The following is a 56,606-nucleotide window of genomic DNA, read 5'->3' on the forward strand; positions in this document are numbered from 1 at the left end:
GGTGCATCGGGCGTTTGAGACGAAATAGGTGTCAACCTATTTCAGGACTAGACACGGTCTGACGTCAAATGCGCGTCTAGGCTGAAAGAAACCTCAGCGGTTCAGCATGACTTGGTCGGCGGACTCGGGATGGGTGATAAAGGGGTTGCTGTTGCCCTGCAGCTCGCGAATCTGTACATCGCGTGCGATCTCCTCTGCAGTGGGAGGGTCGGCGCGGGACCAGCGTTTTAATTGGTCGAGGTTGCCGTACAAAGGAAGGCTATAAGTGGTGTGCATGTAAAGAAGGCTTCGAGCAATGTCGCCTTTTATATCGTCAGGAGGATCGATTATGCCGAATACCTGACGGATGCCGCACTCATTAGCTTTGACTTCATTACCTAACTCTTCAAATTTTGCCGCGCGGCGCTCCAGTTCAAAACGGGCGTCTTCTGGGTATATGTTGTGCAAATCGGACGCCATGCGGCGATATGCCTCGTTGTTCTCTCTGCATTGTCGAGGTGTGCCGCACTCCAGGTTGTCTCTGATCCAAAGCGATGAATAGATATAGCTTTCAGTAACCAGGATGCTTTTCTTGCTGAACTCTTTTTTGCAAAAGAACGTCTTGCCGCCATTGGCGTACAGTTTGCCCCAGAATTCTTCCTTGAGTGTCTGTTTGGGATCGTTGAATTTGGTTTGGGCATGGGTGACGTTAAGCAAGCACGCCATAAAAACACCCAGTAGGACGGTGACTGTATTCCTCATTTGCGGATCCGTAATCTGATTGTTTTTATTCGGTGATTCGCAGGGCCGCTGACATGGTCAGGGCTAAGCGGACCCATTTACACCTATATTACAAATTGTCAGCAAAGTACAGTGTAAACAGGGCCGCTTCCTATGATAGGAGGGCTGTGGCGGCTAAGCGTAGGAGGTTAACCCCAGGCCAGGGATTACTTGAGACGATCTTTGATGCGTTGGTAGCCGGAGCGTAACTCTTCGCCCATTTTCTTGGCGGTTTCGCTGACTTCTTTGCCGGTCTGGCCTGCTTCCTTGCCTGCCTGCTGCAGTTTGCCGACGAACTTATCCCAGTCTTTTTCAAGATCTTCCCACTCGTCCCGGACTTCCGCCTTGGCCAGATTCAGCTGTAGCCGCAACTCGTCCCTTTCCTGTTTCAGTGAGTCTTTGAGTCTTTTGATCTCGTCTTGCAGTGTGCTCATGCTTCATCTCTCCCGATGATTTAAGTTCCATTAATCATAGACAGCAACAGCGTTAACTGGTTGATCTGCATCAACCTGAAGGTGGCTTTTCGGTGACGGGGTATCAATCAGGAAGTAGATAATCCTGCGCCCGCCAGCTCCAATGCGGCGTAAGTCAGGGTAGACCAAACAGGAGTGCTATCCAAGCCCTTTATGGATCTGTCTGCGGCTTGGCAGGCCTGGTGAATATCTCGAAGCCGGGCGGCGTTAAAGCGCGGAATGAAGCGTTTGTATAAGGCCCAGCGATTCTTGAAAACTCTTTCCTTCTGCAACGCCTGCTCCAGGCCCTGGGAGGTTTGCGAATGTTTGTAGAGTTTGGCGATCAGGCGCACCTCGCGGGCCAGAGACCAAAGCACGATGGTGGGTTCGAAGGATTCCGCCTGCAGCGTTTGCAGCACTTTCAGCGCCTGTTTGGGGTTTCGCTCCAGACAGGCGTCCACCAGATTGAACACGGTGAACTTGTTGCTGTTGGATATGCCGCGCAGGACTTGCTCTTCGTCCAGATTGGCGTCGTCGGACAATAGACGCAGTTTCTCCATCTCCTGTCGGGCCGCCAGTAAATTGCCCTCAACATGATCGCATAATGCTTTCACTGCGCCGGATGTGGGCGTGAACCCTAATTTATGTAGGCGTTGGTTTATCCAGTTAGGCAACTGGTCATGGCTGATCGGCCATACCTGAACGTGAAGGCTGTGTGTCTCAATTGATTTGAACCACTTTGTATTAAGAGTGGAGGATTCAATGCGATCACTGATGATCAGCATCAGGCAGTCTTCGGGTGGGCTTTCACTAAAAGCGGCGAGGCGTTTTTTACCGCCATCATTTGGCAGGCTATCCAGATGAATTTCCAGTAGCTTCTTTTCGCCGAAGAGAGAGAAAGACTGGGTATGCTCATCAAGAGCGCTCCAGTCAAAGTTCTTGGGCGTGTGAAAGACGATACGCTCGCTAAACCCCTGCTTACGGCTGTAGGCGCGAATTTCGTCACAGGCTTCCTGGCGCAACAGCGGTTCATCCCCGCTCACCACAAAAACGGCGGGGGGATGTTTGTTCAGGTTGCTTTGCAGCTGCTCCGGTTTAATGCGCATGAGAAAGGCTCAGTTCGCCGCCGGCGCCGAAGCTCGTTCGCTATATACCGCCAGACGATTGAGAATTTCTGTAGCGAGCAGCTTGTCCAGGTCATCGCGAATGCTGTTCTCTTCCTTCTCTTTGCCAAGCACGCTGAGCTTGTCATATTGATAAGACTGGAACTGCTGTAGCGATGTTGGTTGAATCAATGGCTCGCCCTGCGCGTCGGTCAGGCTGAAAGTGACTTTGCGGGAAAGCTCATACTCGGCGGCGTTGGCGCTACTGTCCAGACTTACGGCGCGGCGGCTGTTTTCAACGCCCCCGATCGCCAAGGTGGGAGCATCAGCTCCTCCCTCGCTGACCTGAACAGAAGCTTGCTGCAGGCTTTCGCGCACTTTTCCGCAGAGCACTCTGGCGTCGCCCTCCGGGCAGCTCAAATTGAGCGCCTGGAGAGAAGAGGGGAGTTCCATCTGACCGCGCAGATGAAAACCGCAACCGCTGACGAGGAGGCCAGCCATCCCCGCCAAGAGTAGTCTTATGGCAATTCGCATCGCTTTACTTCACCACGATGTTGACCAGTTTACCTGGTACAACGATGACTTTAACGACGGTTTTGTCTTCCATGAAGCGCTGAACGTTCTCGTCATCGAACGCCATTTTCTCAAGCTCGTCTTTGCTGGCGCTTGCCGCCGCCTGGATGCGTGCACGCAATTTTCCGTTCACTTGAACAACCAGCTCTATACTGTCTTTCTCAAGCGCTTTTTCATCCAATTTTGGCCAGGTAGCGTTCATGACGATGTCTTTGTGCCCCAGCTCGCGCCACAGTCCGTGGCTAATGTGGGGAACAATCGGAGCCAGCACCAGCACGGCTGTTTCAAGCGCTTCCTGTACAACCGCCAAACCTTGGGGCGAATCGTCTTCAAAACGGCTTAACTCATTCAACAGCTCCATCACCATCGCGATGCCAGTGTTGATTGCCATGCGCTGATTAAACTCATCCGTCATCTTTTTGATGGTTTCATGAGTTTTGCGACGCAGTGTGCGCTGAGCTTCATTCAGTTCGGCCACATTCAGCGGCGCAGCCCCTTTCTTCTCAACGTGTGTGTGCACCAGTTTCCACAGGCGGCGCAAGAAACGGTGTTGTCCTTCAACGCCGGATTCTGACCACTCCAGTGATTGCTCAGGCGGCGCTGCAAACATTGTGAACAGGCGAACAGTGTCGGCGCCGTACTTGTCAATCAGCTCTTGCGGATCAACGCCGTTGTTCTTGGACTTGGACATTTTTTCCTTGGGTCCAATGATAACGGGCTGACCATCCTCATTGAGGAAGGCCTTTGGCGAGTTGCCGTGAGTATCAATATCAATGCGAACGTCTTTAGGATTGAAATAGGTTTTCTTGCCGGATGGATCTTCGCGGTAGAAGGTTTCTGCGATCACCATGCCCTGGCACAACAGCTTCTTGAATGGCTCGTCGCTATCCACTAAGCCTTCGTCACGCAGCAATTTGTGGAAGAAGCGCGAGTACAACAAGTGCAGAATGGCGTGCTCGATCCCGCCTACGTAGTAGTCTACGGGCAGCCAGTAGTTGGCGGCTGCGGGGTCCAGCATGGCGGATTCCAGGTTAGGGCAGCAGAAGCGCGCGTAATACCAGGAGGACTCCATGAAGGTGTCGAAAGTGTCAGTTTCTTGGGTGGCTGGCTGGCCGTTATAGCTGCGCTTGCTCCAGTTAGGATCTGCTTTTATAGGGGACTTGACGCCGTCCATTTCCACGTCTTCAGGTAATTTCACGGGGAGGTCGGCCAAAGGAACGGGAACTTCCGAGCCATCTTCCAGCGTCATCATGGGGATTGGGGCGCCCCAGTAACGTTGGCGGGATACGCCCCAGTCACGCAGACGATAGTTGACTTTTTTCTCACCGATTCCCATGGCGGTCAACTTTTCGGCGACCGCATCAAACGCTTCCAGAGACGTCATGCCGGTAAATTCGCCAGAGTTGACCAGGATACCTTTCTCGGTAATAGCTTTTTCCTGAATATCCGCCTCATCGGCGTCGATGACGGAAATAACCTGTTTGACGGGCAAGCCGTACTTCAGCGCAAACTCGTGGTCGCGCTCATCGTGACCGGGCACGGACATAACTGCGCCAGAACCGTAGTCCATCAAGACAAAGTTGGCGACCCAGATCGGCGCAGGCTCGTTTGTAAGCGGGTGGATGACGAAGAAGCCGGTGTCCATGCCGCGCTTTTCCATCGTGGCCATGTCCGCTTCTGCGACTTTGGTGTTTTTGCACTCGTCCAGGAACTTCGCCAGCTCAGGATTATTGGCGGAGGCTTCCAGCGCCAACGGATGTTGTGGCGCGATAGCGACGTAAGTGACGCCCATAATGGTGTCAGGGCGCGTGGTGTATACCAGCAGGTCGCCATCGTGGTCTTTCAGCTTGAAGTGGAACTCAACCCCTTCAGACTTGTTGATCCAGTTGCGCTGCATGGTTTTGACCTGTTCAGGCCAATTCTCCAGCTGGTCCAGATCATTGAGCAGTTGCTCCGCGTAGTCCGTAATCTTAATGAACCATTGCGGGATTTCGCGACGCTCCACAACCGCGCCGGAGCGCCAGCCCTTGCCGTCGATAACCTGCTCATTGGCTAATACTGTTTCGTCCACCGGGTCCCAGTTGACCGTGGACATTTTTTTGTAGACCAGCCCCTTCTCGTAAAGGCGGGTGAAGAACCATTGCTCCCATTTGTAGTATTCAGGGCGGCAAGTGGCCAATTCGCGATTCCAGTCATAACCGAAGCCCAACAGCTTCAACTGGTTTTTCATGTAAGCGATGTTTTCGTAAGTCCACTTGGCTGGCGCCACGTTGTTTTTCAATGCGGCGTTTTCCGCCGGTAGACCGAATGCGTCCCAGCCCATGGGTTGGAGAACGTTCTTACCCTGCATCCGCTGGTAGCGGGAGATGACGTCGCCGATGGTGTAGTTACGGACATGGCCCATGTGGAGCTTGCCGCTGGGGTAGGGGAACATGGACAGGCAGTAGAACTTCTCTTTACCTGGCTCCTCGTCCACTTTGAATGCATCGGTTTCTTCCCAGAACTTTTGCGCTTCCTGCTCAACTTTTTTTGGGTGGTACAGTTCTTCCATCGGTCGTCTTTTTTCGCCTGATCGCTTTAATTAAGGTTTATCGCCCCGGATCAAAAACGTCGGCTTGCAAGCGTGACATAATCCTTACTGATGGACTCTGCGTCGGCAAGGCGCTGGGGGCGTGTAAACACAATGGGTTAATGGCGGACTTTCCGCCATGAAAGCCGTTTATTCTAACCTAATAGTGTTGACTACAGATAGGGTTGGAGTAGGGTTGAAAACAAGATCTCGCATATCCGGGAGGTTAAGGTATGAAGCAGGAGGATAAAGCGCCTGAACATGTCGTGCAGGCGTACAACAATATTCTGCAGCGCGTTGAGAAATCTCTCGCTGACGTTGAAGTAAAGACATGGGAGACCGTTAAGCAGGAGATTGATCAGGCTGTCGAGTTTGAGCAGGGGCTGGCGAAGCTGACCAAGGAGGAGTGGAATCTTCTGGAGGCCTACGTCAAACGCGACATGAAAGAGCTTTACCACTTTGTTGCAGAGACGGGTAAAGGGCTGCGCGAGTGGCTGAGGCTGGACATTGACCTGATTGAGCAGCGCATCGGCGACGCGCTACTGTCCATCGCGGATAAAACCCTGGTGGATTTGGAGAAGCTGGATTACCAGCTGCACCATGATCCGGGAACCTATGTTGCAGGCGAGGTCGCTTGCCCGGGCGTACTTAAATGCGATCAATGCGGCAAAATGGTCTGCTTGGTGGAAACGTCGCATATCGACACTTGTCACCGGTGCCAGGGCATCTATTTTCAGCGGCTTACATCCCGTTGGCCCTACGAACCCGAGCTTGAAGGAGATGGCGCTCCAGAAGACGGAGACTAACCCGCCTGCTCTAATGCGGCGGCGGGGACTGCAGTCTGCTCGCGCCGTCCCAGTAATAGTGCGCCAGCCAGTAACAGCGTGGCGATGATCAGAATTGGCCAGGATCCCAGCCGTGAGAAGGGCGTAGCTCCTTGGCGTAATTCTACCGCGCCGCTTAATGTAGTTGCCTGAAACTGCGGAGCGCGAGAGGCGATGCGGCCATGTGGGTCAATGATGGCGGTAATGCCGTTATTGGTGGAGCGCAGCATAAACTTATCGTTCTCCAGCGCTCTCATTTGTGCGATTTGCAGATGCTGGTGTGGGCCGATAGAAGCCCCGAACCAGCTATCATTGCTGACCGTCACCAATAACTCAGGTTCTTGCGCCAGCTTTGCCACGAAGTCTGGATACACCACTTCATAGCAGATGAATGGCATCAGGGTGGCGTCCCGAAAGCGGATCGGGGCTTGTGTCGGCGAGCCCTTTTGCATGCTGGACATGGGTAAATTAAAGAAGTCGATAAGCCCCCGCAGCCAAGACTCCAAGGGCACGTATTCGCCAAAGGGCACCAGCTTTTGCTTGTTGTATGAGCCTTCGCCTTGGCCCAGCGCGATAAAGCTGTTGTAAATATTTATCCTGGCGTCTTCACCTCTATCCGCGCTAAGAATGCCCATCATCAAGGCGGCGTTGTTTTCTTTGGCTTGCTTGTCCAGCTGCTTGAGCAGTGGTCCCGCCTGGCTGCTGAAATAAGGGAGTGCGGTTTCCGGCCAGATAATCAGGTCGCTGTCCCAGAGTGGTTCGGTGAGAGTGAGATAAGACTCTGTAATAACTTCACGATTTTCGCGAAGCCATTTTACTTCCTGTGCAATGTTCGCCTGCACCATGCTGACCTGAATAGGTTCGCCTCGTGGAGTCGTCCATTCAATTTGCTGTAATAAGGCGCCTCCGCCCCAGGCTCCGACGATTAAGGTTGCTGAGCAGGCGAGGGCAGCCAAAGATTTGCGGTTACGATAGCTGAGGTTTAAGGCGTGGCAGGTCAACCATAACAAAAAGGCCACACCATAGACGCCCAGTATCGGCGCCCAGCCGGCTAATGGCGTTTCGATAAAGGCGACGCCCAGAAATAGCCAGGGGAAGCCTGTCAGTAACCAGGATCTGACCCATTCGAACAAAACCCACATGGCGATAAAAACAAGCCCTTCCAGGCCCGGCGATAAGCGTCTCCGGGTCAGGCGGGCGGTTATCGCAAATTGCAGCATGGGGAATAAGGCTATGCCGGCGACAAAGGCGGCGGTCAGGATAAAGGCCAGCACTGCGCTGGCGTTGCCATGTTCATGGATGCTGACGTAAACCCAGGAAGCGCCGGAGCCAAATAGTCCGAGGCCAAACGCCCAGCCCTGCGCCAGAGCTTGTTTGATCTTGCCGAATTGAAATACATTCAGCAGGATCAAGGCGGCGGGAAAAGCGCAGAACCACAGGTTGTAGGGGGCGAAACAAAGGGTGAACAGCCCGCCTGCGGCGGCCGGAGCCACCCAGTTTCTCAGCAAAGCGGACTTCATGCCGTGCGGCTGACCTGAATCAGGCGAATCTGGCGGCTGTCCGCGTTGAGTATCTTGATGTCGAAGCCGTTAAAGGAGACCGTTTCACCTCGTTTGGGCAGGCGCCCAAACTGCTTGATGACCAGCCCGCCAATTGTGTCGAACTCTTCTTCGTCCAGGTTGGTGGTGAAGTATTCGTTAAACTCTTCCACCGGGGTCAGCGCTTTGACGACATATTGGTTGTGGCCAGTGCATTTGATGAGGCTTTCTTCATCGAAGTCATGTTCATCTTCGATTTCGCCAACAATCTGTTCGAGCACGTCCTCGATGGTCACCAGGCCGGCCACGCCGCCATATTCGTCCACCACAATCGCCATGTGATTGCGGTTTTCCTTGAACTCTTTCAGCAGCTGATTCAAACGCTTACTCTCTGGAATAAACCATACGGGACGCAGAATGTCCTGAACTTTGCTTTTGTTTAATTCGTTTTTCAGCGCCAGTCCAAGCAGGTCTTTAGCCAGCAGAATGCCCACGACTTCGTCTTTGGATTCACCGATGACAGGATAGCGGGAATGGGCGGACTCAAGCAGCTCGTCCATGTACTCCTGAGGGCTTTGGGAAGCCTTGACGACGCTCATTTGAGCGCGAGGAATCATAATTTCCCTGACCTGCATGTCTGTGACCTGCATGGCGCCCTCAATCAGGCTTAGAGAGTCGGGATCTATGATGTTGCGGTTTTCCGCCTCCCGCATAATCTGCAGGAGTTCTTCCTTGTTTTGCGGTTCATCGGAAAAGGCCTGGGTTATACGGTCAAGCCATGAGCGAGAGATTTGCTGGCTACCCGAATGATCGTCACTCATTGATGTTGTGTTACCCTTCAGCTAACGAACTGTTGGTGGCGTAGGGAGGGGGAAAGCCCAGACTGGTCATCAGTTCTGTTTCGAGACTTTCCATAACCTCTGCTTCCTCGTCAATTATATGGTCGTATCCCTGTAAATGCAGCATCCCATGAATGACCATATGAGCCCAGTGCGCAGCGGCGGTTTTTTGTTGCTCAACGGCTTCGTTGAACACTACCGGCGCGCAAATAACCAAGTCGCCCAGCAGGGGCAAAGTTAATCCGGGCGGGTTTTCAAAAGGGAAGGACAGGACATTGGTTGGCTTGTCTTTGCCGCGATACTGCGCGTTCAGCTCCTGGCTTTCCTCCGCGTCAACGATGCGGATGGTCACCTCATGGTCGCCTGTTTCGCGCAGGGCTGCTTGCGCCCACAGAATCAGCTGTTCTTCACTTGGAAGGTCAGCCTCTTCCGAGGCTATCTGGATATCGACGTCGAGACTCATAAACTGCTTTATTTAGATGCGTTTGCTTCGTTTATATGGGCTTCGGCGACGATTTTCAAATGGAATTTTTGTTAAATGCTTCGTACGCATCAACAATTCTTTGTACAAGCGGGTGACGAACGACGTCTTTGCTCAGGAATTTGGTGACGCTGACGCCTTTGACGTCCTCCAGTACTTTCAATGCTTGAACCAGTCCGGATGGGACGCCTTTCGGCAGGTCGACCTGGGTGGGGTCTCCAGTAACTACCGCAGTTGAGCCGAAGCCGATCCGGGTCAGGAACATCTTCATCTGCTCTGGCGTGGTGTTCTGACTTTCATCCAGGATGATAAAAGCGTTGTTCAGCGTGCGGCCGCGCATAAAAGCCAGCGGCGCAATTTCGATCAGCCCTTTTTCCAGCAGTCGATTGACGTGCTCGAAACCGAACATCTCGTATAACGCGTCGTACAGAGGGCGCAGATAGGGGTCGACTTTTTGCGCCAGGTCGCCAGGCAGGAACCCTAGTTTTTCTCCCGCTTCAACCGCAGGGCGCACCAACAGAATTCGTTTTACCTGGTCGTCGGCCAGCGCTTGTGCTGCGCAAGCGACCGCCAGGTAAGTCTTGCCTGTGCCTGCAGGGCCGACGCCGAAGTTGATGTCGTGCTGTAGGACGGACTTCACATAGTGAATCTGGTTTTGACCGCGTGGCCGAATATGTAGCTTGGGCGTGCGGATGACAACGCTGCCGGAAGAGCTGCTTGTTTCGTCCTCTTCCTCGGCCCCGGACTCGCGAATAAACAGATGGACTGTATCGGGTTCTATGGACGTGGAAGCTTCTGTTTCACGGTAAATATGACGGATGATTTCCGCCGCCGCCAGGGCGTTCTTTTCTTCCCCAAACAGAGTGAAGGCGTGCCCGCGATAGGCGACGCGCACCTTCAGGCGGCGTTCGATTAAGCGCAGGTTCTCGTCAAACTGCCCGCATAGCGCTTGCAGTCTGATGGGGTCAGCGGGTTCCAGCTTAAAGCTGATGGCTGGTTCGTTCAAAATATATCGCCTGATAGTGTGATATGGGCCTGTGACTTAATAGTCCAGGCCATCAACGCGTTCGCCGCGCAGTGAGTTGGGCAGGGCGGCAGTGATGGTGACATCGACAAAGCGCCCGATAATGTCATGATTGTCGCTACGGAAGTTCACCACACGATTGTTTTCGGTGCGTCCCTGCAGTTCGCCAGGGTCTTTCTTGGATACGCCAGTCACCAAAATACGCTGGGTGGAGCCGACCATTTTGCGGCTGATGTCCTGTGCGAACTGCAAGATGCGCTGTTGCAGAATCGCCAGACGCTGCTTCTTGGCCTCTTCGGAGACGTTGTCCTCCAGATTCGCGGCGGGAGTGCCCGGGCGAGCGCTGTAAACGAAGCTGAATGAGTGGTCAAAGCCTATCTCATTGATCAGATTCATGGTTTCCTCGAAATCCGCGTCAGTTTCCCCTGGAAAGCCAACAATGAAGTCAGAGGAGAGGCTGATGTCAGGACGAATCTCTTGCAGGCGACGCAGTTTGTCTGTGTACTCCGCCACAGTGTGGCCGCGCTTCATCAGGTTCAGTATACGGTCGGAGCCGCTTTGCACGGGTAAGTGCAGGTGGCTGACCAGCTTGGGAACGCTGGCGTAAACTTCGATAAGTGAGTCGGAAAATTCGACTGGGTGCGAAGTGGTGTAGCGGATGCGATCAATGCCGTCGATTGAGGCGACATAAGTGATCAGCTCAGCTAAATCCATGTAATCGCCGTCGTGGGTCAGTCCTCGGTATGCGTTGACGTTCTGGCCGAGCAGGTTGACTTCACGCACGCCTTGTCCGGCTAGATGCGCGATCTCTGCGATGACATCGTCCACAGGGCGGCTGACTTCTTCGCCGCGAGTGTAGGGCACTACGCAGAATGTGCAGTATTTGCTGCAGCCTTCCATGATGGAGACGAAGGCGCTGGCGCCTTCGCTGCTGGGCATGGGCAGGCGGTCGAACTTTTCAATCTCGGGGAATGTGACGTCCACCATCGGGATCTTTTGATGGGCGACGGAGTTGACCATTTCCGGCAGACGATGCAGGGTCTGCGGGCCAAACACCATATCCACGTAAGGCGCGCGGTCGCGAATAGCGTCGCCTTCCTGGCTGGCGACGCAGCCGCCGACGCCAATCAGCAGATTAGGATTCTTTTCTTTAAGTGTTCTCCAGCGGCCTAACTGATGAAACACTTTCTCCTGAGCTTTTTCCCGGATAGAACAGGTGTTCAGCAGTAAAATGTCCGCCTCATCGGGGTTGTCGGTGAGCTCAACGCTATGACTCTCACCTAATAAGTCAGCCATGCGCGAGGAGTCATACTCGTTCATCTGACAGCCATAGGTTTTTATAAAGAGTTTTTGCGCCATTCAAAACCACCCGAAGAATCTGCGAACTTAAAAATTGGGACCGCGTATTATACGTTTTAGGCGGGCTCTAGTGTAGGGGGGCGTTCAAAAAGTTAGCAGTATGGGCTCCAGAGCCCGGTGGCGGCTGTGATATGATTGAGCCGGTTTTCAGCGTTTCCCCTTTGTTCTCAAGGCTTACGAGGGCGATACGGATAGTTGAGCGATTGAATTTACAGGTGTGTTTATGTCGAATAAGACGAGTAAAAAAGTTTTTCGGGTCGTTTACTTTAATCAGGATGAGGTATTCGAGCTGTACGCGAGTAAAGTCTATTCCAGTGAGCTGTATGGGTTTATTGAGGTGGAGAACTGGTTGTTCGGTGAGCGCTCCCAGCTATTGGTCGATCCTGCGGAAGAGAAGCTCAAAGGGGAGTTTGCAGGGGTAAGCCGCTCTTTCATTCCTATGACGTCCATTATCCGTATTGACGAAGTGGAGCAGCAGGGAACTGCAAAGATCTCCACCGGTAAGTCAGGAGGGACTGTGGCCAGTTTTCCCCGTCCCCCAGTGAAAACGGATCGCTAGCTCTGATGGCGGCGCCGTATTCCCGGCGCTGCCGCTATCTTCTTAAGCTTGTGTATCAGCCCCCAGTTTATTCGCCGTTGTCGTCCTGATTCTGTTCTTGCTCGTCTTGCGGGCTCAAATAGCGTTTTAACTGCGCTTTCAAAGACTTGGGAATCTCCATGATAATGAGGGCGTCTTTCTCGCTGTCGTAAATAATGCTTTCATTGATTGCTTCGGAAGAGAATGACAAGCTCATGCCGGAGCCTCTGCCTGCAAAGCGGACGAGCTGTTTTAGCTTGCGGCTGTCAGGGCGCAGCGCCGCTGGAGCTTCTGGTATGGCTTCACGCATAAAGTGGGCGAACTTATCGGGGTTTTGCTCATCAATGGCGATAGACAGCTCTTCAATTTGTACCGCTTCCCCCAGCTTTTCTTGATCTGAGCAGAACTCAACCGCCTTTTTCTTCAGCTTGGCTGCGCTTTTCGGGTCCAGCGATTCCGCAAAGCGCTCCAGGCCACTCAACACCACTTCAGTTTCTTTGACGGTGTCCACGTGGGTAGCGAAACCAAAACTATGGCAGCCCGCTTCGCCTATCTTGCGCAGGTTGCGTTGTAGATAGACGGTGGCGCAATCAGGCTGATTGCTGGCGAAAAGTGGGTCTAGCTCGATACGCAGGGCGAAAGTGATGGCTTGCGGGTCCAGATGCTCAATGGGCTCAATTTGCAATTCGTTGGTGACGACATTGGTGACGCTGCTTTCCAGGACAAAAATATAAAGGGTGCGGGCGTCGCCCTGCTGGTCGTGAATCCACAATAAATAGCTCTGTGTGGTGAGGGGGATGACGTCCAGTTTTTCTTTGAAATCGGCCAGGCCTTTTTCGGTTAACTGTTGGAAAGACATTTTCCCTTCGTACCAATCTTTTAGCCTGGGACCGAAACTTTGACCCTCGGCGTGAAGATTGATGCGGCCAAAAGCCTTACCGGTTTTGGCTGCGAACAATCGACGTAAAGTATGAAAAACGGCCTCATTGTCCGTGCCTGTCTTGGGCAGTTGTTGCGGAATTCGGGTCTGGCTGGCGTCGTCTTCGGAGAATTTTTCCAGTACCTGAATGCTGAGTTCGCTGATCGCCATAGTAGGTAAGCCTTAATCGAGCCTGAGTGTGCGGGGAGACGCCGGACGAAGCCGTGCCCTAGTTAAAGGCGGATTGTAATCGCCCCAGTAAAGAGTGCAAGGCTGCTGTGCGGGCATTCTGAGTTTTACTCAGCAACCGTGAGATATGTTGCGTTGTCTTGTAGACTTCCTTTATCCATAACAATGATTCAAGGAACCAAGCATGAGTACAGGCTTTACTATTCCCAACCGGTTACTGCTGGGGCCCGGGCCTTCGAACACGCCCGCCAGCGTGCTTGCGGCGATGTCACAACCGACCATCGGTCATCTGGACCCTGTTTTTATCAAGATGATGGATCAGATCAAGCAGATGCTGCAGGCGACATTCAAGACGCAGAATAGACTGACGATGCCTGTTTCGGCGCCTGGCTCTGCTGGCATGGAAACCTGCTTGGTTAATTTGCTGGAGCCGGGGGATCAGGCGATTGTCGCGATCAATGGCGTGTTCGGCAAACGTATGGTGGAAAACGTCGTTCGTGCAGGGGGCGTACCGATTGTTGTTGAATTTGAGTGGGGTAGCCCAGTTGATCCGCAGCGTATTGAGGAGGTCTTGAACGAGCACCCCAATGCGCGGCTACTGGCGTTTGTGCATGCGGAAACGTCCACTGGCGCTCGTTCCGATGCTGAGGCCTTGTGTCGTCTTGCGCATGAGCATGGCGTGTTGTCCGTCGTCGATATGGTTACTTCCTGGTGTGGTATAGAGGTGGATGTAGACGGCTGGAAAGCCGACGCGATATACAGTGGTGCGCAAAAGTGTCTTTCTGCGGTGCCAGGCATTGCGCCAGTGTCATTCAGTGAAGCGGCGGCGGAGCGCATTCGCTCCCGCGCCAAGCCCGTGCAGAGCTGGTTTCTGGATATGAGCCTGGTGATGGCTTACTGGGCTGAAGGCGGGCAGCGGGCGTATCACCACACCGCGCCGGTCAATACTCTGTACGCTATTCATGAGGCGCTGCGCCTGGTCCTGGACGAAGGGCTGGAGAATCGCTGGGCGAGGCATAAAGCTGCGCATGAGGCCTTGGTGAGAGGCGTGGAGTCGCTGGGGCTATCCTTCCTGGTGGAAGAGCCTTACCGTCTGCCGATGCTGAATGCGATTAAAGTGCCGAAAGGTGTTGATGAAGCGGCGGTGCGCGCTAAGCTGCTGACGGATTACAGCATGGAGATTGGCGCTGGGCTTGGGCCGCTGCAAGGGAAAATCTGGCGTATTGGGCTAATGGGTAATAACGCTACGATAGAATGTGCGAATCGCGCGGTTAGCGCTTTGGGCGAATGCTTGCAGGCATTGAAGTAACGGGAAATAAAAAAGGCTCCAGAGCGAAAGTCACCCTGGAGCCTTTGAATAGACTAAGAAAGCCTTACACGAAGTAGTGCTTTTCCACCAGCTCACCGATGACACGGTTAACCTGTGTTGAAAGCTCTTTCTCATCTGCTGCGCTTACCGTCGCGGCGACTTCGCCTTCGTATGACTCAACGCCTTGGGTGGCGATGACCAGCAGACCGGCTTTCAGCAGAGCGGTTAATGTGGCTTCAGCCAGAGTTTCCTCTACAACCACTACCGACTTACCGCGTTCAAACAGGTTGCGTTCCAGTGCGTAAGCCAGTTTATCCGCCAATTCGCCTTCGACTTTAATCAGGCCAGGCTTGTGGCCGTTACGGGCTTCACGTTCTGCGTCAGTAATGGGGGCGAAAGCAGCGATGTCTGCATCGTCTACAGCGCTTTCAATCATGCCTGCGCCGATAGTCACGTTAGTCAATCGGTCAACGATGATAAACGCGCCGGTGGTGCGGTTGCGTGAATAGGGGTCAAACACCAGAGGCTGGTTGAGCGTGACTTCACAGGAGCCGATTTCATTTAACTGCAGCGTATCGGTTTCGCTCTTCTCCAGCGTATTCACGTCGATCTGATGATGAATGCGGCTAACGGAGCCAGTCGCCAGATGCGTAGCTTGCTTGATGTAGTATTGACGACCCGGCAGCAAAGGCGCTTCGCTCATCCAGACGATATGCGCCCGCATCCGGTTGGATACGCAGGGAACATTGTCTGGGCGAACCAGTACGTCGCCGCGGCTGATATCGATCTCGTCGGCTAATGTCAGCGTCACGGCCTGGTCAGAGAATGCTTCTTCCTGTTCACCCTCGAAGGTGACGATGGACTTGACCGTACTGGTTTTGCGGGAAGGCAGCGCCATGACTGGATCGCCCTTGCGGATAATCCCCGAGGACACGGTTCCGCTGTAACCGCGGAAGTCCAGGTTCGGACGATTGACGTACTGCACGGGCATGCGGAAATCGGACAGATTCTTGTCGCGGGAGATTTCCACTGTCTCCAGGATTTCCATCAGCGGCTTGTCTTTGTACCAGGGCATCGCCGGTGAGTTGGAGACCACGTTGTCGCCATCCAGCGCTGAAATCGGCACGAATTTCAGGTCGTGTAGAGTCAGGCCCTTAGCGAAACTCAGATACTCCTGCTTGATCTCTTCGTAACGCTCCTCGCTGTAGTCCACCAAGTCCATTTTGTTCACCGCCACCAGAATGTGCTGAATGCCCAGCAGTGAAGCGATGAAGGTGTGGCGCTTGGTCTGTTTCAGTACGCCGTGACGTGCGTCGATCAGAATGATGGCCAGTTGCGCAGTGGATGCGCCGGTGGCCATATTGCGCGTGTATTGCTCATGGCCAGGGGTGTCGGCGATGATGAACTTTCTCTTGGCGGTGGAGAAATAGCGATAGGCGACGTCGATCGTGATGCCTTGCTCACGCTCCGCCTGAAGTCCGTCCACCAGCAGGGATAAATCGAGCTTTTCACCCGCATTGCCGGATTTAGCGCTGTCTTTTTTGATGGCTTCAAGTTGATCTTCATAGATCATCTTGGAGTCGTGCAGCAATCGACCGATCAGGGTGCTTTTGCCGTCGTCAACGCTGCCGCAGGTTAAAAGACGAAGCAGCTCTTTGTGTTCGTGCTGCTTCAGATATTCGAGAATGTCTTCGCTGATTAGGTTTGATTGATGTGACATGGACCGTACTCAATTAAATTCTGCTAAATGAATGCTTCCCTGAAGGCGCTTCTTCTCCAAATGGATCAGAAGTAACCTTCGCGTTTCTTTTGCTCCATCGAGCCAGCCTGGTCGTGGTCGATAACGCGACCTTGACGTTCAGAGCTGGTGGTTAGCAGCATTTCCTGAATAATTTCCGGCAATGTGGTCGCCGTAGATTCGATAGCTCCAGTCAGCGGGTAGCAGCCCAGAGTACGGAAGCGCACGTCTTTCATCATCGGGGTTTCGCCCGGCTTTAAAGGCATGCGGTCATCGTCCACCATAATCATCGTGCCGTCGCGCTCGACAACTGGGCGCTTGGCGGAGAAGTAAAGAGGGACGAGCTCAATATTCTCCAGATAGATGTATTGCCAGATGTCCAGCTCTGTCCAGTTGGACAAAGGAAACACCCGGATGCTTTCGCCTTTATTGATCTTTCCGTTGTACAGGTTCCACAGCTCCGGGCGCTGATTTTTCGGGTCCCAGCGGTGGTTGGAGTCACGGAAAGAGTAGACGCGCTCTTTCGCGCGGGATTTCTCCTCGTCGCGACGGGCGCCGCCGAAGGCTGCATCAAACTTATATTTATTGAGAGCCTGTTTCAAAGACTCGGTCTTCATGACATCGGTATGCTTGGCGCTGCCGTGAGAAAAAGGGCCGATGCCCTGGCGTACGCCTTCTTCATTTATGTGGACGATTAAGTCCAGTCCAAATTTCGCCGCCTGCTGATCACGGAAAGTGATCATATCCTTGAACTTCCAGGTCGTGTCCACGTGCATCAAAGGAAAGGGCGGTTTGCCGGGAAAGAAGGCTTTGCGGGCCAAATGCAGCATCACCGAAGAGTCTTTTCCGATGGAGTAGAGCATGACGGGGCGCTCGAACTCGGCGGCGACTTCTCTGATTATATGGATACTTTCAGCTTCCAGCTGTTTTAGATGGGTGAGGTTGTAATCAGTCATTTTTTCAACTGCACTCCTTAGTAAGGGGTCTCCGGTAAGGCTGATGTCCGAGGATGATTGGGTTATAAAGCTACATCTACTATACCAAACACTTGGTGATTATAAGAAGAATGGCTTTTAGAAGAGTTTATTCTGACGATATAGTTTTCTATGGCCTTTTAGTAGCTTCTGATTCACTCAAGTAAGCGGCGCTGCGTATAGCCAGCTGTTTTTGGCGAACTTTTCGGGGTTCCATCCTGTTTGGGCCGTAGGCCGCAAATAGAAAGCTTAAGATGAAAACCTGGAAAATCCGGCGGCGATTTTCTAACGCAGCTTATTCTCGGCGATATACTGCTCAAGTTGGTGGGTTTGCTCTGGCGTCAATTCTTTGAATTGTAAGCCTACGTGGAATGCGTTGCGAGCCAGTCGACGAGTGTAAATGACCAGCATCTCTGTCTCTACTTCAACAACATCTTTCTTGCCCAGAGGCAGAGTGAAGCGAATATTGATGCAGACTGGCCGTAATGGTGCGAAGTTTAAGGCGTTTGGCGTCAACGTCTCCAGAATGCAGCGGTCGCACTCAAGCATGAGGCCCGTTCTGGAAATGTTGTGGATGGCCGCGTCGCATTCCCGTTGGTCGCGTGTGGTGATATGAGCGACGAAATCCGTTGGAATGCGCAGATGATGCCTCAGATTTCTTTGCATGACGGTTGGACTGCTTTGAATCATAGTCGGTTAAGTAATGATACTAACATTCAACATGGAAGGCTAAGTGTACCAAATTGAATTTGATTTAAAATTAATCTTTTTGGCATAGAGAGCACGATTTTTTTGTAACAATGTGGGTATTTTGTTACGGAGTGTAATCTTTGTTGCTGGTTGAAGTTTGAGCGATATTTGATCTATTTTCTCGAGCTGAGCTTAGGTAGAATGGCGGCCTTTTTCTGAATAGACAGGTGATGGTAGATGTCCTCTTCTAGCGGCAAAGTGGGTTTCGTCAGCCTTGGCTGCCCCAAAAACACAGTAGACTCGGAGCGCATTCTGACGCAACTGCGTACGGAGGGGTACGAGATATCGGCCAGCTATGAGGATGCGGATGTCGTTTTGGTGAACACCTGCGGCTTCATCGACAGTGCTGTGCAAGAGTCTCTGGACGCCATTGGCGAAGCGTTGCGTGAGAACGGCAAAGTTATCGTGACTGGATGTCTTGGCGCCAAAGAAGATGTGATCCGCGAAGTGCATCCAAAGGTGCTGGCGGTAAGTGGCCCGCACGCTTATTCGGAAGTGATGAACCAAGTGCATCAAGTGGCTCCGAAGCCTGAATACAACCCCTTCCTCAACCTTGTGCCCGATACTGGGGTTAAGCTCACGCCCAAGCATTATGCCTATCTGAAGATATCTGAAGGCTGTAACCACCGTTGTACGTTTTGCATAATTCCGTCCTTCCGCGGTGATTTGGTGAGCCGTCCTATCGGTGATGTGCTGGGCGAGGCGCAACGTCTAGTGAAAAACGGCGTCAAAGAGTTGTTGGTGATCTCTCAGGACACCAGTGCTTACGGGGTGGACACCAAATACCGTACCGGCTTCTGGGAAGGGCGTCCGGTCAAGACGCGTATGAAAGAGCTTTGTGATGAGCTTGGGCGTATGGGAGTTTGGGTGCGGTTGCACTACGTTTACCCTTACCCTCATGTCGATGACGTTATTCCGATGATGGCGGAAGGCAAAATTCTTCCTTATCTGGATATTCCTTTTCAGCATGCCTCTCCGGCCGTGTTGAAAAATATGCGTCGTCCAGCCCATGCAGAGAAGGTGCTGCACAGAATTGGCAAATGGCGTGAGCAGTGTCCGGATATCACTCTGCGTTCCACCTTTATTGTCGGCTTTCCCGGAGAAACCGAAGAAGACTTTCAGACACTGCTCGACTTTCTTGAGGAGGCGCAGTTGGATCGTGTCGGGTGCTTCAAATACTCTCCTGTGGAAGGCGCCACGGCGAATGAGCTGCCTGATCCTGTTGAAGAGGCTGTCAAACAAGAGCGCTGGGAGCGTTTTATGGAAGTTCAGCAGCGTATTAGCGCCAGTCGTCTGCAAGCGAAAATCGGCAAGCGTATGGACGTGATCGTGGATGAGGTGGTGGAAGAAGGAGCGGTTTGTCGTTCCAAAGCGGATGCGCCGGAAATTGACGGACAAGTGTTTTTAGACAACCAAACTCATCTGAAGCCGGGCGATCTGGTTACGGTGGAGATAGAGGATGCGGACGAGTATGACTTGTGGGGGCGTCCAGTATAACTTGCGGATGCAGCCAGTATGAAAAAGAGCCCGTTTAGGGCTCTTTTTTGGGGTTTAGCTCAGCTTTTGGGCGAGTATTGCCTTCACTTGCTGTGGGTTGGCCTTGCCTTTGGAGGCTTTTATGGCCTGACCGACAAGGAAGCTGATCAATTTTCCGCGTTTAGCTTCATCTGCGGCTTTATATTGTTCGACTTGAGCCGCGTTATTCGCCAGGACCTCATCAACAATAGCTTCAATGGCGCCCGTGTCGGAAACTTGCTTTAGGCCTTTCTTCTCAATAATCTCATCAGCCTCACCTTCGCCATTCCACATGGCCTCGAGCACATCCTTGGCGGCTTTGCCGTTGATAGTGTTGTCTTTCAAGCGCAGCAGCAGCTTGCCAAGCCCTTCAGCCGGGACGGGAGATTGAGATATATCCAGAGAATTCTGGTTCAGGCGTTTGGCCAGTTCTCCCATCACCCAGTTGGCTGTCAGTTTGGCGTCGCCGACGATTCTTGTTGCGACTTCAAAGTAGTCTGCTTGCGCGCGGGAGCTGGCCAGTACGCCTGCGTCGTAGTCAGACAAACCGTACTCTGAACAGAAGCGGGCCAGCTTTTGTTCTGGTAGCTCTGGGAGGGTGTCACGGACAGCTTCTATATAGGCTTCGTCTATTTCTATGGGCAGCAGATCTGGGTCTGGGAAATAGCGGTAATCGTTGGCGAATTCCTTGCTGCGCATGGAGCGGGTGTCGTCATCGTCGGCGTCATATAGACGTGTTTCTTGCTCGACTTTAAGGCCGCCTTCTATTAAGTCGATTTGCCTTTCAATTTCACCTTGAATAGCCTTTTCGACAAAACGGAAGGAGTTGACGTTTTTGATTTCGGTGCGAACGCCAAACTCTTTCTGACCTTTCGGGCGAACGGAAACGTTGCAGTCGCAGCGCATGGACCCTTGGGACATGTCGCCGTCGGAGATGCCCAGGTAGGTAACGATAGAGTGCAGCTTCTTCAAGTACGCGACGGCTTCTTTGGCGCTGCGCAGTTCCGGCTCGGACACAATTTCCAGCAGAGGCGTACCGGCGCGGTTCAAGTCGATGCCGGTCATGCCATGAAAATCTTCATGCAGACTTTTTCCGGCGTCTTCTTCCAGGTGGGCGCGAGTGATACTAATTGTCTTCTTCTCGCCATTTTCAAGCTGGATGTCCAGTTTGCCTTGCTTGACGGTAGGGTGATCCAGCTGGCTGATTTGATAACCCTTGGGCAGGTCAGGGTAGAAATAGTTTTTGCGATCGAAGACCGAGCGTGTGTTGATTTCGGCGCCGATGGCCAGGCCGAACATCACTGCCATACGCACTGCTTCTTCGTTCATGACTGGCAACATGCCAGGCATGGCCAGATCTACAGCGCAAGCCTGAGTGTTTGGCTCTGCGCCAAAGGTGGTGGCTGCGCCGGAGAATATTTTGGATTTGGTGGCGAGCTGAACATGAACTTCCAGCCCGATAACCGCTTCCCATTCCATGATATGACCTCTTCGCTAATGGTTGCGTAATCTTTATGTAGTGCGGGTGGGCTTATTCGCCCAGGGCCGGACTGCGTTTATGCCAGTCAGTGTTCAACTGATATTGATGTCCCAGGTTCAATAACCGGGCTTCAGTAAAGTAGTTGCCGATCAACTGCATCCCAACGGGCAGACCGCCCTTGAAGCCGCAAGGCAATCCAAGCGCAGGCAGACCAGCCAAGCTGGCGGGGATAGTAAAGATGTCCTCAAGATACATCTGTACTGGGTCTGACGTTTTCTCGCCCAGTTTGAAGGCGACATCGGGTGTGGTTGGGCATAACAGCGCGTCGACTTCGTTCAGCGCGGACACGAAATCGTTTTTGATCAGGCGGCGGATTTTTTGCGCCTGTCGATAATAGGCGTCGTAGTAGCCTGCAGACAGTGCATAGGTTCCGATTAAAATGCGGCGCTTTACTTCGTCCCCGAAACCTTCGGATCGAGAACGTTGATACAGGTCTTCGAGATCTTTGGGGTTATCGCAGCGATGGCCGTAGCGAACGCCGTCGAAGCGCGACAGGTTGGTCGAGCACTCTGCGGGGGCGATAACGTAGTAAGCGGGTACGGACAGCTCTGTATGGGGGAGGGAGACCTCTTTAAAGGAAGCGCCCAGCGACTCATACACTTTTATTGCTTCCTGCAGCGCTTTTTCGAGCTCGGCATTGAGCTGGCTGCTGAAGTATTCTTTTGGCAAGCCGATAGTGACGCCAGTCAGCGGTTGCGCCAGCGCTGAAGTATAGTCTTCAGTGGGGTTCAGGGCGCTGGTGGAGTCCATGGGGTCGTGTCCGGCCATGACGTTCATTAGCAGCGCCGCATCTTCCGCCGTGCGGGCGAAAGGACCGCCCTGGTCCAGACTTGATGCGAAAGCCACCATGCCTAGACGAGATACGCGTCCGTAAGTTGGCTTGAGTCCGGTCAGGCCGCAAAATGCGGCAGGCTGACGAATCGATCCGCCTGTGTCTGTACCGGTCGCCGCTGCGCAAAGTCCGGCCGCAACCGCTGCGGCGGAGCCGCCTGAAGAGCCGCCGGGGGCTCGCTCGGTGTCCCAAGGGTTACGTACCGGGCCAAAGTAGCTGTTCTCATTGGATGAGCCCATGGCGAACTCGTCCATGTTGGTCTTGCCCAATGTGACAGCGCCTGCCTCCATAAACTTGCGGGTGACGGTGGACTCGTAAGGCGGAACAAACTTTTCCAGCATTCTGGAGCCGCATGTCGTCGTCACGCCTTCTGTGCAGAAGACGTCTTTGTGCGCGAGAGGTACGCCATTCAGAATAGAGGCTTCTCCTGCATTGCGGCGAGCGTCGGCTTGTTCCGCCTGAGAGAGAGCCAGATCTTCAGTAATGGTGATGAAGCAATTCAATTCTGGATTGAGGCGTTTGATTCTGGTCAGGTAATCCTGGGTGATTTCACGGGATGAAAACTGCTTATCCCGGAGTCCGCTTATGATCTCGCTAATAGTATGTGGCAACATGCGTATCTCTTACTTTTCTATAGCCGGCACGGCGTTCGCAATAAGTTCTTTGGGAGGCGGGCGTTCCAGTCGTTTTAATCGATGACTTTGGGAACCAGATACAAGCCATTTTCGGTGGCTGGCGCGATGGCCTGAAACTTTTCACGCTGATTGCTTTCCGTTACTTCGTCTTTACGCAGTCGCTGAGTCATTTCCAGCGGATTGGACAGAGGCTCTACAGCGCTGGTGTCCACTTTCTGCATCTGTTCGACAAAGTCCAGAATCTGTCCCAGATCGCGGGTCAGTTTCGCCACTTGGTCGCCGGGCGTTTCCAATCTCGCTAGCTTGGCGATGGTCTCCAACTGTTTCGACTGGATAGTCACATTATTCTCCTGCTGGGCGTTGCGGTTGGCTTGATTCGGACCTGATCCGATAATTCGATGTTGAATCCGGGCTGGCGAACGCCATTGCAGCGCTCCTGATCGCACCAGAAACTAAAGAGGGCTATTATAAGAGGGTTTGCGTACAGTCTGTAAATGAATTGGCGATTTTTTCCCTGTAAAACGCCCTAAAACAGGCCTTTCTGATGACAATTTTTTAATGGCTTGCGGCTAGGCCCGGGCGGGGCTAAATGATTCTTGCCCTGACCCTTCGCCACTGTTAAAGTTGCCGCAGCATGCCTAACCCTAAAAAGAATACGGATTCAAACGTTCAATGTTTAAACGATTACGTGGTTTGTTTTCCAGCGATCTTTCGATCGATCTGGGGACCGCCAATACACTGATTTATGTTCGTGGAAGAGGAATTGTGCTCAATGAGCCCTCTGTGGTCGCAATTCGTAACCAGGGCGCACAGAAAAGCGTTGCGGCGGTAGGCGCCGAAGCGAAGAGGATGCTGGGACGGACGCCGGGCAACATTACCGCGATCCGACCATTGAAAGACGGCGTCATCGCCGATTTTCACGTTACTGAAAAGATGCTCCAGCACTTCATCCACAAAGTGCATGAAAACAGTTTCATTACCCCCAGTCCTCGCGTACTGGTTTGTATTCCCAGTCGGTCTACCCAGGTTGAGCGTAAAGCAATTCGAGAGTCCGCCCTTGGCGCGGGCGCCAGAGAAGTATTTTTGATTGAAGAGCCTATGGCTGCGGCGATTGGCGCAGGCCTGCCTGTTGAAGAGGCGAACGGCTCCATGGTGGTGGATATCGGTGGCGGAACCACTGAAATCGCTATTATCTCACTGAACGGTATTGTGTACGCCGACTCGGTAAGAGTGGGCGGAGACAAATTTGACGAGGCGATTACCGCTTATGTGCGTCGCAATTACGGTAGTTTGATTGGCGACGCCACCGCAGAGCGGATCAAGCAGGAAATCGGCTGCGCATACGAAGGTCTGGAGCTGCGTGAAATCGACGTGCGCGGCCGCAACCTCGCAGAAGGGGTTCCCCGTAGTTTTACCTTGAACAGCGAAGAAATCCTTGAAGCGCTGCAGGAAGCCCTGGCGACCATCGTTCAGGCGGTTAAGAGCGCCTTGGAGCAGTCGCCGCCTGAACTGGCGTCCGATATCGCTGAGAGAGGCATTGTATTGACTGGCGGCGGCGCATTATTGCGTGGCCTGGACAGTTTGCTGACAGAAGAAACCGGCTTGCCGGTGATCGTTGCTGACGATCCGCTTACCTGTGTCGCAAGGGGCGGCGGTCGTGCGCTGGAAGTTATCGACAAACGCGGCAGTGGTCTATTCTTTATGGAATAACAACTCTTTAACGGAGTTGACCACTTGTTTTCGCCATGTTTTATGGTAGCTTTCTGTGTTTGTAGATAAATTCCTTTCCGGACTGTTGGGGAGATTGCGACATTAAAAATATCTTCGTTGAAGGCCCATTTTTAGGCGCACGAATGATATTGGTGGCTGTGCTCTCCATCGCCATCGGATTTGCGGATTATCACCTCAATCTCTTATCTTCGTTACGCGAAACGCTGGCGACTCTCGTCGCCCCCGTGCAATGGGTTGTCAGCGCTCCTTCCGACGTGGTCGACTGGACTGAAGATGCGGTTAAATCGCGCCGCGATTTACAGCAGGAAAATGACGCGCTGCGCAACAGGCTTTTGATACTTGAGGCAAAGTCGCAGCGTCTTGCGTCTTTGACTGCGGAAGTTAATCGTCTGCGTGAATTGCTGAATGCTTCGTCTGTGGTGGATGATTCTGTGCTGGTGTCTGAGATCATCGGCATCAACCCTGATCCTTACATGCATGAGGTGGTCGTCAACAAAGGTTCTGACGATGGCGTTTATGTTGGGCAGCCTATGCTCGATTCGCAGGGGTTAATGGGGCAGGTGACGCAAGTATCGCCGTTGACCTCCCGTGTTCTTCTGATTTCCGATAGCAATCATGCCGTGCCGATTCAGGTTAATCGCAACGGCGTGCGCGGCATTCTCGTCGGCTCCGGCGTATTGGATCGGCTACAACTGATAAACGTTCCCGATACAGCTGATATTGTGGCTGGCGACTTGTTGGTGAGTTCCGGTTTGGGCGGAAAATTCCCGGCAGGCTACCCCGTTGCGAAAGTGACTGCGGTGGTGCATGACCCGGGCGAACCCTTTGCGCGAATCGAAGCGCACCCGTTATCCGAATTAAACCGCAGCAGACACGTTTTGTTAGTATTCAAGAAGAAATCGTCGGAGGTGGGAGACAGGGTTTCCGACGAACCTTCGCCTGAAGAAACTCAGTAGGCCCTATGCCCAGAGATGAGTTTCGCCCAGTCTTGTTCGTATTCACCCTGTTCCTGGCGTTTTGCGTCAGCCTGATTCCCCTGGGTGGTTACGCTGCTTATTTTAGGCCTGAGTCCATATGCATGGTGATGTTTTACTGGACGTTGAAGCATCCTGGCGCCTGCGGCATTCTGGTCGGATGGTGTGTGGGGCTGTTGTGGGATGTCTTGATGGGAAGCACGCTGGGAGTGCATGCCCTGGCGTTGGCGCTACAGGCTTATCTGGTGCTGAAGATGTTGCAACGACTGCAAATGTTCCCCTTGATTCAACAGTCTTTTGTTGTGTTCATCATCGTCGGCATTGTGCTGATGCTGTTTCGCTGGATTAATGGCATGCTCGCCCAGCCCGCGACGGATATGGCGTATTTATTGGGCGCTCTGAGTTCTGCGCTGCTGTGGCCGCTGTTTTCGCTACTAATGGAAAAACTGGAAAATGTTTGACGGTAACCCTGGTTGGCGGCGGCTTGTGCTGGCGTCGGGATCTCCGCGTCGGCGTGAAATGATCGCCGGGCTGGGGTGTGAGTTTTCTATCGCCAGTGCGGATATTGATGAAAGCGTTCTGCCTTCTGAAGCAGCGGCGGATTATGTGGAGCGCCTCGCCAGAGAGAAGGCGAAAACAGTATTTGAAGCGCGTAAAGATCAACAGGATATAGTGGTGTTGGGCGCTGATACCACGGTTGTGGCGGGAGGAGATATTCTCGGCAAACCGGTTGATTTTGAAGACGCACAGGCCATGCTGCGCAGGCTGTCAGGGACATGGCATGAGGTGCTGACCTCCGTGGCCTTGGTCGCGGAGGAAGGTTGCAAGGTGACGACGACTTTGAGTCGGGTGCGATTTCGAGAGTTGTCCGAGCAGGAAATTCAGCGCTATTGGGATTCCGGTGAGCCAGCCGACAAAGCGGGCGCATACGGCATTCAGGGGTTGGCCGGGAGTTTCGTGGAGCGCGTGGAAGGCAGCTATTCATCCATTGTTGGGTTGCCTCTTTGCGAGACCGTCGTGCTGTTAAAGGAATTCGGAATCAAGATCTGGTCGGACTAACTGCATGAGTGAAGAAATCTTAATCAACGTGACTCCGGTGGAAACTCGCGTCGCTGTCGTCGAGAACGGCATGCTGCAGGAAGTTTATATCGAAAGAAGTCAGCGGCGTGGCATTGTCGGCAATATCTATAAAGGCAAAGTCATCCGAGTATTGCCTGGCATGGAAGCGGCGTTTATTGATATCGGATTGGAGCGCGCGGCTTTCATTCATGCTTCGGACGTCACCACTGTGAACCCCGGAGAAGATCGCAACGGCGGCAATAAGCATCCCGATATCAGCTCTCTGCTGCGGGAAGGTCAGTCTCTGGTCGTGCAAGTCACCAAAGATCCAATCGGAGCCAAGGGCGCGCGTCTTACCACACAGTTATCAATACCATCTCGTTATCTGGTTTATATGCCCGATAACAACCACATCGGAATATCCCAGCGCATAGAAGACGACGCTGAGCGTGACCGCCTCAAGGAGCTCATCCAACTTTGCGTGACCACGGAAGATGCTAGTTCCGCTGATGGCGCCGGCTTTATCATCCGCACGGCCGCTGAGGGCGTCGGTTCGGAAGAGTTGAAATCCGATATCCTGTTCCTGCAAAAGCTTTGGTTGTCTTTGCGGGAGAAGATCAAAACTTCGCCAGCTCCCGGGCCGATATATGAAGACTTGCCGCTCTACATCCGTACTCTGCGCGATCTTGTTCGCCCCTATACTGAAAAAATACGCATCGATTCCAGGGAAAGCTTCCATAAGGCGCTGAAATTTGTGGATGAGTTTGTCTCTGAGATTCGCAATAAGCTGGAGTACTATCCCGGCGAGCGGCCGATTTTTGATTTGTACAGCGTTGAAGATGAACTGCAGAAAGCGCTGAGTCGCAAGGTTCAATTGAAGTCTGGCGGCTACCTGATTATCGACCAGACTGAGGCGATGACGACCATCGACGTCAATACGGGGGCGTTTGTCGGTCATCGTAATCTTGAAGAAACCATCTTTAAAACCAACTTGGAAGCGGCGCGCGCCATTGCGCGACAGCTGCGGTTACGAAACCTGGGCGGCATTATCATCATCGACTTCATTGATATGGAGGACGAGGAGCATAAGCGCCAGGTGTTGCGTATGTTGGAAAAAATGCTGGAGCGTGATCACGCAAAGACCAAAATCAGCTGCGTGAGCGAGCTGGGGTTGGTGGAAATGACTCGCAAGCGCACCACCGAAAGTCTGGGGCAGATGCTGTGTGAGCCCTGTCCCGCCTGTGACGGCCGCGGTACGGTCAAAACAGCGCAAACCGTATGCTATGAAATCTTTCGTGAGATTTTGCGTATTAACCGCACCTATGACGCGCAGGGTTATCTGGTGTTAGCGGCGCAAGCTGTGGTGGACCTGTTGCTGGATGAACAGTCCGACAGCGTCGCTGATCTGGAAACTTTCATCGGCAAGCGTATCCGTTTTCAGGTGGAGGTGATGTATACCCAGGAGCAGTTTGATGTTGTTCTGCAATAGATTGCAGCGCACACTTTCCGTAGATATTACCGGCCGGCGGCGAATCTGAGTTTTTGTCGCTGGCGCCGACTCATTAAGCATAGACGTATACTGCCGGCGGCCCGATTCAGTCATGACCATAAAATCCGTGTTAATCAAGATCACGCAATGGATATGGTATGTGGCTATCGCATTGCTGGTCCTGGTCGCCACTTACCTTTCTATCGGGCGTAACTTCTTCGACGCCGTGTCTGTGTTCAAGGACGATCTTGAATTACGCCTGTCCGCTTCCCTGGGTGCAACAGTCAGAATGGAGGCGCTGGAAGGAAGCTGGGACGGCTTCGACCCTGTCATTACCCTCAAAAACGTGACTCTAACCGACCCCAATAAAGTCGACAGCGCAATGACGCTGGATTCCCTCGTTGTGCAGCCTGACATGGTCAAATCACTGTTCTCGATGAAACTGGCTTTGAGTCGAGTAGAGATCGGGGATGTCTCCGTTAACCTGGAACAAAGCCTGAGCGGTGGCTGGCGACTCCCGGGGCTGGAGCAGAAAGCAAATAGTGGCGGGGCCTTGGATTGGCGGCGACTGGCGGATTATATGGCTTCGCCGGTGCTGGAGTTTCGAGAAATCCGTTTGCACTGGCGTTACCGCGACAGCCAGGTGGCGGGTTGGTTGATTCCGGTGCTGACAATTCAAGTCGAGGAAAATGACGTGGCTGCCTCGGGCCGAATTTTACGGGCGCAGGATCATGCGGATCTGGGGCTGTTTTCCGGTTATGCGCATGACTTGCTTAACTCGGGGAAGCTGAATGGCGAAGCTTACCTGAGCTGGCGTAGGGGGGAGGCGTTGGATCCCCTGTTAAATCTGATTTCCGAACATGGCGTACAGGCTACGGATATCGAAGCGTCAGGGGCTCTTTGGCTGACGCTGGAAGACAATCGCCTCATCGATATGACTGGGGATCTGGATATCCCCCGATTAGCCTGGGCGGATGAGCAAACCACCCTGGCTCCTCTGCAGAATATCAGGGTGCGATTCAACGCCGCGCTGACGGAACAAGGCGGCTGGAAGGTCACCGCCTATGATCTTGGGCTGGATTGGGCGGGTGACAGCTGGCGCGGTGCGCGCGCTTTGGTGGATGTTGGCGCGGAGGGTGCGGTCCGGATGGCCATGGATAATTTGAATCTGGGCCTTTGGGGACGTTTGTGCGTCGCCGCTGGCGTTTTGCCTGAAAATGCGTCGAGGCGCCTTGCCAGTTACCAGCCGGAGGGCGCGCTGCGCAACATAGGTTTTAACCTTGATGGGAACGGGCAGTTTGAGGTGCTCGCGCAACTTGACCAGGTCAGGGTGGCGGCTCATGGAGGGGCGCCTGGCGGCGCGGGTATCGATGGCTTTCTGCAGGTGCGTAATCATGGCGGCAAGGTCATCTTCAAGGGAGCAGAGATGCAGCTGAGCTTTCCAGAGCTGTATCACGCAGGGTGGACATTCACTACTGGCGAGGGGCGTGTTGAATGGCGAGGGAACGACGATTATGTCTATGTTTTCGGAAACGGTCTGCGGCTGAAAGAGATTAATGGACTGCGAGCGGAACTAGGCGGCGCTTTCAGCATACTGTTGCCTCATGACAAAACCCGTGAGCTTAACCTGGAGCTGGCGATCGGCGTTGAGAATGCAGACGCTCGGGTAGCTTCTCTGCTGGTGCCGGGACATATCATTCCGCAGGAGCTTAATCGCTGGTTGAGGCAGGCGGTAAAAGGCGGTCAGGTGACGACCGGCGGCTATTTCTATTCTGGTGTGGTGGGCCCTTTGGCGACCGCTACCAATCATCGCTCGCAGATGTTTTTCAATTTGAAAGACGGGCGTTTGCATTACGCAGACGGCTGGCCTGAGCTGGAAAATTTTGATGCGCGTCTTGCGATTATCGGAGGCGAGTTGAGCGCAATTGTCGGCGAGGGGACGATCGCCGGCACACGGGTTCGCTCGGTGAAGGTGAAGCGCGACGGCGGAGATGGGCCTGACTCGCTGCTCCATATCAGCGCGAATATTCGGCCGCAGAAAAGCGACTGGGATTATTGGTTGAAGAAGTCGCCCATCGCTAATGTGACTGCGCCGGTTGTGGAAGATTGGTCTGTCAGCGGAGCCAGTTCTGGCGTGCTGGATTTGACGTTAGACACGGTCGGGGTGGGAGCGCCTCGTATCGATCTCAAGTTGAAAACGGCCGGATTGAATTTGCAGTCTGAGCGCAATGACCTGGCGTTGACGGATTTACGGGGTAACCTTTCCTTCAGCACCGTTGATGGCATTCGGGCGACAGGCATGCAAGGGGCGATATTCGGACAGCCTGCGAATCTGGACGTGACGACATCAAACTGGTCGGAACAACGCAAGACGCTGGCGTTAAAGCTGGCGAGTAAAATTGAGACATCTACGCTGCTGGATTGGCTCAAGATCGAGCGGAAGGTTCCGCTGTCTGGCCAGCTACCCTATCGCCTTGCTTTGGATCTCGATCACACTGATAAAAGCCGCTTCAGGCTGCGTCTGGACAGCGAGCTGCTGGGCGCTGACATACGGGCTCCGGCCCCTTTCGGCAAGACGATACAGGATAGCTTTCCTCTGTCAGTCGTGCGCGACTGGGAAACGGAGGGGAGTCGTGAAAACTGGTCTGTCTCAGTGAAAGATCTGCTGAAAGCGCGTTTTGAAGTCAGTGAAGAGACGGTCAGCCGGGGCGCGCTGGCGTTCGTCACGGGGGATGGCGCTCCCGAAGGGCTGGAGCTGCCGGCGCGTGGCGTCAATGTGTCGGGACAACTATCGCGGTTATCGGTGTCAGAGTGGCGTACTTATCTGCAAGAGTTCTTCGGCGCTGATATGGGAGATACGCCAGCAAGTGCGCCGGATTGGCTGAATCGCGTGTCGATGCAGGTTGGGAAGCTGGAGGTCGCTGGCGAGTGGTTCAGTCAGGTGGATGTGCGGCTGCAGCGGCGTTCTGGTGGGCTCGATATTTCGCTGGATGACGGTGAGAGGCTGACGGGGACGTTGTCTATCCACGATGATGCCAGCAAGCCGCCCTTTGTGAAGTTTCGGCGTTTGTATATCTCTGATAGCGCCGCCACGGCGGTGGAAAAGCGCATGACGCCTGCGGATGTGCCTCTGGCGCAGGTGGATATCGAAGACCTACGCCTGGGGGGGAAACAGCTTGGAAGCTGGGCCTGGGTGACACAGCCGAGGGAAGATGGCGTGGTTTTCAGCAATATGTTTGGGCGTCTCGCCGGCGCAACGGTGACGGCAAGACTAAGTTGGCTGATGGACCCGCAAACCGGCCACCAGACTTCGATTCTCACTGGGGATCTGAAAGGCGCTAACTTCGATCGCTTTTATGAGAATCTGGCGGAAGAAGCCCCATTGACCGCTGAAGATTACAGCTTCAATACAGGCATAGTCTGGCAAGGCGGCCCTACTGAGTTTCAGTGGAAGGACGTGACGGGGCAAATCAGTTTCAAAATGAGTAATGGCGTATTCCGTGAAGCGTCCAACTCGGCCAATATTTTCCGGGTGTTCGGCATCTTGAATACGGACTCAATTACCCGGCGTTTGCGTTTGGACTTTTCCGATTTATATCGTAAAGGCTTGGCCTATGACCAGATTGAAGGGGAAGCGCGCATTGAGGAGGGCGTGATGAACTTCGAAAGCCCGCTTGCGATCCAGACTCTTTCCAGTGGATTTAAGATTACCGGCAAGACCAGCCTGGTTGATGACACTCTGGATATGCAAATGGTGGTCGTGCTGCCAGTAACGAAAAACCTGCCGCTGGCGGCGGTTTTGGTGGGGGCTCCCCAGGTGGGAGGCGCATTGTTTCTGATCGACAAGCTACTGGGCGATCCGCTCAGCCGGATGACCAGCGCCACATATAAAATCAAAGGAACATTGGAAAACCCTGAAGTCAGCCTGCAGCAGATTTTTGATAACACCAGCGGCGGTTCGGCTTCGCAGAGAAGGAGAGCGGATTGATGAGCGAGTTCACACTGGCGATAGTGCAGTTGGTCAGCACCAGTGATATAGAGCAGAACCTGGCCCGAGTGGAACACTGGGTGGCGGAAGCGGCAGGCGGCGGCGCGCAGCTGGTGTTGCTGCCGGAGAACTTTGCATTGTTCGAAAGCAAGCGTTCGTTGGATATCGGCGCTGCGGAGGCGGAGTCAGAGGGCCCTATACGAGGATTTATCGCTGGACTGGCGAAGCGTTTCGGGGTTTGGATTATTGCCGGCTCATTGCCTTGCGCGCAACGCCCTGACGGCGCTCCCATTGATGGGCGCGTGCGCTCCGCCTGCTGGGTGTTCGACGATAGCGGGGCCACGGTAGCCCGTTACGATAAGATCCACCTGTTTGATGTGGATGTGAAAGACGCTTATGGCGCGTATCGTGAGTCCGCCATATTTGAGCCGGGCGAAAAGGTGGTGGTGATTGATACGCCGTGGATCAGGGTTGGCCTGTCGATTTGCTATGATTTGCGCTTTCCCGAACTATACCGGGCGATGGCGGAACAGGGGGCGGAGTTAGTGACGGTTCCTTCCGCATTTACCTATGTGACGGGCGAGGCGCATTGGGAAACCCTATTGAGGGCCCGGGCGATAGAAAATCAGGTGTTTATAGCCGCCGCGAATCAGGGGGGAATTCATTCGGAGTCCCGACGCACCTACGGGCATTCCATGGTTATCGATCCCTGGGGCAAAGTTATGGCGGGGCTGGAAGAAGGAGAGGGAGTTATTCTCTCCACACTGAATAAGGCCGAGCTGCAGGAGGTACGGGCCAGAATGCCCGTACTCGCACATCGCAGACTCAAGTAGCGCTCTGCAATCAGGCGTCGTCGACCACTTCTTTCAAGTAGCGATACAGCTTTTTGGCGGCGCCGCGATTCTTGTTTTCCGTAATGTCTTTTTGCGCTGCGCGGATCAGCTGACGCAGGTGTTGCGCCTCGGTGTTCGGATACTGATTCATAAATTCAGTCACCGCTTGATCCCCTTCTGAAATCAGGGACTCCCGCCAGCGCTCCAGGCGATGATGCTCTGCAGCCTGTTGTACGGAGCCCTGGTCGAACTTGTCGAGAAATGAGCGAAGCTCCTCCTCGTCCACATCCCGCATCAACTTGCCGATAAATTGCAGCTGGCGGCGTTTGGCTTCATGGCTGCCGATTTTGTTATAGGTGTGGATCGCATCCAGCAGGCGGTCAGTCAGTGAAAGCTGGCTGAGTTGGTCTGCTTTAAGTTCCGTCAATCTCTTCCCTAGTTGCTGCAGCGCTTCCATCGCCCGTTTGCGGCTGGATTTACTGGGAGGCAGATCCTCTTCGTCGTAATAATCGTCTTCGAAATCGTCGTCGTGATGTGAATGGTTCATTGAAATGCTCGAATCAACTCTCGGAAACTAAAATGGTAACACAGCGCTCAAGTAAGATAAGAATAGACAGGCATTCGCCTTGCGCCTAGTCAGGCGTAGGCGATTGTGGCGAGTCCCAGAAATGACATGAACCCCACCACATCCGTAACAGTTGTCAGGATAACGCCTCCGGCCAGAGCGGGGTCTATTTTCAGGGTTTTTAGTATCAGAGGTAAAGCGGTGCCGGCGATGGCTGCTACGGTCAGATTGATTAGCATCGCTGAGGCGATCAGAACGCCAATGGTGACGTCGTTGAACCAGACCATAGCGGCGGTCGCCACCACGAAAGCCCAGAGTAAGCCGTTGAAGGCTCCCACCAGAAACTCACGGTTCATCAGCCAGCGAATGTTGCTTGAGCTGACCTTGCCCGTAGCCATCCCTCTAATTACCAGTGTGAGCGCCTGACTGCCTGCAATGCCGCCCATGCTTGCGACAATGGGCATCAACACGGCCAGGGCGACTACTTTTGCAATGGTTGCTTCAAAAATACCAATGACCGCAGAAGCGAGAAACGCGGTGATCAGGTTTATCCCCAGCCAGACAGCGCGACTTTTAGCCGTCTTCATGATGGGGGCGAACATATCTTCTTCTTCGTCCAGACCCGCCATGCTCAAGATTTCGTGGTCGGCGTTTTCGCGGATAACGTCAACCACGTCATCGATAGTGATACGGCCTACGAGTTTGCCTTTGTCATTGACGACAGGGGCTGACACCAAGTCGTGGCGTTCGAACAGCGTGGCGACTTCTTTATCGGGAACTGTCGCAGGAATTGGCTCTACGTCCGTGCGCATGATTTCGCGTACGGTGGAACTGAGGCTGGACACCAGCAGAGTGGTGACGGGGAGTACGCCGATAAAATCATCTTTTCGGTTCACAACCAGCAAGCTGTCGGTCATGTTAGGCAGGCTTTTGTGGCTGCGCAGATAGCGAAGCACAACATCAACAGTAATGTCCGGACGCACGGTGATCATGTCCGTGTTCATCAGGCCGCCGGCGGAGTCCTCTGGGTAGGCCAGGACTTCTTCCAGGCGTTGGCGATCCTGAGCGTCCATGGTCTCCAGGACTTCCTGGATGACGGCTTCCGGCAACTGCTGTAACAAGTCGGCGAGGTCGTCGACTTCGAAGTCTTCGGCGATCTCGATAACATCCTGAGCATTCATCTCACTCAGGAAGTCGGAACGGATTTCATCGCTCAGGTACTGAAGGACTTCGCCATCCAGTTCGTCATCGACTAACTGCCAGAGTAACTTCCGCTCATTGGGCGGAGACGACTCCAGCAAGTGAGCGATGTCACTGGGAGAGAGGCCGCCGTTCAGAATGCGCGCGACCTGCTGCAAAGAACCGCTTTCCAGCGCTTCCGCAATGGAGCGCATACGGACCTTGGCAGTGCTTTTTTCGGTCGCTTGAGGCATAGACATACATCCGCGTTTAGGGCGGCCCGCAACGGGCAGCGAGGAATTTGCCGGATTAAATACAGAGACGGGCTCTGCGCCGTTGTGGCGCCAGTATAAGCGAGCCCACTATAAAGTGTAAGTTAAGACGAAAATTAGTCTAAGGAAAATCAGGGAATTGTCTTACTTTATTCAAGCGGTTTGTATTGTTTGGCATGCCTGGAAGGGATGGGGCGAAGCGCCCCGAAAGCGGTAGGGCTACTCACCCTCTCCGAAATAGTCCTCGATCAGAGCTTTGATGGCGTGAAAAGCTTCCTCTTCATCCGGACCTTCTATTTTCAGTGTAAGAAGCGTTCCTTTGCTGGCGGCGAGCATCATGACCGCCATTATACTTTTTCCGTCAACTTCCTGGCCTTCTTTGGCTACTCTGATCTTACTGGCGAATCGGCCGCTGGTGGACACGAATTTGGCCGCCGCTCGGGCGTGCAGGCCAAGCTTATTAATAATAGTGACTTGTTCCTGGATCATGGGGCGCGATGAGTATAAAAGATTGAAGTTTCCTGAATGTTGGATTCAGGCCGGTTTAATTGTTAAGCGACAGTGGCTTCTTATTGTTAAAACCTTATTGCGCCAGCTCTTTGTGGCGCACTTGGACATTATCATATTTTTTCTTGAAATGCTCTCCCAGGCACTCGCAGATATAGACGGAGCGGTGTTGCCCGCCAGTGCAGCCGATGCTGATCGTCATATAGGTGCGGTTGCTGTTCTGGAAGTGCGGAATCCAGGTCTCAAGAAAACTGATAATGTGCTGCAGCATCTGTTCCGGTTCCGGATGCTGCTTTAGGAATTCGATGATTTCCTGATCAGTGCCTTTGTAGCCGCGCAGCGCGGTGTCCCAGTAAGGATTGGGAAGACAGCGCACGTCAAATACCATGTCGGAATCCGATGGTACGCCATGCTTGAAGCCGAAAGACTGGAAGAGTAGGGCCAATTCCTGGGTTTTATGCCCGATAACCCTGATCTTAACCTGATCCCGTAACTGGTAAATGGAGAGATCGCTGGTGTCTATATAGAGGTTCGCCAGGGTGGCGATCGGCTCCAGCAGCTGTTTCTCTTTGGCGATGGCTTCTTTCAGTGATGTGCTTTTACTGCTGAGCGGGTGCTTGCGACGCGTTGCATGAAAACGTTTGATTAAGGTGGCGTCATTGGCGTCAAGATAGATGATTTCCACATCGATATTATGCGCCTGCAGAGTGGCGTAAATTGACGGGAAATCCGACAGGTCTCTATAAAGATTGCGGGCGTCTATGCTGACGGCGAGTTGCTGATTCTGGGTTTTCCCCTGGTCCAGCACCTCTTGGGTGAGAGGCGAGAGGAGACCGATAGGCAGGTTATCGATGCAGTAATAGCCCATGTCCTCCAGAACATGGAGCGCCGTACTTTTTCCGGAGCCTGAACGACCACTTACGATAATCAGCTTCATGTCTTCCTCTTTCCATCGAAGCTGGATTATTTCTCCAGCACCCTCCTGAACAGGGTTTCGTCGTTGTCACAGTCGCGTAGGTGTTCGCAGAAGCGACGGTCATTGAATTTCTGGGCCAGCTGGCTCAGAAGGTCCAAGTGTTCGCTGGTGGCCTCTTGAGGCACGATCAGAACGAACAGCAGGTCCACAGGTTCGTTGTCTATGGCGTCAAAAGGGATTTTGTCCTTGAGTGTAAGCAAGGCCCCTATGATGCGGTCGCAGTTTTCCAGGCGGCAATGAGGTATTGCGATACCCTGGCCGATACCAGTGCTGCCGAGTCTTTCACGGCATATCAGGTTGGTAAAAATGGCGTTCTCGTCCAAAAACGGAAAATGTTGCGCAATCAGATTGGCGATATATTCGAGAACGCGCTTCTTACTCGAGCCCGACACCCCACAGCGTGTGAGGGCGGGCGAGATAATTGACTCAATAGTTAGTGTGGTTTGGGCCATGTTCTGTTATCTGGCGGATGCGCCGTGCATCCGATCAACGTGCTTCTCTTTGTGTTTGAGGATCTGGCGGTCTAATTTGTCCACCAGTGCGTCAATTGACGCGTACATATCTTCGTGTTCAGCATTGGCATGCAGGTCAGCGCCGCTTATGTGCATGGTTGCTTCCGCAATCTGACGCTGTTTTTGAATGGAGAGCGTAACTTGGACATTACTGATACTGTCGAAGTGTCGTTCGAGCTTGTCGAACTTGTTGTTAACGTAGTCTTTTAGTGCTTCAGTTAACTCGACTTGATGTCCGGTGATGTTCATTTGCATACTTTGCTCCTAATGCCAATATACGGTGCATTATGAATTTTGCACTTCCATGAAAAATACTAGCACATCCAATTTGTGACTATTTGATTTAAGTCTTATGCCTGTATTCCTCCTTTTAAATTAATCGCTTACGTTCATTGGAAGGCGGAATGGAAAGCGCCTCCCGGTACTTTGCGATCGTGCGACGGGCGACGTTGATGCCCTGGTCGCCAAGCAGCGCAGCAATTTTGCTGTCGCTCAATGGTTTCTTCGGTGATTCCGCCGCGACTAACTTCTTGATAATAGCTCTAATAGCGGTCGAAGAACACTCGCCACCCGTGTCTGTGCTGACATGGCTGGAGAAAAAGTACTTCAGCTCAAATACGCCGCGAGGAGTGTGCATGTATTTCTGGGTGGTCACCCGGGAAATCGTCGACTCATGCATCTCCACCGCCTCCGCAATATCGTGCAGCACCAGTGGCTTCATCGCCTCTTCGCCGTACTCAAGGAATCCTTGCTGATGTTCGACGATTTGTGAAGCGACTTTCAACAGAGTTTCATTACGGCTTTGCAAGCTTTTGATAAACCAGCGCGCTTCCTGTAACTGGTCGCGTAAATAAGTGTTGTCTGAGCTGTTGTCCGCGCGTCTCACCAAACCTGCATAGCCAGGGTTGATACGAATCTTGGGAGCGATTTCAGGGTTCAGCTCAACCAGCCAGCGGCCGTTGGCTTTTTTGACGATAACGTCAGGAACCACGTATTCGGTATTGCTTTCCTGAATGCCTTCGCCCGGTCTTGGGTTCAGGCTTTGAATCAGTTTGAGAACTTCCCGCAGATCGTCTTCTTTCAGGCGGCTGCGGCGCATCAACTGGGCGTAGTCGCGGTTGCCAAGCAGATTGATATAGTGGCTGACCACCAGCTTGGCCTGACCCAACCAGGGGGTGTCTTTAGGCAGTTGATTCAACTGACTCAGCAGGCAGTCCTGCAAGTTGCAAGTGGCGACTCCAGGAGGATCGAATTGCTGCACTCGCTTTAAGACGGCGCGTACTTCGTCCAGCTCAATTTCTTCTTCCCCCTCAGTTTGCAGTCCGCCATGAATTTCGTCTGGAGTGAGGGAGAGATAGCCATCAGTATTGACTGCATCAATTATCGCAACAGCGATCATGCGGTCAATGTCGGACATGGGGGTAAGGTTCAGTTGCCAGAGAAGGTGGTCTTGCAGGGTTTCGCCTTTGCTATTGCGGGATTCGAAGTCGTATTCGTCATCTTCGCCGCCGCTGTAGCTGCTTGATCCGCTCTGGAAGACATCATCCCAGGCGGTATCGACGGGGAGGTCGTTCGGAATGGAATCGGACCAGTTGTCCTCTTCGGCGAATCCTCCTTCATCCATGCCCGACTCTTGCGTTCGCTCCTTGCTGGAGTTATTGGCGAGCATGTCGCTGATCGTATCGTTCTGAACGTGGTTGGGAGATTCGTCTTCTTCAGACACTTCCAGCATGGGGTTGGACTCAAGCGCTTGTTGAATCTCCTGCTGTAAATCCAGTGTTGAAAGCTGCAAAAGTTTTATTGCTTGTTGCAGTTGCGGGGTCATGGTCAGCTGTTGACCCAGCTTTAACTGCAATGAAGTTTTCATAACCATCTGATGCTTACCACCGATTCAGGCACAGATCTTGTGAGTTTTTCATAGTTATTAGGTGCTTTAATCCTAAGCTCTTGAGCCTTGAGGTCCATCTGAGATGGAAGCCGCCGGTTAAACTAAAGTTTGAACTGGTCACCCAGATAGACCTCTCTAACCTTTGGGTTGGCAAGGATATCACTTGGGGCGCCGCTTGCGATAATAAATCCTTCACTGACAATATAGGCGCGTTCACAAATATCCAAGGTCTCGCGCACATTATGGTCTGTAATTAAAACGCCGATGCCGCGCTTTTTGAGATGCTCGATAATCTGCTTGATATCATTGACGGAAATAGGATCCACCCCGGCGAAAGGCTCATCCAATAAGACAAACTTTGGCTCCGTAGCCAGCGCGCGAGCGATTTCCACGCGTCGACGCTCGCCCCCCGAGAGACTCATGCCAAGGCTTTTACGAATATGGGTGATGTGAAATTCCTGCAGCAGCTCTTCCATCTTAAGCTTACGCTCCTTGCGGCTCAGATCCGCTCTGGTCTCAAGGATGGCGTAGATGTTGTCCTCTACGGACAGCTTTCTGAAGACCGAAGCTTCCTGCGGCAGATAGCCAATGCCCTTGCGCGCTCTCCCGTGCATAGGCAGGCCGGTGATTTCCGTTTCGTCAATAAATACGCTGCCTTTGTCGCTGGGGATGAGTCCTACCACCATGTAGAAGCAGGTAGTCTTCCCAGCGCCGTTAGGGCCGAGGAGGCCCACGATTTCGCCGCTGCGAATTTCAACGGACACATCTTTTACTACGGGCCGTTTCTTGTAGGCCTTGGCCAGATTTCTGGCGGTGAGAGTGCTCATTGTTTATTAGATTTGGGCGGATGATAGATAATTTCAACCTGCTCGGTTTGATTGCCCGATGAGGCTCCCTTTGCCGTGACTAAACGCTTGTCTGTGAAATAAATAATTTCTTCGCCTTCCACTGAGCTGTTGTCCTGAAGAATGCGTGCATGGTTACGCATAACGACTTTACTCTGGCTACGGTCATAGTCCATGTTTTCTGCGTAAGCGTGAGTTTCAGTTTGTTTTTCTTGGTCAAACTGCACTAAGTGAGCGGGTTTGCCGGTCGCCTGGAAGCGGCTGATGCCATTGTCGTCGGTGTATAAAATGACTTTGTCCGCCTCGATGCTGGATTTGCCCTGGATAATAACGACATTGCCGATATAGGTGTCGATGCCTTTCTGGCCATCTCTCTCCCAGCGTCCCGCTTTGATGCGCACCGGTTCGTCACTGCCGTTAAGAAGGTCCAATGCATGGCTAAGCGGGGCGAAAATAAGGCCCAATAACAGCGCCGCGGTGAATAGTTTACTTGGGTTGTGCATAAACGCCGGTTACCTGAGAAAGTAATACAATAAGCTTTTTATCAATGTCCGCCTCCATTCCGACAGCGGTTAACTGATTGATATTTGAAGTTATCTTAACGGGTTGATCGGTGCTGATAAAGCGTGACTTGTTGTTGTAGTCGAGCGCTTGCGTTTGCATAAGAATCGGCGCTCCGTCGTTGGAGGCTCCATTTACTTCCACGTCTCCACGCAGTTTCAGGGTGTCCTGCTTGATCAGCAGTTCGCCTTCCAGAGACTCCACATGCCAGCTTTTCTCCCCTTGCTGGAAGATCTCCAGATTGGGGCGCGTCAGTACGCCGGTGTCTGTATCGGGATAGTGCTTCGCCAGTTGGCTTTGCAGGCGGCTGGTGAGTGCGCCCTCTTTGTTGTAGGTGGTGTAAACCGCGTTGATGACAAATGCGTCAGGTTCGTCTTTCAGGAGCGGTTCTTCCTCAAAGAAGGGGACGCTTGCTTCGTCCTGATAAGCGACCAGATAAATAACCAGAAACGCCGCCAAAGCCGCGTAGAGCCATTTGCTGTATTGTCTGAACAGTTCTGTCATGAAGTTACAGGTAGGCTTCCAAGGAGGTGTGGAGCAGGCCTTTCGCCGCCAGAATCATATCGCACACCTCTCTGACCGCGCCTTTGCCGCCCTGGGCTGAGGTGCAGTAGGTGGCGTGCTGGCGAACAAACCAGTGACTGTTAGGCACAGTAACGCCAAATCCGCAACTGCGAATGGCCGCCAGATCAGGAAGGTCGTCGCCGACATAGGCGCATTCATTCAGTTCTAAGCCAAGCTTTTCTCGAATCTCATTGAGCCCGACAAGTTTGTCTTCGCGGCCTTGCAGTAACTCTAAAATGCCCAGGTCTCCAGCTCTCTTTGCGACCATGGCGGACTTGCGGCCGGTGATAATGGCGACGGTTACTCCAGCTTTTTGCAACAGCTTGACGCCGAGTCCGTCAAGTATAGAGAAGGGTTTGAACTGCTCGCCAGATTCGCCAAAGTATAGGGTCCCATCCGTCAGAACGCCGTCTACATCCAGCGCTAAGAGTTTAATCTGTTGTAAGGCTTGGGTCTGTTGTTCGGTCAAAGACGGCGACATTAAATAACTCCTGCGCGTAGCATGTCTTGTGTATTGAAGGCCCCAATCACTTTATTGTCAGCATTAACGACAGGCAGGGCGTTGATCTTTTTCTCCTGCATCAAGCCCAGGGCTTCTGCGGCAAGCATGTCTTTGGTGACAGTCTTGCAGTTTGCCGTCATAACCGTATCAATGGCGCAGCTCCGAATATCGATGTTTTTATCTAGTGTGCGGCGCAAATCGCCGTCAGTAAACACGCCGAGGAGCTTGTCGTCTGCGTCGACGATACAAGTCATGCCCAGGCCTTTCTGCGACATTTGCAGGAGCGACTCACTCAAAGATGCTCCACTTTTAACGACCGGGACGGCGTCGCCAGAATGCATGATGTCGGAAATTTTCAGCAATAGCCTGCGGCCCAAAGCGCCGCCAGGGTGAGAGAATGCAAAGTCCTCTGCTGTAAAGCCGCGTGCTTCTAACAGCGCTATCGCCAAAGCGTCACCCAGCACCAGGCAAACTGTGGTGCTGGAGGTAGGAGCGAGTCCAAGAGGGCAGGCCTCTGTGGCAACGCTGGCGTCGATATTCGCCTCTGCGATTTCAGAAAGAGTAGAGTCCGGTTTGCCGGTCATGCTGATTAATGGAACTCCCATTCTTTTCAAAAGGGGGAGTATGGTGACAATTTCTGCCGTGTTGCCTGAGTTGGATATCGCCAATACAACGTCATCGGGGGTGACCATGCCGAGGTCGCCGTGGCTGGCTTCACCGGGGTGTAGAAAAAACGACGGCGTACCTGTGGACGCGAGGGTGGCGGCAATTTTGTTACCTATATGGCCTGACTTACCCATCCCGGTAACCACCACGCGTCCTTTACAGTTCAGCATCAGGTCGCAAGCCTTAACAAACGCATCGTCAATCCGGCTGCTTAGCGCCTGGACTGCCTGAATCTCCATTTCTATAGTGCGTCTTGCGGCCTTTATGTATTCGTGGTCGTGATGGCTCATTAATCTGGCGTTCCTAATGGCGTTGACAGTGGCGGATATTTTGTCGCGGTAATGCTTCTGCGCCGCCTTGCTTAAACAATATTGCGAAAAAATGGCGTTCGGCGAGGCCTGCGTATTATACGACGCTCGGGGACTGCTGCAACTTGCCGGGAAAGATGTGGGCAGTTAAAACATCTTCTGATATATTCCGCAGCTGTTTAGGCTATTTTTGGCAGAAACGCTAAAGCCGCCGTAAGGTTATGTTTTTAGGATACTTAATGCTTCCAGGAAGGGGGCGTTTACGCGGGCTGGGCGATTAAGGTGATTTTAGATGACGCAAAACCCCTCCAATTACGTGGAAGTCAGGGGGCTTACCTTCGCCAGAGGCGACAGGCTTATCTACGATAACGTAGACATCGATATACCCAAAGGCAAGGTCACCACCATCATGGGGCCCAGCGGTACGGGCAAGACTACTCTACTTAAATTGATCGGCGGCCAATTGAAGCCTGACAAAGGCGACATTTGGGTGAATGGCTTTAATGTGCCAAAGCTGAAGCGCAAAGAGTTATATGAATTGCGCGAGCGTATGGGAATGTTGTTTCAGTCTGGCGCGCTCTTTTCGGACATCAATGTCTTTGAAAATGTCGCATTTCCTTTACGGATTCACACTCAGCTACCGGAAGCAATGATTCGTGACCTGGTGTTGATGAAGCTGCACGCAGTGGGGCTGCGCGGCGCGCGTGATTTGATGCCAAGCGAGTTGTCTGGCGGTATGGCTCGTCGCGTGGCTTTGGCGCGGGCTATCTCTATGGACCCTGAAATGGTGATGTACGATGAGCCTTTCACCGGCCAGGACCCTATTGCTATGGGGGTGATTGTCCAGCTGATTCGCTTGCTCAATGATGCGTTGGGGTTGACCAGTGTGGTTGTGTCCCACGATATTCAGGAGTCATTGAGCATTACGGACCACCTTTGCATTGTCGCAGACGGTAAGGTGATGGGGCAGGGTAGCCCACAAGAATTGCGCTCCAGCGGGAATGCTTTCGTCAAGCAGTTCCTCAATGGTTTGCCGGATGGGCCTGTGCCTTTCCATTTTCCCGCGACAGACTATGCGGAGGACTTGTTACGAGGAGACCAGGATGCTGGATTTTCTACAAAGGCTTGGTAGAAACGCCCTGCTTTCGCTCGGCTCGCTAGGTCGGGCGGGAATATTCTTGGTGGGGTCGTTACTGGGCGCTCCACGGATGAAAGGCTTGCCGCTACTGCTCAAGCAACTTTATTCAGTCGGCGTTCTCTCGCTGGTGATTATTGTCGTTAGCGGGCTGTTCATTGGCATGGTGCTTGGCCTTCAGGGCTACAATATTTTGGTGGACTATGGTTCAGAGCAGGCTATTGGCCAGATGATCGCCCTGACGCTGGTGCGTGAGCTCGGGCCGGTAGTGACCGCGTTATTATTTGCAGGACGCGCCGGCTCTGCGCTGACTGCTGAAATTGGGTTAATGAAGGCGACTGAGCAATTATCCAGCCTGGAAATGATGGGGGTCGACCCATTGCGGCAGATTATTGCGCCGCGACTGCTTGCCGGGTTTATCGCGATGCCGATGTTGGCCATGATATTTAGCGTGGTGGGCGTCTGGGGCGGTAAAATGGTGGGAGTAGAGTGGCTGGGCGTCTATGAAGGCTCGTTCTGGAGCAACATGCAGGCGTCTGTGGACTTCTCCGACGACATTCTCAACGGGATTATCAAGAGCATCGTGTTCGGCGTCGTGTGTACCTGGATCGCCGTTTTTCAGGGGTATGATTCGGTCCCTACTTCTGAAGGCATCAGCTCTGCGACGACCAAGACCGTCGTGTATTCATCGTTAGCTGTGCTTGGATTGGATTTTATTTTGACCGCCGTAATGTTTGGAGACTTTTAATATGCGGATTCGTACGCTGGAGATATCTGTAGGGGCGTTCATCGTCGCCGGCATTGGGGCGTTGTTCCTATTGGCGCTGGAAGTGAGTGGGCTGTCACTGAGTCCGACGCAGGATACCTACAAATTGTATGCGGAATTTACTGATGTGGGCGGGCTGAGAGTGCGGGGTAAAGTGTCCTTGTCCGGCGTCACGATTGGGCGCGTCAACAGTATTTCGCTGGATCCCAAGTCGTCTAAGGCTGTTGTGGAAATGGATATTGATGCGGATGTGAACTATCTAAGTTCGGATAGTGTCGCAGTTATTAGTACTGCAGGCCTTTTGGGAGAGAAGTATATCAATGTCTCCATTGGTGGAGATGAGGAAGCCCTAAAGGAAGGGGACTTCTTTTATAGTACGCAGGGGGCGCTTAATTTAGAGAAGCTGATAAGTGACTTTGCAACCAGTAAGTAAGTCGCTGTATCTCTGAATTCAAAATGAAGTTGTGAATTTTAGTTAGTACTAGTCAGGCAAAGAAATAGTTGGGCAATTAACATGATGTTAACAGTGAAGAATATTGGGCGCATGTTTGCAGCCATGGCGATGATGGCGTTTGCAGTTGTGGCGCAGGCCAACGCGCAGCAGGAAGTGATGGGTGTGGTGCAGGACAGCACCAAAATGCTGGTTACCAAATTGCAGTCAGAAAAGCAGACTTATTACGAGAACCCGCAAAAGTTTTATGGGGTGATGGAGGGCGCGCTTCAAAATTTGGTTGATTTTGAGCGGATTGCCGCGCGGGTCATGGGGCGTTATCGCAGAGAAGCCAGTGATGAGCTGAAAGAAAAGTTTGTCGGAGTATTCAAAAAGAGTCTGTTTGATGCTTATGGCAAAGCGCTGGTGGAGAGTGGCGAGTTTAAAGTCAACGTATTGGCTGCGACCATCAATCCAAGAGATGAAGGGCGCGCAAGCGTGGATTTGGAAGTGATCTCCGCGTCTGGCAACAAGTACCCGGTTATCTATTCAATGTATAAGAACCGCGACAGTAAATGGTTGCTGGAGAACGTCATCGTTAACGGCGTGAATATAGGTCTAGCATTCAAAGACCGCTTTGAGCAGCAGGTTAACGTGCACAATGGCGATATCACCAAGGTCGTAGATAGCTGGTCCAGCCGGATTGAAGAAGGCGAACTGACTGGCGAGGCGAAATAATGTCGGCGAGATTGACCTGCGCCAAGGATGCGCAGTCCAGAGAAATGGCGCTCAGTATTGCGGGGACGGTTGATCTCTCTAATGTGGCTGACTTGCTGGCCGAAGGCGAAAAGGCGGTGCAATCCGCCGACGCGGCTTCGCCGCTGCGTATCGATGTCTCTCTCGTCGAAAATGCGCAAAGCGTCTTGATATCATTGTTGTTGCGCCTGGTTGCAGCGGCGGAGGCCAAAGGCTTGAATGTCAGTGTCTCAGGCCTGTCCGGCAAGATGTTTGATATTGCGCGGGTTAGCGGAGTGGAGACTGTTTTGCCATTGGCGGATGAGTCAGTCTAGCTAAATAAATATCCTTCCAAAAAACAATTTGCGGCAGTCGCTGCAAATTGTTTCCAATCCATAACTTGGGCCTGGCCCCTGCTTGGGGTAAAATGTCTCGTTTAGTTCAGCCAACGAATAACGAGGAGTGGGCGCATGCAACCCGAAGCATTGCAAGAAATTTTGCAAGAAAAGCTGTCCGACTGTGAAGTCCGTGTAGAAGGTGATGGCTATCATTATCAGGTTGTTGCCGTCGGTGAGCGTTTCGCCGGCCTTTCTCCCGTCAAAAAACAGCAAGCGGTGTACAGCTGCATCCATGATCTGATCGCTGACGGCACCGTACACGCTGTTTCAATCAAAACATACACTCCCGACGAGTGGGCCGCCGCGAATAAATAATTCGTTTTCCAACCCAGGTAAGTTTAATGGACAAATTATTGATCGGCGGTAGCAAGCCGCTTAATGGAGATATTCGTATCTCCGGCGCGAAGAACTCCGCATTACCAATCCTTGCTGCGACATTGTTGGCGGACGAGCCCGTCACCATAGGCAACCTGCCGCACCTTAATGACATCACCACCATGATCGAGCTGCTGGGCCGCATGGGCGTTGAGTTGATGATCGACGAAAAAATGTGTGTGGAAGTACACGCCAATACCATCAAGCATCTGACTGCGCCTTATGAGCTGGTAAAGACCATGCGGGCTTCCATTCTGGTGCTGGGGCCAATGCTGGCTCACTTTGGCGAAGCGGAAGTTTCCTTGCCGGGCGGTTGCGCGATCGGCAGCAGACCCGTTGATCTGCACATTCGCGGTTTGGAAGCCATGGGCGCTGATATTCTGGTCGAAGGCGGCTATATCAAAGCGAAAACCAATGGTCGTCTGAAAGGCGCGCATATCTATATGGATACCGTGACGGTGACTGGCACGGAGAACCTTCTGATGGCGGCGACGCTGGCGGACGGTAAAACGGTAATTGAGAACGCCGCACGTGAGCCCGAGGTCATTGATCTTGCCGAGTGTCTGATTGCAATGGGCGCCGATATCCGCGGCCATGGCTCTTCAACCATTGAAATTAACGGTGTGCCGCGTCTGCATGGTTGCCGCTACAACGTATTGCCGGATCGAGTGGAGACAGGAACCTATCTGGTGGCCGCCGCAGCGACTCGTGGTCGGGTTAGAGTGAAAGACACGCGTGAAGACATTTTGGAAGCGGTCTTGTTGAAGCTGGATGAAGCCGGCGCGCACATCAGCACAGGCCCAGACTGGATCGAGCTGGATATGAAAGGAGCCCGGCCGAAAGCGGTAAGCTTGCGCACTGCTCCTTATCCCGCTTTCCCAACGGATATGCAGGCGCAGTTCGTCGCTATGAACACAGTGGCGGAAGGTACTGGCGCTATTGTTGAAACCGTATTTGAAAACCGCTTCATGCACGTGCAGGAGCTGCGCCGCATGGGCGCGAAGATCAAGCTGGAAGGCAATACCGCCATCGTGGAGGGCGTGGAGTCTTTGACCGGCGCTCCGGTGATGGCGACGGACTTGCGCGCTTCCGCCAGCTTGGTTATCGCCGGATTGGTGGCGGAAGGGGATACCCTTGTAGACCGCATTTATCATATCGACCGTGGTTATGAGTGTATTGAAGAAAAAATGCAGTTGTTAGGCGCGAAGATTCGTCGGCTGCCGGGCTGAAGCAATTCACCAATATCCGGAATCCTGTAATGAGTGCGATCATCACCATCGCCCTGTCCAAGGGGCGTATCCTGGACGACACATTGCCGCTGTTGGCGGCGGCCGGTATTGAACCGGAAGACGATATAAAGAAAAGCCGCAAACTGATCTTCACCACCAACCAGCCCAATGTGCGGCTGGTTGTGTTGCGCGCCACAGACGTCCCAACCTACGTGCAGCATGGTGTGGCGGATTTGGGAGTGGCGGGTAAGGATGTGCTGATGGAGCACGGCTATGATGGCCTCTATGAGCCGTTAGACCTCAAAATCGCCACCTGTCGTTTGATGACGGCGGCGATGAAAGGCGCAACGCCTAAATCGGGACGTATCAAAGTGGCGACCAAGTTCGTCAACATCGCCAAGCGCTATTACGCGGGAAAAGGTATCCAGGCCGACATCATCAAGTTGTATGGCGGTATGGAACTGGCGCCGCTGATGGGGCTGGCGGATGAAATTGTAGATATTGTCGATACAGGCAATACCCTCGTGGCCAACGGGTTGGAGCCGCGCGAGAAGATATGCGACATCAGCTCCAGGCTGATTGCCAACAGCGCCTCAATGAAAATGAAACACGCCAGTTTGCAGCCAATACTCGACAAACTGGCGCAGGCGGTGGGCGCTGAGTGATTTGATGAGCCTCTGCTTGGGCAGAGGTCGGCGTGGGCGAACACTAATGAAGTAGCGGATGAGGCGAACTGAAGATATGCGTGAATTAGATAGCAGTCAGGCGGATTTTAAGTCGCAGCTGGAAGCTTTGCTGGCTTTTCAGGAAGATGATAGCGCGGAAGTGAATCGCGTTGTGGAGAGCGTGCTGAAAGATGTGCGCGTTCGTGGTGATGAAGCGGTGCTGGAATATACAAATCGCTTTGATCATATGAGCGCAACCTCAATGAGTGCTCTGGAGATCCCGCATCATCGCCTGCAACAGGCGCTCGCCTCTATTAGTCCCGAGTTGAAAAGCGCGCTGGAAAGCGCCGCCGAGCGCATTCGTCGTTATCATGAAAAGCAGGCTCAGCCTTCCTGGACCTATCAAGAGGAGGATGGGACCGTCCTGGGGCAGCAGGTGGTTCCCTTGGATCGCGTCGGCATCTATGTTCCAGGCGGCAAGGCCGCTTATCCCTCTTCCGTGCTTATGAACGCGATTCCCGCGAAAGTAGCGGGAGTCGGCTCTATTATCATGACCGTGCCGACTCCGCGTGGCGAAGTGAACGAATTAGTGCTTGCTGCAGCGGCGGTGGCGGGAGTCGATCGAGTGTTTACCGTTGGCGGCGCGCAAGCTGTTGCGGCTTTAGCTTACGGCACAGAAACCGTTCCCAAGGTCGATAAAATTGTCGGTCCAGGCAATATTTACGTGGCGATGGCGAAGCGCATGGTGTTCGGGACCGTTGGCATCGACATGATCGCCGGTCCTTCGGAAATCTGCGTGGTCTGCGATGGCGGTACGGACCCAGACTGGATCGCTATGGATCTGTTCTCTCAGGCGGAGCACGATCAGGATGCGCAGGCGATTCTTATTTCTCCTGACGCGGACTGCCTGTCTGCGGTGAAGGCCTCAATCGAGAAGCTGCTGCCGGGTATGGAGCGTAAGGATATTATTTCTGTGTCTTTAAAAGAGCGGGGGGCTTTTATTAAAGTCGCTGATCTTAAAGATGCTGTTGAGGTGGTTAACCTTATCGCGCCTGAGCACTTGGAGCTTTCGGTTGCTGATCCTGATGCGTTGTTGCCTGATATCAGGCATGCCGGCGCCATATTTATGGGGCGTTATACGGCGGAAGCTTTGGGTGACTATTGCGCGGGGCCGAACCATGTATTGCCGACGTCGGGCACTGCGCGCTTCTCAAGCCCTTTGGGCGTTTATGATTTCCAAAAACGTTCTTCTCTGATCAATTTTTCCAGTCGCGGTGCCTCTGACGCCGGGCGCATTGCGTCGGTGCTCGCGCGTGGGGAAGGGCTGACCGCCCATGCCCGATCCGCAGAGTATCGCATAGTCGAGGAATAGGCTTATGTCCGTTAAAGACAGAATTACCCAGTGGGTGCGCCCTGAAGTTCAGGCGCTTTCCGCCTATCACGTTGCAGATGCCGCAGGCCTGATGAAACTGGATGCAATGGAAAATCCTTTCGACTTTCCCGCTGCATTAAAAGCCGAATTAGGGGCGGATTTGCGCGATGCAGCCATTAATCGCTATCCAGACCCTGACGCTGGCGCCATTAGAGCGGCGTTAAGGGAGCTCTATAGCCTGCCTGATGCTGTGGATATGCTGTTCGGCAATGGTTCGGATGAGATCATCCAGATTCTCGCTATGGCGGTCGCTGGGCCGGGACGGACAATTCTCTCCGTTGAGCCCAGCTTCGTCATGTATAAGATGATTGCGACATTCATCGGCGCGGAGTATGTGGGCGTTCCGCTGAATGACGAATTCCAGATAGACGCTCAGGCGACGCTGGACGCAATCAAACGTCATCAACCCGCACTGGTTTTTATTGCTCAGCCTAACAATCCAACAGGCAACCTGTTTGATGATGAAACGCTGCGCCAGATTGTTGCCGCAAGCCCTGGACTGGTGGTGATTGATGAGGCGTACACGGCTTTTACCGACGCGGATTATATGAGCTGGGTCAGCGAATACGACAATGTTGTGGTGATGCGAACCTTCTCGAAGGTTGGATTGGCGGGACTGCGTTTCGGAATGCTCTTCGGCGCGCAGGAATGGATTGAGCAACTGAATAAAGTACGCCTTCCATACAATATCAACTGCCTGACGCAAAACGCGGTATTGACGGCTATCCGGCATTTCCCAGAGTTTGTGAAACAGACAGAAGCGCTGCGGGAGCAGCGTAGCTGGTTAAACGCTCAGCTTGGAGGGATGGCGGGTGTGACGGTCTATCCTAGTGAGGCGAACTTTATTTTGGTGCGTGTCGACTTGCCAGCCAAGTCCGTCTTCAGTGAAATGAAAAAACGCGGCGTTTTGATTAAGTTGTTAGATGGCGGACATCCCAAGCTGGCAGGGTGCTTACGTTTGACGGTTGGAAGCCACGAAGAAAATGAAGCAATGCTGAAGGCGCTGATAGAGGCTTTGGAGTCGGTAAGGGGATAACCTCAGGTTAATCCCCTTCATTGCCTGCGCGCTGTTGTAAGGTGGCGGTCAGATATACGGACTGGCCGCGCCTGAACACCGTCAACTTGATCTGATCTCCAGGCTTGTTGTGTGAAACAAAGTCCCTGGCTTGCTGTGACGTTCTCATAGACATGTCGTTGATCATTAAAAGCACATCGCCAGCCTCTAATCCTGCTTTACTACCTGGGCTATCTGGCTGGACGCCTGTTATCAATAATCCATTGGTGTCCGTGAGGCCAAAAAAGTCCGCTTCATGGCGCGCCAGCTCATGCATTTCCACTCCCAGATATCCGCGAATCACCCGTCCATACTGGATTAAATCCTGAGCTATCGCCATGGCCGACTGCGCGGGGATGGCGAAGCTAATGCCCTGGTAGCCACCTGTAGTTGAGAACACCGCGGTGACGATGCCGACCAACTCGCCTTTAGCGTTAATCAAAGCGCCGCCGGAATTCCCCGGGTTGATGGCGACATCTGTCTGAATGTAGTTCTCATAGGTGGCGAGCCCCAGGTTTGACCGCCCCAGTCCGCTTATGATGCCTTGCGTCACGGCCTGGCCGACGCCAAACGGGTTGCCAATCGCCAGCACGATATCTCCCACTCGGGGTTGAGACTGGCTGACCGGGATTGCCTGAAGTCCGTCCTGTTTGGGTTTCAGTACGGCGAGGTCGGCTTCACTGTCCAGGCCTACGATCTCAGCGGGGGTTTCCCGTCCATCGGACAGCATGATCCTGATCAGTTCCGTGGACTTAACCACATGGTAATTGGTTAGGATATGCCCTTGTTTATCGATGATGACGCCGGAGCCCAGTCTGCTTAGCGTGGGCTCCGGGGGCGTAATATTCTTGGAGTAGTTGGAGAGTAAGGGGTTGTTCCAAATAGCGTCGGACAGCGCGGGGTTGGGTTCTTCGCTGTAGATATTGACGACGGAAGGCAGCGTCTGCTCAACGGCGTCGGCGAATGAAGTTAATGCCGGCTGGGGTTGCGACGTTGGATGCTTCATAAAAAAGAGATAAGCGCCAGCGGCTAACAAACCAATTGCCACGGCGATTCCATAAGCTGCTAACTGTCTCATTTTTCTCGTTCTTTGGCGGCACTGGCGCGGAATGTTAACATAACTGCAACGATGGAGGAGTAGGCCATGACTGATATCTCGACAATAATGACACTGCTGAACAACTGGTTACAACCGGACCGGATCAGGGACTACTGCCCTAATGGTTTGCAGGTGGAAGGGCGCAAGAATGTCCGCAAGATACTGTGCGGCGTTACGGCCAGCGAGCAGTTGCTGGACGCTGCGATTGAGCAAGGCGCTGATGCGGTGCTGGTGCACCATGGGTATTTCTGGAAAGGCGAAAGCGCGGCGATTGTCGGTATGAAGCGCAGGCGCATCGCTAAACTGTTGCAACACGACATTAATCTGATCGCCTACCACCTTCCGCTGGATATTCACCCTGACTATGGCAATAACGCCGCGCTGGCTGCGCACTTGGGCTTTACCGTTGAGAGCAGGGTGAAAGCGGGGGATGTGGATGGGTTGTTGTGGCGGGGCGCATTGCCTCAGCCAATGACTGTCAGTGGCTTGTCCGAGTATCTTGCCAGCCGTTTACAGCGTGCGCCTTTGATTATTGGAGATGACCCAGACCAAGTGGTCAGCACCGTCGCCTGGTGTACTGGTGGGGCGCAAGGGTTTATCGATCAGGCGGTCAGCATGGGGGTGGATGTTTATTTAAGCGGCGAAATATCAGAGCAGACTGTGCACAGCGCCCGAGAGCAGAGAATTGTATATGTCGCTGCGGGGCATCATGCGACAGAGCGCTATGGGGTGCAGGCTCTTGGTAAAGCGCTTGCTGGTAGCGTAGATGTGGAAGTGAGTTTCTTCGATGGCGATAACCCGGTTTAACCGGATTATCGCGCATAAAGGCGGACTAATATTTCTCGCCTTCAGAAGCGGCTTCTGGCGAATTATGTGATCGGCTTTCGAACCCATAATCCTCCGATAGAGTGCCTTTTTCTTTAGGGTCCGCTTTGGGAGCGTAGTCCCGAGGCGGTTCAAAGACTGTATCTTCTTCAGCTTTGTTTTTGCCCTCTTTACGCTTCACGGATAGCGAAGGCGTGGCGGACGACACCAGCGACTTGAATTCGCTGTCGCTGCATAAGCGCTCGGCGCCGACAGCCAGATGATTGAATATATCGCGATAGTTGGCGTTAAGCTTGCCCAGCATCTCCGCCGTACGAGAGAAGTGCTCGGCGACTTCCGCTTGATAGCGGGTGTGTTGATCCTGCAGATGATCAATCTGGCGTTCCAAACGCCGGTTTTTAGCGGTTTCAGAATGCAGCAGCTTGTGCAGCAGAACGCCCAGGCCTAAACCGACCAGAAAAGTTACCGCCGCTATAACAATGGTAGATCCCATAATTCTTTCAACACTTAAATTTGCAAGGAATTGTGAACCGGAGGAGTGAGGTAGTATAACGACAAAAGCGCCTCGATTTCCATTGCTGGCGGGTAGCTTTTGGTCGCACTGGACCCTCGCAACGACGCGGCATGCGAAGGGGTCGGGAATATCCCTTACCTGTGTAGTCAATATGTTTAGAAAAAGGCAAAATAAGCGCGCAATTTCGGCCAACTATAATTAGTTGGCGACTTGAACATCATTTATCAGTGAGGCGAGTCAGGCAGTGACGACTCCTATTGAAAAGTATCGACAAGATCTCGAACGCCAGGATTTCTCCTATGATCCCGCTCAGGAAATGGCGGTTGAAAAGCTGCAGGTGTTGTTTGAACGCCTGACGGCGGCGGAAAGCAAGCGTCTTCAGGCTAGCCGTATTCAGCGCCTGGCGCGGAAAATCGGGCTGACAAAAGCGGATGCCACTCCCGAGAAGGGCTTGTACTTCTGGGGGGGCGTCGGGCGTGGCAAAACCTATCTGATGGACACTTTTTATGAGTGTCTGCCTTTTAAACGCAAAATGCGCGTGCACTTTCATCGCTTCATGCAGAGGGTGCATCAGGAGCTGAAGCAGCTTAAAGGGGAAAAGAATCCGCTGGAGATCGTCGCTGATAACTTCAGTCGCGACGCGCGGGTCATCTGCTTCGATGAGTTCTTTGTCACCGATATTGGCGACGCCATGATCCTCGCCACCTTGCTTGAAGCCTTGTTTGAGCGGGGCGTTTCATTGGTGTGCACTTCGAATATCGTGCCTGACGGCTTGTATAAAGACGGTTTACAGCGGCAACGATTCCTGCCCGCAATCGCTTTGTTGAATCAGCATACCGAAGTGGTGAATGTTGACGGCGGTATGGACTATCGCCTGCGAACGCTGCAACAGGCGGAGCTCTATCACTATCCTTTGGATGAAGACGCCCAGTTGAGTCTGGCGCAAAGTTACGAGCGTTTGGCCGTGGAAGCAGGGGCTCACCAAACCGATATTCTGATTAATGGTCGCAAGCTGAACGCGATACGTCGGGCGGATGACGTTATCTGGTTTGACTTTAAAGAGCTGTGCGATGGGCCCCGCAGTCAGAACGACTACATAGAGCTGGCGCGTGAGTTTCACGCGGTGCTGGTAAGCAACGTCCCTGTGCTTGAGGCCAATAAAGAAGATCAGGCGCGGAGATTTATTAACTTGGTAGACGAGTTTTATGATCGCCGCGTAAAAATGATTATCTCCGCCGCCGCCGGCATTAATGAGATATACCAGGGCGAGCGCCTCAGGTTTGAGTTTGAGAGAACAGAGAGTCGATTGCTGGAAATGCAGTCTCAGGAATACTTGGCGTCGCCGCACCGCCCCTGATATTCCTCAGTAATGACAAGGGGCCGAATTCGGCCCCTTGTCATATTTAATGGGCATTATCTGATTAGATAAGCTCAATGGCGACTGCAGTTGCTTCGCCTCCGCCAATACAGAGCGCTGCTACGCCGCGCTTCTTGCCTAGACGCTTCAGTGCATGCATGAGGGTAATAATAATTCGTGAGCCGGTTGAGCCAACGGGATGGCCCTGAGCGCAGGCGCCGCCGAACACATTGACTTTCTCTCCATCCAAGCCCAACTCCTGAATCGCCAGCATGGTCACCATGGCGAAAGCTTCGTTGATTTCAAACAGGTCGACTTCATCCTTTGACCAGCCCGCTTTCTGCAGAACCTTTTGAATGGCTCCGATAGGGGCAATGGTGAACTCTGAAGGAGCCTGGGAATGGGTGCTGTGAGCGACGATTTTGGCGAAAGGCTTCGCGCCGCGGCGGTCAGCTTCCTCACGACTCATCAATACCATGGCTGAAGCGCCGTCGGAGATAGAGCTGGAGTTGGCGGCAGTGATGGAGCCGTCTTTCTGAAATGCGGGTCTCAGTGTGGGAATCTTTTCAAGATTGGCTGAGCCTGGTTGCTCGTCATGTTCTACCAGGACGTCGCCCTTGCGCGACGATACTGTGACAGGAACAATTTCGTCCTTCAGCGCACCGCTTTCAATCGCTTCCTGGGCAAGTTTCAACGATCTGATGGCGAAATCATCCATCCGCTCGCGGGTGATGCCGAACTTACCGGCGACTTCCTCAGCGAATGAGCCCATCAGGCGTCCGGTTTTGGCGTCTTCCAGTCCATCAAGGAACATGTGGTCTTTTACTTCTCCATGGCCCATGCGATAGCCTGAACGGGCCTTTGGCAGCAGGTAAGGCGCGTTGCTCATGCTTTCCATACCGCCGGCAATCATGACTTCGTTGGTTCCGGCGACAATCAGGTCATGCGCGAGCATGGTGGCTTTCATGCCGGAGCCGCATAGCTTGTTGATAGTGGTGGCGCCTGTAGAGTTGGGAATGCCTGCGTCCAGCATGGCCTGTCTCGCGGGGCCTTGCTTCAGGCCTGCGGGAAGAACGCAGCCCATGATGACTTCCTGAATGTCGTCAGGTTGCAGGCTGGCGCGGGAAACCGCTTCTTTAATAGACGCAGCGGCCAGCTCCACAGCGGTCAATGAACTCAAGGAGCCCTGAAAACCGCCCATTGGGGTTCTGGCTCCCGACACAATTACAACCTCTCTCGCATTCATGTTTTTCTCCTATTGTTTTTGGTGTGTTTCTCTTGTTTTTTTTGTTGACGGCTTAGCCGTCTGACCTTGGATTCATCATGTCTCCCTTACGTTGCAAATGCAACGTAAGGGAGCGGGATAGTTTTTCGTTAGGGCTAAAGCATAAATAGATAGGGGAATGAGATAGATTTTGCGACTTGTTTATCAATTCTTATATGACATAAATACCGTAAAAAATACCCATGCTAAAACAGGTCGAATTTGCTATTTGTTTGCCGCCTGAAAATCCTTAATAAAACCCATAACTTTCTTATTTTTTCATAACTTGCGTTTTTTATTTAGACTATTGGTGAATCCGGGCATTAGCGTCTATAGTGTATGAGACTTTCATCGTAGAAGATTCCGCCGTGATTTCACGTCTTTTACATCTTCTAGGGGTCGATAATAAAACAAACAAAAATTGGGTTTACACAGAACGTCTTCCTGCATGGCATGAAGATCTAAGAAAAATAACGGAGTAGCGTTCGATGATAAATAAAAATAAACGTTGGCGTCAGTGGACCAAATTACCGTTGGCCGCCGCAGTGGCGGCGATAATCTCTGCTCCGGCGCAGGCGTTTCAATTTTATCTGGGCGACATTGAAGGCTCGCTGGACACCACCCTCACCGCCGGAGCTAGCTGGCGGATATCCGATCGCGACAAGAATCAGTTGAGCCCTGGCAACCAGGGGCTGTCTACGCCACCATCAGGTTCCTATTCAAACGCAGCGTCTTCACATAACAGTGATAATGGCAACTGGAACTTCAAACAAGGCGAAACGTATTCAAAAATCATCAAGGGCACCTCTGACCTGATGTTACGTTATGGCGATTACGGTGGTTTCACTCGGTTACGCTATTTTTATGACAAAGAACTGATGGATGAGGGCCGTGCTTATGATGAGGCTGGCCAAACTCGTCCCATTAATAAACAGGGCTTAGAGCAAGCCGGCGCTGATGTGCGCTTTTTAGATGCCTATGTCTGGGGAGACTGGTACTTAGGCGATACGCCTGTTAACGCGCGCTTAGGTCGTCAGGTGGTCAGTTGGGGGGAAAGTACGTTTATTTTGGGTGGCGTTAATATTATCAACCCTATCGACGCTTCGGCAGCCAGGGCGCCTGGAGCCGAAGTAAAAGACGTGCTATTGCCCGTTAACATGTTCTATATGTCGGTGGGCATCACTGAAGATCTGACAACCGAGTTATTTTACCAAATAGAGTGGGAAAAGGCGGAAGCAGACCCTTGTGGAACCTTCTTCTCTAACAGCGATTCTGGCCCGGATGGTTGTGGGGGGATCGTTACGACTGCTCAATCTCCAGAGTCAGTAATAGTTGACTTAGAAGAAAGATCTGGTATCGACACTGTAAATGAGCGTTTAGCTGATAATGAGCCGGATAATAACGGCCAGT

56 protein-coding genes (1 of these 56 running past the window's edge) are annotated in these 56,606 nt (G+C 53.0%); 24 read left to right on the forward strand and 32 right to left on the reverse strand.

Annotated elements, in window-relative coordinates; genetic code table 11:
- Positions 1 to 93 precede the first annotated feature (93 nt).
- The 5 genes from ONV78_RS10575 to leuS all read right to left on the reverse strand — a co-directional run bounded on the left by ONV78_RS10575 (position 94) and on the right by leuS (position 5,438).
- On the reverse strand, positions 94 to 705 hold the full coding sequence (locus tag ONV78_RS10575; RefSeq protein ID WP_279503116.1) for an endonuclease: 612 nt from the start codon (positions 703 to 705) through the stop codon (positions 94 to 96).
- A gap of 221 nt (positions 706 to 926) precedes the next feature.
- Entirely contained in the window at positions 927 to 1,193 is a 267-nt protein-coding gene (locus tag ONV78_RS10580) for a hypothetical protein (RefSeq protein WP_127968955.1), read from the reverse strand.
- A 107-nt stretch (positions 1,194 to 1,300) separates the two neighbouring features.
- Positions 1,301 to 2,317, reverse strand: coding sequence for a DNA polymerase III subunit delta (gene holA / locus ONV78_RS10585; RefSeq protein WP_279503117.1), 1,017 nt, complete (start codon positions 2,315 to 2,317; stop codon positions 1,301 to 1,303).
- Positions 2,318 to 2,326: 9 nt separating this feature from the next.
- Positions 2,327 to 2,848, reverse strand: a complete 522-nt coding sequence (lptE, locus tag ONV78_RS10590; protein WP_279503118.1) for an LPS assembly lipoprotein LptE — start codon at positions 2,846 to 2,848, stop codon at positions 2,327 to 2,329.
- 4 nt (positions 2,849 to 2,852) lie between these two features.
- Complete coding sequence (leuS, locus tag ONV78_RS10595; RefSeq protein WP_279503119.1) at positions 2,853 to 5,438, reverse strand: leucine--tRNA ligase; 2,586 nt, start codon at positions 5,436 to 5,438, stop codon at positions 2,853 to 2,855.
- A gap of 251 nt (positions 5,439 to 5,689) precedes the next feature.
- Here leuS and ONV78_RS10600 point away from each other — a divergent pair, with 251 nt between their 5' ends.
- Positions 5,690 to 6,262, forward strand: a complete 573-nt coding sequence (locus ONV78_RS10600) for a zinc ribbon-containing protein (protein WP_279503120.1) — start codon at positions 5,690 to 5,692, stop codon at positions 6,260 to 6,262.
- Here the strand turns inward: ONV78_RS10600 and lnt are convergent.
- The 5 genes from lnt to miaB are packed head-to-tail and all read right to left on the reverse strand — an operon-like array spanning position 6,259 to position 11,521.
- Complete coding sequence (lnt, locus tag ONV78_RS10605) at positions 6,259 to 7,800, reverse strand: apolipoprotein N-acyltransferase (protein WP_279503121.1); 1,542 nt, start codon at positions 7,798 to 7,800, stop codon at positions 6,259 to 6,261. The two genes, ONV78_RS10600 and lnt, sit on opposite strands and share 4 nt — an antisense overlap.
- A complete protein-coding gene (locus ONV78_RS10610) occupies positions 7,797 to 8,639 on the reverse strand; it encodes a transporter associated domain-containing protein (protein WP_216735079.1) in 843 nt (280 codons plus the stop codon). The genes lnt and ONV78_RS10610 overlap by 4 nt, the downstream gene beginning before the upstream one ends.
- A 10-nt stretch (positions 8,640 to 8,649) precedes the next feature.
- A complete protein-coding gene (gene ybeY / locus ONV78_RS10615; protein WP_279503122.1) occupies positions 8,650 to 9,120 on the reverse strand; it encodes an rRNA maturation RNase YbeY in 471 nt (156 codons plus the stop codon).
- Positions 9,121 to 9,175: 55 nt separating this feature from the next.
- On the reverse strand, positions 9,176 to 10,144 hold the full coding sequence (locus ONV78_RS10620) for a PhoH family protein (RefSeq protein ID WP_279503123.1): 969 nt from the start codon (positions 10,142 to 10,144) through the stop codon (positions 9,176 to 9,178).
- Positions 10,145 to 10,180: 36 nt separating this feature from the next.
- The gene (gene miaB, locus ONV78_RS10625; RefSeq protein WP_279503124.1) at positions 10,181 to 11,521 is read right to left on the reverse strand and encodes a tRNA (N6-isopentenyl adenosine(37)-C2)-methylthiotransferase MiaB; all 1,341 of its coding nucleotides are present in this window, start codon (positions 11,519 to 11,521) and stop codon (positions 10,181 to 10,183) included.
- A gap of 223 nt (positions 11,522 to 11,744) precedes the next feature.
- Between miaB and ONV78_RS10630 the strand changes: the two genes are divergently transcribed.
- Positions 11,745 to 12,080: a DUF1820 family protein gene (locus ONV78_RS10630; RefSeq protein WP_279503125.1), complete on the forward strand. Its 336-nt coding sequence runs from the start codon at positions 11,745 to 11,747 to the stop codon at positions 12,078 to 12,080.
- A 67-nt stretch (positions 12,081 to 12,147) separates the two neighbouring features.
- Here ONV78_RS10630 and ONV78_RS10635 read toward each other — a convergent pair whose 3' ends face one another.
- Positions 12,148 to 13,188 carry a nucleoid-associated protein gene (locus tag ONV78_RS10635; RefSeq protein WP_279503126.1) on the reverse strand — a complete coding sequence of 347 codons (1,041 nt, stop codon included), beginning with the start codon at positions 13,186 to 13,188 and terminating at the stop codon, positions 12,148 to 12,150.
- Between the two features lie 202 nt (positions 13,189 to 13,390).
- On the opposite strand from ONV78_RS10635, the gene ONV78_RS10640 reads away from it, so the two are divergent.
- Positions 13,391 to 14,515, forward strand: coding sequence for an alanine--glyoxylate aminotransferase family protein (locus ONV78_RS10640; RefSeq protein ID WP_279503127.1), 1,125 nt, complete (start codon positions 13,391 to 13,393; stop codon positions 14,513 to 14,515).
- A 64-nt stretch (positions 14,516 to 14,579) separates the two neighbouring features.
- On the opposite strand, the gene cysN is transcribed toward ONV78_RS10640, so the two are convergent.
- From cysN to ONV78_RS10655, 3 genes are all read right to left on the reverse strand, one after another.
- Complete coding sequence (gene cysN, locus ONV78_RS10645; protein ID WP_279503128.1) at positions 14,580 to 16,235, reverse strand: sulfate adenylyltransferase subunit CysN; 1,656 nt, start codon at positions 16,233 to 16,235, stop codon at positions 14,580 to 14,582.
- A gap of 65 nt (positions 16,236 to 16,300) precedes the next feature.
- A complete protein-coding gene (gene cysD / locus ONV78_RS10650; protein ID WP_279503129.1) occupies positions 16,301 to 17,209 on the reverse strand; it encodes a sulfate adenylyltransferase subunit CysD in 909 nt (302 codons plus the stop codon).
- Positions 17,210 to 17,512: 303 nt separating this feature from the next.
- Positions 17,513 to 17,893, reverse strand: a complete 381-nt coding sequence (locus ONV78_RS10655) for a PilZ domain-containing protein (RefSeq protein WP_241566998.1) — start codon at positions 17,891 to 17,893, stop codon at positions 17,513 to 17,515.
- A gap of 261 nt (positions 17,894 to 18,154) precedes the next feature.
- On the opposite strand from ONV78_RS10655, the gene rimO reads away from it, so the two are divergent.
- Complete coding sequence (rimO, locus tag ONV78_RS10660) at positions 18,155 to 19,474, forward strand: 30S ribosomal protein S12 methylthiotransferase RimO (protein ID WP_279503130.1); 1,320 nt, start codon at positions 18,155 to 18,157, stop codon at positions 19,472 to 19,474.
- Between the two features lie 54 nt (positions 19,475 to 19,528).
- Here the strand turns inward: rimO and gatB are convergent, their stop codons facing one another.
- From gatB to gatC, 3 genes are all read right to left on the reverse strand, one after another.
- Complete coding sequence (gatB, locus tag ONV78_RS10665) at positions 19,529 to 20,971, reverse strand: Asp-tRNA(Asn)/Glu-tRNA(Gln) amidotransferase subunit GatB (RefSeq protein ID WP_279503131.1); 1,443 nt, start codon at positions 20,969 to 20,971, stop codon at positions 19,529 to 19,531.
- A 52-nt stretch (positions 20,972 to 21,023) separates the two neighbouring features.
- The gene (gatA, locus tag ONV78_RS10670) at positions 21,024 to 22,478 is read right to left on the reverse strand and encodes an Asp-tRNA(Asn)/Glu-tRNA(Gln) amidotransferase subunit GatA (RefSeq protein WP_279503132.1); all 1,455 of its coding nucleotides are present in this window, start codon (positions 22,476 to 22,478) and stop codon (positions 21,024 to 21,026) included.
- Between the two features lie 74 nt (positions 22,479 to 22,552).
- Positions 22,553 to 22,840 carry an Asp-tRNA(Asn)/Glu-tRNA(Gln) amidotransferase subunit GatC gene (gene gatC, locus ONV78_RS10675; protein ID WP_216735067.1) on the reverse strand — a complete coding sequence of 96 codons (288 nt, stop codon included), beginning with the start codon at positions 22,838 to 22,840 and terminating at the stop codon, positions 22,553 to 22,555.
- Between the two features lie 331 nt (positions 22,841 to 23,171).
- On the opposite strand from gatC, the gene ONV78_RS10680 reads away from it, so the two are divergent.
- The 7 genes from ONV78_RS10680 to ONV78_RS10710 all read left to right on the forward strand — a co-directional run bounded on the left by ONV78_RS10680 (position 23,172) and on the right by ONV78_RS10710 (position 32,573).
- Complete coding sequence (locus ONV78_RS10680) at positions 23,172 to 24,209, forward strand: rod shape-determining protein (RefSeq protein WP_011399070.1); 1,038 nt, start codon at positions 23,172 to 23,174, stop codon at positions 24,207 to 24,209.
- Between the two features lie 110 nt (positions 24,210 to 24,319).
- Positions 24,320 to 25,186 carry a rod shape-determining protein MreC gene (mreC, locus tag ONV78_RS10685; protein WP_279503664.1) on the forward strand — a complete coding sequence of 289 codons (867 nt, stop codon included), beginning with the start codon at positions 24,320 to 24,322 and terminating at the stop codon, positions 25,184 to 25,186.
- Positions 25,187 to 25,191: 5 nt separating this feature from the next.
- The gene (gene mreD / locus ONV78_RS10690; protein WP_216735065.1) at positions 25,192 to 25,665 is read left to right on the forward strand and encodes a rod shape-determining protein MreD; all 474 of its coding nucleotides are present in this window, start codon (positions 25,192 to 25,194) and stop codon (positions 25,663 to 25,665) included.
- Positions 25,658 to 26,263, forward strand: coding sequence for a Maf family protein (locus tag ONV78_RS10695; protein ID WP_279503133.1), 606 nt, complete (start codon positions 25,658 to 25,660; stop codon positions 26,261 to 26,263). Before mreD ends, ONV78_RS10695 begins: the two co-directional genes overlap by 8 nt.
- A gap of 4 nt (positions 26,264 to 26,267) precedes the next feature.
- The gene (rng, locus tag ONV78_RS10700; RefSeq protein ID WP_216735063.1) at positions 26,268 to 27,752 is read left to right on the forward strand and encodes a ribonuclease G; all 1,485 of its coding nucleotides are present in this window, start codon (positions 26,268 to 26,270) and stop codon (positions 27,750 to 27,752) included.
- A gap of 112 nt (positions 27,753 to 27,864) precedes the next feature.
- Complete coding sequence (locus ONV78_RS10705) at positions 27,865 to 31,740, forward strand: YhdP family protein (RefSeq protein ID WP_279503134.1); 3,876 nt, start codon at positions 27,865 to 27,867, stop codon at positions 31,738 to 31,740.
- A complete protein-coding gene (locus tag ONV78_RS10710; RefSeq protein ID WP_279503135.1) occupies positions 31,740 to 32,573 on the forward strand; it encodes a carbon-nitrogen hydrolase family protein in 834 nt (277 codons plus the stop codon). The genes ONV78_RS10705 and ONV78_RS10710 overlap by 1 nt, the downstream gene beginning before the upstream one ends.
- Positions 32,574 to 32,583: 10 nt before the next feature.
- On the opposite strand, the gene yjgA is transcribed toward ONV78_RS10710, so the two are convergent.
- The 12 genes from yjgA to ONV78_RS10770 form a co-directional block, all read right to left on the reverse strand.
- The gene (gene yjgA / locus ONV78_RS10715) at positions 32,584 to 33,120 is read right to left on the reverse strand and encodes a ribosome biogenesis factor YjgA (protein WP_216735060.1); all 537 of its coding nucleotides are present in this window, start codon (positions 33,118 to 33,120) and stop codon (positions 32,584 to 32,586) included.
- A gap of 89 nt (positions 33,121 to 33,209) precedes the next feature.
- Entirely contained in the window at positions 33,210 to 34,571 is a 1,362-nt protein-coding gene (gene mgtE / locus ONV78_RS10720) for a magnesium transporter (protein ID WP_279503136.1), read from the reverse strand.
- Between the two features lie 237 nt (positions 34,572 to 34,808).
- Complete coding sequence (locus ONV78_RS10725; protein WP_011399061.1) at positions 34,809 to 35,078, reverse strand: HPr family phosphocarrier protein; 270 nt, start codon at positions 35,076 to 35,078, stop codon at positions 34,809 to 34,811.
- 94 nt (positions 35,079 to 35,172) lie between these two features.
- Positions 35,173 to 36,033, reverse strand: coding sequence for an RNase adapter RapZ (gene rapZ / locus ONV78_RS10730; RefSeq protein WP_127968982.1), 861 nt, complete (start codon positions 36,031 to 36,033; stop codon positions 35,173 to 35,175).
- A 26-nt stretch (positions 36,034 to 36,059) separates the two neighbouring features.
- Positions 36,060 to 36,524, reverse strand: a complete 465-nt coding sequence (gene ptsN / locus ONV78_RS10735; RefSeq protein ID WP_127968983.1) for a PTS IIA-like nitrogen regulatory protein PtsN — start codon at positions 36,522 to 36,524, stop codon at positions 36,060 to 36,062.
- 6 nt (positions 36,525 to 36,530) lie between these two features.
- Positions 36,531 to 36,839, reverse strand: coding sequence for a ribosome-associated translation inhibitor RaiA (raiA, locus tag ONV78_RS10740; protein ID WP_011399058.1), 309 nt, complete (start codon positions 36,837 to 36,839; stop codon positions 36,531 to 36,533).
- Between the two features lie 115 nt (positions 36,840 to 36,954).
- Positions 36,955 to 38,451 (reverse strand): RNA polymerase factor sigma-54, encoded by a 1,497-nt coding sequence (locus tag ONV78_RS10745; RefSeq protein ID WP_279503137.1) that lies wholly within the window; start codon positions 38,449 to 38,451, stop codon positions 36,955 to 36,957.
- A gap of 122 nt (positions 38,452 to 38,573) precedes the next feature.
- Positions 38,574 to 39,299: an LPS export ABC transporter ATP-binding protein gene (gene lptB / locus ONV78_RS10750; protein WP_127968985.1), complete on the reverse strand. Its 726-nt coding sequence runs from the start codon at positions 39,297 to 39,299 to the stop codon at positions 38,574 to 38,576.
- Positions 39,296 to 39,820, reverse strand: coding sequence for a lipopolysaccharide transport periplasmic protein LptA (gene lptA, locus ONV78_RS10755; RefSeq protein WP_279503138.1), 525 nt, complete (start codon positions 39,818 to 39,820; stop codon positions 39,296 to 39,298). The genes lptB and lptA overlap by 4 nt, the downstream gene beginning before the upstream one ends.
- Entirely contained in the window at positions 39,804 to 40,382 is a 579-nt protein-coding gene (gene lptC, locus ONV78_RS10760) for an LPS export ABC transporter periplasmic protein LptC (RefSeq protein WP_216735056.1), read from the reverse strand. Before lptC ends, lptA begins: the two co-directional genes overlap by 17 nt.
- A gap of 4 nt (positions 40,383 to 40,386) precedes the next feature.
- Complete coding sequence (locus ONV78_RS10765; RefSeq protein WP_279503139.1) at positions 40,387 to 40,923, reverse strand: HAD-IIIA family hydrolase; 537 nt, start codon at positions 40,921 to 40,923, stop codon at positions 40,387 to 40,389.
- A complete protein-coding gene (locus ONV78_RS10770) occupies positions 40,923 to 41,900 on the reverse strand; it encodes a KpsF/GutQ family sugar-phosphate isomerase (protein WP_279503140.1) in 978 nt (325 codons plus the stop codon). Before ONV78_RS10770 ends, ONV78_RS10765 begins: the two co-directional genes overlap by 1 nt.
- A gap of 310 nt (positions 41,901 to 42,210) precedes the next feature.
- Here ONV78_RS10770 and ONV78_RS10775 point away from each other — a divergent pair, with 310 nt between their 5' ends.
- The 10 genes from ONV78_RS10775 (at position 42,211) to hisC (ending at position 50,119) form a co-directional block, all read left to right on the forward strand.
- The gene (locus ONV78_RS10775; RefSeq protein WP_216735054.1) at positions 42,211 to 43,050 is read left to right on the forward strand and encodes an ATP-binding cassette domain-containing protein; all 840 of its coding nucleotides are present in this window, start codon (positions 42,211 to 42,213) and stop codon (positions 43,048 to 43,050) included.
- Positions 43,022 to 43,801, forward strand: a complete 780-nt coding sequence (gene mlaE, locus ONV78_RS10780) for a lipid asymmetry maintenance ABC transporter permease subunit MlaE (protein WP_216735053.1) — start codon at positions 43,022 to 43,024, stop codon at positions 43,799 to 43,801. The genes ONV78_RS10775 and mlaE overlap by 29 nt, the downstream gene beginning before the upstream one ends.
- A gap of 1 nt (position 43,802) precedes the next feature.
- Complete coding sequence (gene mlaD, locus ONV78_RS10785; RefSeq protein ID WP_216735052.1) at positions 43,803 to 44,252, forward strand: outer membrane lipid asymmetry maintenance protein MlaD; 450 nt, start codon at positions 43,803 to 43,805, stop codon at positions 44,250 to 44,252.
- A gap of 81 nt (positions 44,253 to 44,333) precedes the next feature.
- Positions 44,334 to 44,987, forward strand: coding sequence for an ABC transporter substrate-binding protein (locus ONV78_RS10790; protein ID WP_279503141.1), 654 nt, complete (start codon positions 44,334 to 44,336; stop codon positions 44,985 to 44,987).
- On the forward strand, positions 44,987 to 45,319 hold the full coding sequence (locus ONV78_RS10795; RefSeq protein WP_216735050.1) for an STAS domain-containing protein: 333 nt from the start codon (positions 44,987 to 44,989) through the stop codon (positions 45,317 to 45,319). The genes ONV78_RS10790 and ONV78_RS10795 overlap by 1 nt, the downstream gene beginning before the upstream one ends.
- Positions 45,320 to 45,454: 135 nt before the next feature.
- Positions 45,455 to 45,697, forward strand: coding sequence for a BolA family protein (locus ONV78_RS10800; RefSeq protein ID WP_127968995.1), 243 nt, complete (start codon positions 45,455 to 45,457; stop codon positions 45,695 to 45,697).
- A gap of 26 nt (positions 45,698 to 45,723) precedes the next feature.
- Positions 45,724 to 46,986, forward strand: a complete 1,263-nt coding sequence (murA, locus tag ONV78_RS10805) for a UDP-N-acetylglucosamine 1-carboxyvinyltransferase (protein ID WP_216735049.1) — start codon at positions 45,724 to 45,726, stop codon at positions 46,984 to 46,986.
- 29 nt (positions 46,987 to 47,015) lie between these two features.
- Entirely contained in the window at positions 47,016 to 47,651 is a 636-nt protein-coding gene (gene hisG, locus ONV78_RS10810) for an ATP phosphoribosyltransferase (RefSeq protein WP_279503142.1), read from the forward strand.
- Between the two features lie 76 nt (positions 47,652 to 47,727).
- Complete coding sequence (gene hisD, locus ONV78_RS10815; RefSeq protein ID WP_279503143.1) at positions 47,728 to 49,023, forward strand: histidinol dehydrogenase; 1,296 nt, start codon at positions 47,728 to 47,730, stop codon at positions 49,021 to 49,023.
- A gap of 4 nt (positions 49,024 to 49,027) precedes the next feature.
- Entirely contained in the window at positions 49,028 to 50,119 is a 1,092-nt protein-coding gene (gene hisC / locus ONV78_RS10820) for a histidinol-phosphate transaminase (protein WP_279503144.1), read from the forward strand.
- Positions 50,120 to 50,126: 7 nt separating this feature from the next.
- Here hisC and ONV78_RS10825 read toward each other — a convergent pair whose 3' ends face one another.
- Positions 50,127 to 51,215, reverse strand: coding sequence for a trypsin-like peptidase domain-containing protein (locus ONV78_RS10825; protein WP_279503145.1), 1,089 nt, complete (start codon positions 51,213 to 51,215; stop codon positions 50,127 to 50,129).
- A gap of 66 nt (positions 51,216 to 51,281) precedes the next feature.
- Between ONV78_RS10825 and ONV78_RS10830 the strand changes: the two genes are divergently transcribed.
- Positions 51,282 to 52,043 (forward strand): Nif3-like dinuclear metal center hexameric protein, encoded by a 762-nt coding sequence (locus ONV78_RS10830; RefSeq protein WP_279503146.1) that lies wholly within the window; start codon positions 51,282 to 51,284, stop codon positions 52,041 to 52,043.
- 25 nt (positions 52,044 to 52,068) lie between these two features.
- Here the strand turns inward: ONV78_RS10830 and ONV78_RS10835 are convergent, their stop codons facing one another.
- Positions 52,069 to 52,554, reverse strand: a complete 486-nt coding sequence (locus ONV78_RS10835; protein WP_216735043.1) for a YhcB family protein — start codon at positions 52,552 to 52,554, stop codon at positions 52,069 to 52,071.
- 265 nt (positions 52,555 to 52,819) lie between these two features.
- Here ONV78_RS10835 and zapE point away from each other — a divergent pair, with 265 nt between their 5' ends.
- Entirely contained in the window at positions 52,820 to 53,932 is a 1,113-nt protein-coding gene (gene zapE / locus ONV78_RS10840; RefSeq protein WP_279503147.1) for a cell division protein ZapE, read from the forward strand.
- A gap of 64 nt (positions 53,933 to 53,996) precedes the next feature.
- Here zapE and ONV78_RS10845 read toward each other — a convergent pair whose 3' ends face one another.
- A complete protein-coding gene (locus ONV78_RS10845; protein ID WP_279503148.1) occupies positions 53,997 to 55,178 on the reverse strand; it encodes a thiolase family protein in 1,182 nt (393 codons plus the stop codon).
- A 506-nt stretch (positions 55,179 to 55,684) separates the two neighbouring features.
- Between ONV78_RS10845 and ONV78_RS10850 the strand changes: the two genes are divergently transcribed.
- Positions 55,685 to 56,606: the 5' portion of a DUF1302 domain-containing protein gene (locus ONV78_RS10850; RefSeq protein WP_279503149.1), read on the forward strand. The gene runs 881 nt beyond the window's last position; the window shows 922 of its 1,803 coding nt (coding positions 1–922); it begins with the start codon at positions 55,685 to 55,687; its stop codon lies beyond the right edge, outside the window.

The organism is Hahella sp. CR1 (genome assembly GCF_029813005.1).
Taxonomy (GTDB): domain Bacteria; phylum Pseudomonadota; class Gammaproteobacteria; order Pseudomonadales; family Oleiphilaceae; genus Hahella.

Coding starts and splice junctions, on each gene's coding strand:
- ONV78_RS10575 (WP_279503116.1), bottom strand. CDS start 705: ATGGCGTGCTTGCTTAACGTCACCCATGCCCAAACCAAATTCAACGAT.
- ONV78_RS10580 (WP_127968955.1), bottom strand. CDS start 1,193: ATGAGCACACTGCAAGACGAGATCAAAAGACTCAAAGACTCACTGAAA.
- holA (WP_279503117.1), bottom strand. CDS start 2,317: ATGCGCATTAAACCGGAGCAGCTGCAAAGCAACCTGAACAAACATCCC.
- lptE (WP_279503118.1), bottom strand. CDS start 2,848: ATGCGAATTGCCATAAGACTACTCTTGGCGGGGATGGCTGGCCTCCTC.
- leuS (WP_279503119.1), bottom strand. CDS start 5,438: ATGGAAGAACTGTACCACCCAAAAAAAGTTGAGCAGGAAGCGCAAAAG.
- ONV78_RS10600 (WP_279503120.1), top strand. CDS start 5,690: ATGAAGCAGGAGGATAAAGCGCCTGAACATGTCGTGCAGGCGTACAAC.
- lnt (WP_279503121.1), bottom strand. CDS start 7,800: ATGAAGTCCGCTTTGCTGAGAAACTGGGTGGCTCCGGCCGCCGCAGGC.
- ONV78_RS10610 (WP_216735079.1), bottom strand. CDS start 8,639: ATGAGTGACGATCATTCGGGTAGCCAGCAAATCTCTCGCTCATGGCTT.
- ybeY (WP_279503122.1), bottom strand. CDS start 9,120: ATGAGTCTCGACGTCGATATCCAGATAGCCTCGGAAGAGGCTGACCTT.
- miaB (WP_279503124.1), bottom strand. CDS start 11,521: ATGGCGCAAAAACTCTTTATAAAAACCTATGGCTGTCAGATGAACGAG.
- ONV78_RS10630 (WP_279503125.1), top strand. CDS start 11,745: ATGTCGAATAAGACGAGTAAAAAAGTTTTTCGGGTCGTTTACTTTAAT.
- ONV78_RS10635 (WP_279503126.1), bottom strand. CDS start 13,188: ATGGCGATCAGCGAACTCAGCATTCAGGTACTGGAAAAATTCTCCGAA.
- ONV78_RS10640 (WP_279503127.1), top strand. CDS start 13,391: ATGAGTACAGGCTTTACTATTCCCAACCGGTTACTGCTGGGGCCCGGG.
- cysN (WP_279503128.1), bottom strand. CDS start 16,235: ATGTCACATCAATCAAACCTAATCAGCGAAGACATTCTCGAATATCTG.
- cysD (WP_279503129.1), bottom strand. CDS start 17,209: ATGACTGATTACAACCTCACCCATCTAAAACAGCTGGAAGCTGAAAGT.
- ONV78_RS10655 (WP_241566998.1), bottom strand. CDS start 17,893: ATGCAAAGAAATCTGAGGCATCATCTGCGCATTCCAACGGATTTCGTC.
- rimO (WP_279503130.1), top strand. CDS start 18,155: ATGTCCTCTTCTAGCGGCAAAGTGGGTTTCGTCAGCCTTGGCTGCCCC.
- gatB (WP_279503131.1), bottom strand. CDS start 20,971: ATGGAATGGGAAGCGGTTATCGGGCTGGAAGTTCATGTTCAGCTCGCC.
- gatA (WP_279503132.1), bottom strand. CDS start 22,478: ATGTTGCCACATACTATTAGCGAGATCATAAGCGGACTCCGGGATAAG.
- ONV78_RS10680 (WP_011399070.1), top strand. CDS start 23,172: ATGTTTAAACGATTACGTGGTTTGTTTTCCAGCGATCTTTCGATCGAT.
- mreD (WP_216735065.1), top strand. CDS start 25,192: ATGCCCAGAGATGAGTTTCGCCCAGTCTTGTTCGTATTCACCCTGTTC.
- ONV78_RS10695 (WP_279503133.1), top strand. CDS start 25,658: ATGTTTGACGGTAACCCTGGTTGGCGGCGGCTTGTGCTGGCGTCGGGA.
- rng (WP_216735063.1), top strand. CDS start 26,268: ATGAGTGAAGAAATCTTAATCAACGTGACTCCGGTGGAAACTCGCGTC.
- ONV78_RS10705 (WP_279503134.1), top strand. CDS start 27,865: ATGACCATAAAATCCGTGTTAATCAAGATCACGCAATGGATATGGTAT.
- ONV78_RS10710 (WP_279503135.1), top strand. CDS start 31,740: ATGAGCGAGTTCACACTGGCGATAGTGCAGTTGGTCAGCACCAGTGAT.
- yjgA (WP_216735060.1), bottom strand. CDS start 33,120: ATGAACCATTCACATCACGACGACGATTTCGAAGACGATTATTACGAC.
- mgtE (WP_279503136.1), bottom strand. CDS start 34,571: ATGCCTCAAGCGACCGAAAAAAGCACTGCCAAGGTCCGTATGCGCTCC.
- ONV78_RS10725 (WP_011399061.1), bottom strand. CDS start 35,078: ATGATCCAGGAACAAGTCACTATTATTAATAAGCTTGGCCTGCACGCC.
- rapZ (WP_127968982.1), bottom strand. CDS start 36,033: ATGAAGCTGATTATCGTAAGTGGTCGTTCAGGCTCCGGAAAAAGTACG.
- ptsN (WP_127968983.1), bottom strand. CDS start 36,524: ATGGCCCAAACCACACTAACTATTGAGTCAATTATCTCGCCCGCCCTC.
- raiA (WP_011399058.1), bottom strand. CDS start 36,839: ATGCAAATGAACATCACCGGACATCAAGTCGAGTTAACTGAAGCACTA.
- ONV78_RS10745 (WP_279503137.1), bottom strand. CDS start 38,451: ATGAAAACTTCATTGCAGTTAAAGCTGGGTCAACAGCTGACCATGACC.
- lptB (WP_127968985.1), bottom strand. CDS start 39,299: ATGAGCACTCTCACCGCCAGAAATCTGGCCAAGGCCTACAAGAAACGG.
- lptA (WP_279503138.1), bottom strand. CDS start 39,820: ATGCACAACCCAAGTAAACTATTCACCGCGGCGCTGTTATTGGGCCTT.
- lptC (WP_216735056.1), bottom strand. CDS start 40,382: ATGACAGAACTGTTCAGACAATACAGCAAATGGCTCTACGCGGCTTTG.
- ONV78_RS10765 (WP_279503139.1), bottom strand. CDS start 40,923: ATGTCGCCGTCTTTGACCGAACAACAGACCCAAGCCTTACAACAGATT.
- ONV78_RS10770 (WP_279503140.1), bottom strand. CDS start 41,900: ATGAGCCATCACGACCACGAATACATAAAGGCCGCAAGACGCACTATA.
- ONV78_RS10775 (WP_216735054.1), top strand. CDS start 42,211: ATGACGCAAAACCCCTCCAATTACGTGGAAGTCAGGGGGCTTACCTTC.
- mlaE (WP_216735053.1), top strand. CDS start 43,022: ATGCTGGATTTTCTACAAAGGCTTGGTAGAAACGCCCTGCTTTCGCTC.
- mlaD (WP_216735052.1), top strand. CDS start 43,803: ATGCGGATTCGTACGCTGGAGATATCTGTAGGGGCGTTCATCGTCGCC.
- ONV78_RS10790 (WP_279503141.1), top strand. CDS start 44,334: ATGATGTTAACAGTGAAGAATATTGGGCGCATGTTTGCAGCCATGGCG.
- ONV78_RS10795 (WP_216735050.1), top strand. CDS start 44,987: ATGTCGGCGAGATTGACCTGCGCCAAGGATGCGCAGTCCAGAGAAATG.
- ONV78_RS10800 (WP_127968995.1), top strand. CDS start 45,455: ATGCAACCCGAAGCATTGCAAGAAATTTTGCAAGAAAAGCTGTCCGAC.
- murA (WP_216735049.1), top strand. CDS start 45,724: ATGGACAAATTATTGATCGGCGGTAGCAAGCCGCTTAATGGAGATATT.
- hisG (WP_279503142.1), top strand. CDS start 47,016: ATGAGTGCGATCATCACCATCGCCCTGTCCAAGGGGCGTATCCTGGAC.
- hisD (WP_279503143.1), top strand. CDS start 47,728: ATGCGTGAATTAGATAGCAGTCAGGCGGATTTTAAGTCGCAGCTGGAA.
- hisC (WP_279503144.1), top strand. CDS start 49,028: ATGTCCGTTAAAGACAGAATTACCCAGTGGGTGCGCCCTGAAGTTCAG.
- ONV78_RS10825 (WP_279503145.1), bottom strand. CDS start 51,215: ATGAGACAGTTAGCAGCTTATGGAATCGCCGTGGCAATTGGTTTGTTA.
- ONV78_RS10830 (WP_279503146.1), top strand. CDS start 51,282: ATGACTGATATCTCGACAATAATGACACTGCTGAACAACTGGTTACAA.
- ONV78_RS10835 (WP_216735043.1), bottom strand. CDS start 52,554: ATGGGATCTACCATTGTTATAGCGGCGGTAACTTTTCTGGTCGGTTTA.
- ONV78_RS10845 (WP_279503148.1), bottom strand. CDS start 55,178: ATGAATGCGAGAGAGGTTGTAATTGTGTCGGGAGCCAGAACCCCAATG.